At 61.2% G+C, this 57,671-nt stretch carries 49 protein-coding genes and 1 tRNA gene; 22 read left to right on the plus strand and 28 right to left on the minus strand.

The window, feature by feature from the left end; translation table 11 throughout:
• Positions 1 to 371 precede the first annotated feature (371 nt).
• Entirely contained in the window at positions 372 to 1,553 is a 1,182-nt protein-coding gene (locus tag VHD36_12295; protein HVU88090.1) for a DUF4013 domain-containing protein, read from the plus strand.
• Positions 1,554 to 1,568: 15 nt separating this feature from the next.
• On the opposite strand, the gene VHD36_12300 is transcribed toward VHD36_12295, so the two are convergent.
• Positions 1,569 to 1,967: a hotdog domain-containing protein gene (locus VHD36_12300; GenBank protein HVU88091.1), complete on the minus strand. Its 399-nt coding sequence runs from the start codon at positions 1,965 to 1,967 to the stop codon at positions 1,569 to 1,571.
• 227 nt (positions 1,968 to 2,194) lie between these two features.
• On the opposite strand from VHD36_12300, the gene VHD36_12305 reads away from it, so the two are divergent.
• Both VHD36_12305 and VHD36_12310 read left to right on the plus strand, forming a co-directional pair.
• Complete coding sequence (locus tag VHD36_12305; GenBank protein HVU88092.1) at positions 2,195 to 3,517, plus strand: S41 family peptidase; 1,323 nt, start codon at positions 2,195 to 2,197, stop codon at positions 3,515 to 3,517.
• Positions 3,518 to 3,705: 188 nt separating this feature from the next.
• Positions 3,706 to 4,227 (plus strand): hypothetical protein, encoded by a 522-nt coding sequence (locus VHD36_12310; protein ID HVU88093.1) that lies wholly within the window; start codon positions 3,706 to 3,708, stop codon positions 4,225 to 4,227.
• A gap of 222 nt (positions 4,228 to 4,449) precedes the next feature.
• On the opposite strand, the gene VHD36_12315 is transcribed toward VHD36_12310, so the two are convergent.
• From VHD36_12315 to VHD36_12325, 3 genes are all read right to left on the minus strand, one after another.
• On the minus strand, positions 4,450 to 5,862 hold the full coding sequence (locus VHD36_12315; protein ID HVU88094.1) for a folylpolyglutamate synthase/dihydrofolate synthase family protein: 1,413 nt from the start codon (positions 5,860 to 5,862) through the stop codon (positions 4,450 to 4,452).
• A gap of 868 nt (positions 5,863 to 6,730) precedes the next feature.
• Positions 6,731 to 7,777 (minus strand): DUF1559 domain-containing protein, encoded by a 1,047-nt coding sequence (locus tag VHD36_12320; protein HVU88095.1) that lies wholly within the window; start codon positions 7,775 to 7,777, stop codon positions 6,731 to 6,733.
• A gap of 383 nt (positions 7,778 to 8,160) precedes the next feature.
• On the minus strand, positions 8,161 to 8,901 hold the full coding sequence (locus tag VHD36_12325; GenBank protein HVU88096.1) for a PEP-CTERM sorting domain-containing protein: 741 nt from the start codon (positions 8,899 to 8,901) through the stop codon (positions 8,161 to 8,163).
• A 968-nt stretch (positions 8,902 to 9,869) separates the two neighbouring features.
• Between VHD36_12325 and VHD36_12330 the strand changes: the two genes are divergently transcribed.
• The 3 genes from VHD36_12330 to VHD36_12340 all read left to right on the plus strand — a co-directional run bounded on the left by VHD36_12330 (position 9,870) and on the right by VHD36_12340 (position 15,879).
• Positions 9,870 to 10,550 carry an FHA domain-containing protein gene (locus VHD36_12330; protein HVU88097.1) on the plus strand — a complete coding sequence of 227 codons (681 nt, stop codon included), beginning with the start codon at positions 9,870 to 9,872 and terminating at the stop codon, positions 10,548 to 10,550.
• A 177-nt stretch (positions 10,551 to 10,727) separates the two neighbouring features.
• Complete coding sequence (dnaE, locus tag VHD36_12335) at positions 10,728 to 14,318, plus strand: DNA polymerase III subunit alpha (GenBank protein ID HVU88098.1); 3,591 nt, start codon at positions 10,728 to 10,730, stop codon at positions 14,316 to 14,318.
• 286 nt (positions 14,319 to 14,604) lie between these two features.
• On the plus strand, positions 14,605 to 15,879 hold the full coding sequence (locus tag VHD36_12340) for a MotA/TolQ/ExbB proton channel family protein (GenBank protein HVU88099.1): 1,275 nt from the start codon (positions 14,605 to 14,607) through the stop codon (positions 15,877 to 15,879).
• 82 nt (positions 15,880 to 15,961) lie between these two features.
• On the opposite strand, the gene VHD36_12345 is transcribed toward VHD36_12340, so the two are convergent.
• Positions 15,962 to 17,821, minus strand: coding sequence for a trypsin-like peptidase domain-containing protein (locus tag VHD36_12345; GenBank protein HVU88100.1), 1,860 nt, complete (start codon positions 17,819 to 17,821; stop codon positions 15,962 to 15,964).
• A 326-nt stretch (positions 17,822 to 18,147) separates the two neighbouring features.
• Here VHD36_12345 and VHD36_12350 point away from each other — a divergent pair, with 326 nt between their 5' ends.
• The 8 genes from VHD36_12350 to VHD36_12385 all read left to right on the plus strand — a co-directional run bounded on the left by VHD36_12350 (position 18,148) and on the right by VHD36_12385 (position 25,122).
• Positions 18,148 to 19,116, plus strand: coding sequence for an ABC transporter ATP-binding protein (locus VHD36_12350; protein HVU88101.1), 969 nt, complete (start codon positions 18,148 to 18,150; stop codon positions 19,114 to 19,116).
• On the plus strand, positions 19,106 to 19,996 hold the full coding sequence (locus VHD36_12355) for a hypothetical protein (protein ID HVU88102.1): 891 nt from the start codon (positions 19,106 to 19,108) through the stop codon (positions 19,994 to 19,996). The genes VHD36_12350 and VHD36_12355 overlap by 11 nt, the downstream gene beginning before the upstream one ends.
• A gap of 54 nt (positions 19,997 to 20,050) precedes the next feature.
• Positions 20,051 to 20,968: an ABC transporter ATP-binding protein gene (locus VHD36_12360; GenBank protein ID HVU88103.1), complete on the plus strand. Its 918-nt coding sequence runs from the start codon at positions 20,051 to 20,053 to the stop codon at positions 20,966 to 20,968.
• Positions 20,965 to 21,729, plus strand: a complete 765-nt coding sequence (locus VHD36_12365; GenBank protein ID HVU88104.1) for an ABC transporter permease subunit — start codon at positions 20,965 to 20,967, stop codon at positions 21,727 to 21,729. Before VHD36_12360 ends, VHD36_12365 begins: the two co-directional genes overlap by 4 nt.
• A 160-nt stretch (positions 21,730 to 21,889) precedes the next feature.
• Complete coding sequence (locus VHD36_12370; GenBank protein ID HVU88105.1) at positions 21,890 to 23,095, plus strand: iron-containing alcohol dehydrogenase; 1,206 nt, start codon at positions 21,890 to 21,892, stop codon at positions 23,093 to 23,095.
• Complete coding sequence (locus tag VHD36_12375; GenBank protein HVU88106.1) at positions 23,095 to 23,586, plus strand: GNAT family N-acetyltransferase; 492 nt, start codon at positions 23,095 to 23,097, stop codon at positions 23,584 to 23,586. Before VHD36_12370 ends, VHD36_12375 begins: the two co-directional genes overlap by 1 nt.
• A gap of 188 nt (positions 23,587 to 23,774) precedes the next feature.
• The gene (gene thyX / locus VHD36_12380) at positions 23,775 to 24,704 is read left to right on the plus strand and encodes an FAD-dependent thymidylate synthase (protein ID HVU88107.1); all 930 of its coding nucleotides are present in this window, start codon (positions 23,775 to 23,777) and stop codon (positions 24,702 to 24,704) included.
• Positions 24,697 to 25,122 carry a DUF4440 domain-containing protein gene (locus VHD36_12385; protein HVU88108.1) on the plus strand — a complete coding sequence of 142 codons (426 nt, stop codon included), beginning with the start codon at positions 24,697 to 24,699 and terminating at the stop codon, positions 25,120 to 25,122. The genes thyX and VHD36_12385 overlap by 8 nt, the downstream gene beginning before the upstream one ends.
• 55 nt (positions 25,123 to 25,177) lie before the next feature.
• Here the strand turns inward: VHD36_12385 and VHD36_12390 are convergent, their stop codons facing one another.
• The gene (locus tag VHD36_12390; GenBank protein ID HVU88109.1) at positions 25,178 to 26,380 is read right to left on the minus strand and encodes an Lpg1974 family pore-forming outer membrane protein; all 1,203 of its coding nucleotides are present in this window, start codon (positions 26,378 to 26,380) and stop codon (positions 25,178 to 25,180) included.
• Positions 26,381 to 26,730: 350 nt separating this feature from the next.
• Positions 26,731 to 27,180: a hypothetical protein gene (locus VHD36_12395; GenBank protein HVU88110.1), complete on the minus strand. Its 450-nt coding sequence runs from the start codon at positions 27,178 to 27,180 to the stop codon at positions 26,731 to 26,733.
• Positions 27,181 to 27,700: 520 nt separating this feature from the next.
• Here VHD36_12395 and VHD36_12400 point away from each other — a divergent pair.
• From VHD36_12400 to VHD36_12410, 3 genes are all read left to right on the plus strand, one after another.
• On the plus strand, positions 27,701 to 28,678 hold the full coding sequence (locus VHD36_12400) for a PEP-CTERM sorting domain-containing protein (protein ID HVU88111.1): 978 nt from the start codon (positions 27,701 to 27,703) through the stop codon (positions 28,676 to 28,678).
• 498 nt (positions 28,679 to 29,176) lie between these two features.
• A complete protein-coding gene (locus VHD36_12405; protein HVU88112.1) occupies positions 29,177 to 29,329 on the plus strand; it encodes a hypothetical protein in 153 nt (50 codons plus the stop codon).
• A gap of 231 nt (positions 29,330 to 29,560) precedes the next feature.
• A complete protein-coding gene (locus VHD36_12410; protein HVU88113.1) occupies positions 29,561 to 29,932 on the plus strand; it encodes a hypothetical protein in 372 nt (123 codons plus the stop codon).
• A 4-nt stretch (positions 29,933 to 29,936) separates the two neighbouring features.
• Here VHD36_12410 and VHD36_12415 read toward each other — a convergent pair whose 3' ends face one another.
• The 10 genes from VHD36_12415 to VHD36_12460 all read right to left on the minus strand — a co-directional run bounded on the left by VHD36_12415 (position 29,937) and on the right by VHD36_12460 (position 37,897).
• Positions 29,937 to 30,287, minus strand: coding sequence for a hypothetical protein (locus VHD36_12415; GenBank protein ID HVU88114.1), 351 nt, complete (start codon positions 30,285 to 30,287; stop codon positions 29,937 to 29,939).
• A 74-nt stretch (positions 30,288 to 30,361) separates the two neighbouring features.
• Positions 30,362 to 30,931, minus strand: a complete 570-nt coding sequence (locus VHD36_12420) for a hypothetical protein (GenBank protein ID HVU88115.1) — start codon at positions 30,929 to 30,931, stop codon at positions 30,362 to 30,364.
• Positions 30,918 to 31,325 (minus strand): hypothetical protein, encoded by a 408-nt coding sequence (locus VHD36_12425; protein ID HVU88116.1) that lies wholly within the window; start codon positions 31,323 to 31,325, stop codon positions 30,918 to 30,920. Before VHD36_12425 ends, VHD36_12420 begins: the two co-directional genes overlap by 14 nt.
• A 4-nt stretch (positions 31,326 to 31,329) precedes the next feature.
• A complete protein-coding gene (locus VHD36_12430) occupies positions 31,330 to 32,004 on the minus strand; it encodes a hypothetical protein (protein ID HVU88117.1) in 675 nt (224 codons plus the stop codon).
• Between the two features lie 324 nt (positions 32,005 to 32,328).
• Complete coding sequence (locus VHD36_12435) at positions 32,329 to 32,568, minus strand: hypothetical protein (protein ID HVU88118.1); 240 nt, start codon at positions 32,566 to 32,568, stop codon at positions 32,329 to 32,331.
• 311 nt (positions 32,569 to 32,879) lie between these two features.
• Positions 32,880 to 33,269, minus strand: a complete 390-nt coding sequence (locus tag VHD36_12440; GenBank protein HVU88119.1) for a hypothetical protein — start codon at positions 33,267 to 33,269, stop codon at positions 32,880 to 32,882.
• Positions 33,266 to 33,796, minus strand: coding sequence for a hypothetical protein (locus VHD36_12445; protein HVU88120.1), 531 nt, complete (start codon positions 33,794 to 33,796; stop codon positions 33,266 to 33,268). The genes VHD36_12440 and VHD36_12445 overlap by 4 nt, the downstream gene beginning before the upstream one ends.
• The gene (locus VHD36_12450; GenBank protein ID HVU88121.1) at positions 33,796 to 34,065 is read right to left on the minus strand and encodes a hypothetical protein; all 270 of its coding nucleotides are present in this window, start codon (positions 34,063 to 34,065) and stop codon (positions 33,796 to 33,798) included. Before VHD36_12450 ends, VHD36_12445 begins: the two co-directional genes overlap by 1 nt.
• A 7-nt stretch (positions 34,066 to 34,072) precedes the next feature.
• Positions 34,073 to 37,174, minus strand: a complete 3,102-nt coding sequence (locus tag VHD36_12455; GenBank protein ID HVU88122.1) for a phage tail tape measure protein — start codon at positions 37,172 to 37,174, stop codon at positions 34,073 to 34,075.
• 60 nt (positions 37,175 to 37,234) lie between these two features.
• Positions 37,235 to 37,897 (minus strand): hypothetical protein, encoded by a 663-nt coding sequence (locus VHD36_12460; GenBank protein HVU88123.1) that lies wholly within the window; start codon positions 37,895 to 37,897, stop codon positions 37,235 to 37,237.
• A 429-nt stretch (positions 37,898 to 38,326) separates the two neighbouring features.
• On the opposite strand from VHD36_12460, the gene VHD36_12465 reads away from it, so the two are divergent.
• The gene (locus VHD36_12465; GenBank protein HVU88124.1) at positions 38,327 to 38,635 is read left to right on the plus strand and encodes a hypothetical protein; all 309 of its coding nucleotides are present in this window, start codon (positions 38,327 to 38,329) and stop codon (positions 38,633 to 38,635) included.
• A gap of 408 nt (positions 38,636 to 39,043) precedes the next feature.
• On the opposite strand, the gene VHD36_12470 is transcribed toward VHD36_12465, so the two are convergent.
• The 3 genes from VHD36_12470 to VHD36_12480 form a co-directional block, all read right to left on the minus strand.
• Positions 39,044 to 39,301, minus strand: coding sequence for a hypothetical protein (locus VHD36_12470; protein ID HVU88125.1), 258 nt, complete (start codon positions 39,299 to 39,301; stop codon positions 39,044 to 39,046).
• Positions 39,302 to 39,702: 401 nt separating this feature from the next.
• Entirely contained in the window at positions 39,703 to 40,146 is a 444-nt protein-coding gene (locus VHD36_12475) for a helix-turn-helix domain-containing protein (GenBank protein HVU88126.1), read from the minus strand.
• A 121-nt stretch (positions 40,147 to 40,267) separates the two neighbouring features.
• On the minus strand, positions 40,268 to 40,642 hold the full coding sequence (locus VHD36_12480; protein HVU88127.1) for a hypothetical protein: 375 nt from the start codon (positions 40,640 to 40,642) through the stop codon (positions 40,268 to 40,270).
• Positions 40,643 to 42,034: 1,392 nt separating this feature from the next.
• Between VHD36_12480 and VHD36_12485 the strand changes: the two genes are divergently transcribed.
• Positions 42,035 to 42,451, plus strand: a complete 417-nt coding sequence (locus tag VHD36_12485) for a hypothetical protein (GenBank protein HVU88128.1) — start codon at positions 42,035 to 42,037, stop codon at positions 42,449 to 42,451.
• A gap of 382 nt (positions 42,452 to 42,833) precedes the next feature.
• On the opposite strand, the gene VHD36_12490 is transcribed toward VHD36_12485, so the two are convergent.
• Complete coding sequence (locus tag VHD36_12490) at positions 42,834 to 43,871, minus strand: tyrosine-type recombinase/integrase (GenBank protein ID HVU88129.1); 1,038 nt, start codon at positions 43,869 to 43,871, stop codon at positions 42,834 to 42,836.
• Between the two features lie 77 nt (positions 43,872 to 43,948).
• On the opposite strand from VHD36_12490, the gene VHD36_12495 reads away from it, so the two are divergent.
• Positions 43,949 to 44,021, plus strand: a tRNA-Arg gene (locus VHD36_12495).
• 16 nt (positions 44,022 to 44,037) lie between these two features.
• On the opposite strand, the gene VHD36_12500 is transcribed toward VHD36_12495, so the two are convergent.
• Complete coding sequence (locus tag VHD36_12500; GenBank protein HVU88130.1) at positions 44,038 to 44,382, minus strand: helix-turn-helix transcriptional regulator; 345 nt, start codon at positions 44,380 to 44,382, stop codon at positions 44,038 to 44,040.
• Positions 44,383 to 44,686: 304 nt separating this feature from the next.
• Here VHD36_12500 and VHD36_12505 point away from each other — a divergent pair, with 304 nt between their 5' ends.
• Complete coding sequence (locus VHD36_12505) at positions 44,687 to 46,096, plus strand: hypothetical protein (GenBank protein HVU88131.1); 1,410 nt, start codon at positions 44,687 to 44,689, stop codon at positions 46,094 to 46,096.
• A gap of 253 nt (positions 46,097 to 46,349) precedes the next feature.
• Here VHD36_12505 and VHD36_12510 read toward each other — a convergent pair whose 3' ends face one another.
• The 5 genes from VHD36_12510 to VHD36_12530 form a co-directional block, all read right to left on the minus strand.
• Positions 46,350 to 47,666 carry a DEAD/DEAH box helicase gene (locus tag VHD36_12510; GenBank protein HVU88132.1) on the minus strand — a complete coding sequence of 439 codons (1,317 nt, stop codon included), beginning with the start codon at positions 47,664 to 47,666 and terminating at the stop codon, positions 46,350 to 46,352.
• Positions 47,667 to 47,863: 197 nt separating this feature from the next.
• Positions 47,864 to 48,469, minus strand: a complete 606-nt coding sequence (locus VHD36_12515; GenBank protein HVU88133.1) for an ankyrin repeat domain-containing protein — start codon at positions 48,467 to 48,469, stop codon at positions 47,864 to 47,866.
• 161 nt (positions 48,470 to 48,630) lie between these two features.
• Complete coding sequence (locus VHD36_12520) at positions 48,631 to 50,157, minus strand: hypothetical protein (GenBank protein HVU88134.1); 1,527 nt, start codon at positions 50,155 to 50,157, stop codon at positions 48,631 to 48,633.
• 21 nt (positions 50,158 to 50,178) lie between these two features.
• On the minus strand, positions 50,179 to 53,214 hold the full coding sequence (locus tag VHD36_12525) for a PVC-type heme-binding CxxCH protein (GenBank protein ID HVU88135.1): 3,036 nt from the start codon (positions 53,212 to 53,214) through the stop codon (positions 50,179 to 50,181).
• A 137-nt stretch (positions 53,215 to 53,351) separates the two neighbouring features.
• Complete coding sequence (locus VHD36_12530; GenBank protein ID HVU88136.1) at positions 53,352 to 54,743, minus strand: Gfo/Idh/MocA family oxidoreductase; 1,392 nt, start codon at positions 54,741 to 54,743, stop codon at positions 53,352 to 53,354.
• 601 nt (positions 54,744 to 55,344) lie between these two features.
• On the opposite strand from VHD36_12530, the gene VHD36_12535 reads away from it, so the two are divergent.
• Positions 55,345 to 56,775, plus strand: a complete 1,431-nt coding sequence (locus VHD36_12535) for a DUF1501 domain-containing protein (GenBank protein ID HVU88137.1) — start codon at positions 55,345 to 55,347, stop codon at positions 56,773 to 56,775.
• Between the two features lie 32 nt (positions 56,776 to 56,807).
• Here the strand turns inward: VHD36_12535 and VHD36_12540 are convergent, their stop codons facing one another.
• Complete coding sequence (locus VHD36_12540) at positions 56,808 to 57,563, minus strand: hypothetical protein (protein ID HVU88138.1); 756 nt, start codon at positions 57,561 to 57,563, stop codon at positions 56,808 to 56,810.
• Positions 57,564 to 57,671: the final 108 nt, after the last annotated feature.

The following is a 57,671-nucleotide window of genomic DNA, read 5'->3' on the forward strand; positions in this document are numbered from 1 at the left end:
CTTCTTCGGCCAGGCTGAGAACTCGCTGCGCGGCATTCGCGACCATGCCAGGCCGGCGGTGGACGGGTGACAACAAACCGGCCAGCGCCGCGACGCCGGCCAGGCACACGATCACGAAAAGCAGGTTGCGAGCCCACACGATTTGTGTCCCCGGGCCGGCGGAGTTCCCTAGTGGGTGCCACGCATCGCTTCATGGTATCGCGAGCGGAGTGCAAGGGGCATAAGTTCTTCGCCGCGGGGGTGAAAATCTTAGCGGCGGCCGTCAAGCAGCGGCGGACACGAGCGAATCTGCTTATAGTGAAGCCTGTTCCGAGAATAACCGGCCCAGTCCGGCACTGCGAAGGACTCTACCAAGAGTTTCAGGCCGAGCCATGAGCATCTCGCTCGCCGATGCGTCGATTGCCACGGTCCCGGTGGGCAGCCGAGGCGAGAGGCCGCCAGGAACCGAGCCGGCGTCGAAGAGCAATGGGATCTGGCGCGTCGCGCGCGGGATCTCCTCGGGCACGGAATACCTTTTCGGTTGTGCAGCATTATTTGTCGGCCTGGCCATTCTGGCGACGCTTCCTGTTTTGCAACTGATGAGCCTGGGCTATCTGCTCGAGGCGGCCAGCCGCGTGGCGCGCTCAGGGCGCATCACCGCCGGCCTGATCGGCATTCGCAAAGCGGCGCGGCTGGGCAGTATCGTGCTGGGCACGTGGCTACTGCTTTGGCCGCTACGACTGGTGTCGCTTCTGTCGGGCTCGGCGCGATTGATCGAGCCTGACGGCGGCGCCGAACGGTTCTGGACCGTTGCCCTGTGGGTGCTGACGGTGCTCTTCGTAATGCACGTGGCGAGCGTTTGCTGGCGAGGCGGACGACTGCGTAGCTTCTTCTGGCCACGACCGGTGCGCTTTCTACGAGAGCTTCGACAGCCCGGCGCGTACGCCAAAGCGCGCGATGCGGTTTGGGAATTTGTGCGCGGATTGCGCTTACCGCACTATTTTTCGCTGGGTTTGCGCGGATTCGTAGGGGGCCTGGCATGGCTGCTCGTGCCGATTACCTTGTTGGCATCCGGTGCGCGGGCGCCGCTGTTGGGTTTTCTCGGCGGCGCTCTCTTGGCGATCGTGGTCGTGTACCTGCCGTTTGCACAAGTGCGGTTCGCGGTGAAAAATCGCCTGCGGGCCATGTTCGAAGTCCGCGCGGTGCGCGATCACTTCCGTCGCGCCCCGCTGGCGTTTTTTGTCGCACTGCTGGTCACGCTCGCGTCAGCAATCCCCTTGTACCTGCTGAAGATCGAGATCATCCCGCGCGAGGCTGCCTGGCTGCCCAGCCTGGTCTTCGTGGCATTTATTTTCCCTGCGCGCCTTCTGGCCGGCTGGGCCTATGGGCGCAGCGGGCGGCGGACGACGCCACGTCACGGCATTTTTCGCATGGCGGCGCGATTGGCGATGGTGCCGGCGGCGATCGCCTACGCGGCGATCGTGTATTTCACGCAATTCACCAGTTGGTACGGCCTCGCCAGCCTCTACGAGCAGCATGCGTTTCTGCTGCCGGTACCGTTTCTTGACCTGTAGATCGCTGGCGTCGTTTCAACGGTTCATCTTGCGTCGGAGTCGCTTCAGAAACCGCTCCATGGCGACCACGTGCCGCACGTGCTTGCCCCGGCCGATGATCTCCTGCTCGTCGTGGGCGTCGATGGCAAAGGTGACCCGCTGCCCGTCGATCTCCAGCACTTCGGCATGGGCCACGACCATCGCGCCGGCCGGCGTAGCGGCCAGATGCTCGAACTCAAAGCCCACCCCCACCGATTGTTCGCCGGCATCGAGGTGCGGGAGCAGCGCATTGAAGGCCGCGTATTCCATGAGCATCAGCATGAAGGGGGAGCCAAAGACCGGCGGCCCGGCGGGATCGTAGTGGCTTACCAACTGGGCCGAGACGACGCGCTGCGATGCTTCGCCGCGGGCGCCAACGTGTAACGTGTCCTTCATGGCATGACTCGCAAGGAAATCGTCTAAAGAATTCCGCAGCGCACGCCCATAAGCGGCCCCGCGCGGCCCCAAGATTATGCGGTGCAATCGCTTGCCACGGAAGGAGCGGGCCTGGCAATCAAGGGGCCTCTGGCGCCGGCCTAGGGGTGTTTGTCGCCGCCCGGTAGAATGCACAGACGGGCAAGACGGGCCGCGCTTGGCAGCCCGCAATTTCGGAGGATGCTTTGATGCCTCGGCAAAACCTCGTGGTGCTGGTGATCGCGGCGGTGGTGTCGATCGTCTGCTTTCGGCAGGCCGACAGCGCGCACCGCAGCGAATACGGCCGGATGTACGATACCTTTGCCGAGGTTTTGAAAGAGGTCGACGCCTACTACCTGCGGAAAGTCGAAAATCAGCAGCTCTTCGAGGGCGCGCTGCAAGGGATCATGGGGCGGCTCGATCCCTACTCGGCGTACATCGGTCCCGATCAGTTTGCCGAATTCGTGGCCACGCTCGAGCAGCGCTTCGGTGGTGTGGGCATCGAGGTGACGATTAACGCCGAAACGGGCGCTCTGGAAGTCACCACGCCGCTGGCCGATTCACCGGCCTTTGCCGCCGGCGTGCGGGCCGGGGACATCATCAAAAAAATTGACGGCCGCAGCACCGAGGGGCTGGTGCCGGACGACATCGACGAAATCGTCGGACGATTGCGCGGGCGCCAGGGAGTGGTGCAGCTGACCGTGATGCACAAGGGCGAAACTGAGCCGGTCGAGATTTCGATCGGCCGGGCGATGATCCCCGTCGACTCGGTGCTGGGAGACGCCCGCGACGCGGAGAACCATTGGGACTTCTTTCTGGCCGGCGAAGAGCGGATCGGCTACGTGCGGATTGCGAACTTTGGCGAGAATACCGAGCGCGAGCTGAACGAGGCCCTGGCCTGGCTGGCAGAACGGAACGTGCGCGGTCTGATCCTTGACCTGCGCAATAACCGCGGGGGCGTCTTCGACCAGGCCGTGGCGACGTGCGATTTGTTCCTCAAGGAAGGGCGCATCGTCAGCACGCGCGGACGAGACGGCGTGGAAATCAAGGCCGAAGAAGCCTCGGGCAATGCGCCGTATGCCGAACTGCCGCTGGTGGTGCTCGTCAACCAGCATACGGCCAGCGCTGCCGAGATCGTGGCCGCCTGCCTGCAGGATCACGGACGCGCAATCGTCGTGGGGCAGCGCACCTACGGAAAGGGAACAGTGCAGAACGTCATCCGTTTAGAGGGAGGGCGCAGCCTGCTCAAGCTGACTACGGCCAGTTATTGGCGCCCGAGCGGCCAGGACATTCACCGCTACCCTGACATTAAGGATCAGGAGCATTGGGGTGTGCAGCCCAACGCCGGCTATGAGGTGCCGCTTGACGAGGCGGCGACGAACGAGCTGGCCCGGCGGCGACATCAGCGGGACGTCATCCGCGCGGGGGACGAGGCGCCGCCCGCCGTCGAGCAGCCGCCCGAGGTGGCGACCAGCGAGGACCCGCAACTGAAGCGGGCCCTGGAAGCGCTGACGGCACTGCTCGCGCGCTAGCGCTCGATCAGGTTAACGCGCTGGCGGTCGACCTGCCGCGCTAGCGGCCACAGAGTGGCGCTCGCGCAATCTCTTTGCTGCGGACCAGTTCCCCGCATGATCGTTTTCGCTGTTTCGCTTTAACACGCGATTGCCAAATTGTTTGCACACACTGCCGAAATAGCATGCCATGCCTCGTGCCTGCAGGGATGATGCAAAAACTTGCTAAGTCATTGCGACCATTCGCGCAACGGTTTGTCCCTGGCGTGGTGGCAAGCGTTTTTCGAAGTTTTGGCGCTGTAGTTGCTGTTCAAGCTGGCATCGAGCCTGGCGATCCCATTGGGCTCGGCGCCGAGGCGTTGCTAGTCGCTCGGCGGGGCGACAGTTTGGAAGATTGTCCGGTTCCTGGAATTGAAGGGGGAAGCGCCGTGGCTAATCCAAGAGTTCGCTGCACCATTGTCGAGGTCGGATGCGATCACGGAACTGGCGCCGAGCAGACGGCTCGCGACCTGCTCCCCTGGGCCGATCCGTTCATCGCGCAACTGGTTGATCGGTACCGTTTACGTGCGGCGCTCGACGATTCCCTGCGATTCCTCGAAAGTGAATCGAGCCACCAGATATCGAGCGAGAATCCGTTGCCCGCCAATCGCTCGGCAAGGTTCAGGACATCTCACGGCGAGCGGTTCGGGCTGCTGTTCGACGGTCCGCATCCATGGCCCCATGAAGGCTAGCAGCCTGTTGAAGAACTCAACGGGCTGCGACATCGCGGGGATGCGATGGCAAAATATCGACGTAAGTCGTTATTTTTCGAGCCGTGCGAAGCTTTGCTTCGCACTTGGCGAGGTTGAAAAAAGCCACGAGGGCTTTTTTCAACAGGCTGCTAGGCGACGCGGACTCTCGGCCGAGGATTCTTGCGCGCTGTCTTCCCGATGACGGGCGCCATCAAAGGTTCTCTAGGCGGTACGGCTGCCCACGGCCGGCAAAGCAAACGGTCGCCGCCTGACTTCCGTTCCAATCTCGGCCGCGATGAAGAACGAGCCCGTGACGCACAGCAGGTGATCCTGGCCGACGATTCCGCGGGCGACCTCCCACGCCGCGGCTGGGTCGGTACAGGGGCGGCAGCGGGCCGCTTCCCCGAATTCCGCGGCAATTTCCAAGAGCGCCTCGACCGGCACTCCGCGCGGATTGTTCTGATAGCGGGTGAGCAGCACCTGGTCGAACCGCGGCAAGAGCAAGGCCATCATCTCGCGGACGCTTTTGTCTTGGGTCGTAGCGAAGATCAGGACACGCCGGCGTGGCGAAAAGCTCTCGTCGAGCGTCTCGAGCAGGGCCGCGATCGAGGCCTCGTTGTGCGCGGCATCCAGAATCACGGTTGGTTGTCGGGAGACGACCTCCACGCGCGCTGGCGAGTGCGCCGTGGCGAGCCCTGTGCGAATGGCTTGCTCGTCGATGTTCCAGCCGCGCTGCCGCAGTTGGCTGATCGTGGCCAGAGCCACCGCAGCATTCGCTGCTTGATGTCGGCCGAGCATGCCCAGTTGCAAGTTTTGGTACGAACCGCCGGGTTCGACGTGATCGACAAAGTCGAGGCGGCTAAATCCCCGGTGATGATCGACCAGGTGCGGCGGGTGGTATTGGAATGCGAACTCACGCCCCAGGCGTACGAGCGGGCTTCCGCGCTCAGCACAGACGCGCTCGATCACCGCAAGCGGCTCCGCTTGCGATACGCCGGTGATAACCGGCACGCGCGGCTTGACGATGCCCGCCTTCTCGTAGGCGATCTCGGCCAGCGTATTGCCGAGCTGTCGCATGTGGTCGAAGCTGATGCTCGTGATGACCGACACCTCGGGCAGGCAGACATTGGTCGAATCGAGCCGGCCCCCCAGGCCCACTTCCAGCACCGCCGCCTGGGTGCGCCTTTGGGCGAAGTACAAAAGGGCCATCACGGTGGTGAGCTCGAAATAGGTCGGCCCGCATTCTTCTTGATGCTGTGCAGCTTCGCGGTCCATGCTGTCGACGACGGGGCGCAGCTGTTCCACGAGTGCCACGAGCTCATCGGGTGAGCAGCTTTGCCCGTCGACGGCGATTCGCTCTTCTAAATTCACCAGGTGCGGTGAGGTAAAGAGCCCCGTTCGCTGACCAGCGGCGGTGAGGATGGCCGCGATCATGGTCGACGTCGAACCCTTTCCCTTGGTGCCGGCCACGTGGACGATGGGGAGGCTGTGGTGTGGGTTTCCCATGGCGGCCAACAGCTGGTGCATGCGCTCGAGCTTGAACTGTCGCGCCCCGTAGGTAACGGCGGGGGCGCGCTCGTAGTCGATCCGGCCGAACAGATAGGCCGTGGCTCGTTGGTACGCAGTGGCGGTCACAAGGTGTTCCCGGCAAGAAAACTTCAATGGCTGCTCGCAACCCCTGGCGGCCGCGGCGGCGGCATGGTGGGGGCCGTGATATCAGTGATCTTGAAGTTTAGCGGCAACGAGTGCGCCTGCGTACTACGGCGCGGCAAGCGACATCTTTCGACGCCAATTGCGGCCGTTTCAGGCGATGGCGCACGCAGGAGGGCCGCAAGGATGCGGGATCCTTGCGGCCCTGGAAAGCGGTGAGGATCGCGGCGGGAGTTTGGAGGGAACCAATGAGGGGACGCGTCGCGGCGCCCTGCGAACCGCCAGGTCTGGCGGCTTCCTGGAGGGGATTGCTCCTCCGGCGCGTTCGGGCGCTAAGGGCGACGGCAGTATCAGGGGGCCGAGCCGACGAGCGCCTCCTGGCGCACCGACCGGCATAGGCGACGGAACTCGCTGAGATCTCGCTCAATGGCCCGCCCGAGGTAAGACCTCGTGGCGCCCACCGCGTTTTGCCATTGGTCGTTCGATTGTTCGAGACGGCCGAGCAATTCCCTCATCCACTGAAATTTTTGATCCATGTTCCGGCCTCTATCCCTGTTGGACCAGGTACGTGTCCCGTCGGAGAGCCTGTAAAGCATCCGGCGTGCCAGATGGAGGGCGAACCTAGGCCGCTGTCCATTAGAAATGGCGTAAAGCTCAAGAAAATAGAGAGTTATACGCCGCCGATCCGATGACTTGCGACCCACGTGGCCTGCCACGCGGGCGTGTAAATTCGACAAACCGCGGGACGGGTGCCGGCAAGAGATGCTGGCGTGGATATCTGGGGCGCGGGCCGACGTGAGCCGCGCAAGGGGTAGCAAACGCCCTGCCGCCGCGCTCTGCATCGTGCAATAAGCTACTGCGTCAGCGTGTTCGGCTCGGCGCCCGAACGCGTCGAAACCGCCTGCCAGACGGCCCGATCGACGTTGTTAGTAACCGCACGTACGGAGCCGTCCATCAAGGCCACGTTGACCAGGCCTGGATGGTAGCTGCGTGCGGTCACGGCGGCGTAAGTTGGCGCCGTCGTCGAACTGGCTTCGGTCACACCGATGAAATCGATGTCGTAGTTGGCGCCGTTGTACGAGTACATGACGGGCGTGTTGGGCGTGAAAAGGGTCGTCACGCCGGTCTGGTTGACCTTGCCGTCACCCCACTCGGTATGCCCCTTGTTATCGGTCGTGTTCGGTCCGAGCTTGGCCGTGCCCCCCAAGGCGATGACGTCGGCCGGCAGATTGGGCGGTGTGGCCGTGGCGTTCGTCGAGCCGCTAAGGCTAGCGGTCCACGCCTTTACTTCCATGGCGTAGAAGGTGTTGCTCAATCCGTCGGTGAAGTCGGCCACGCGCAAGCGGCTGTTGGTGTAGAACGACCCCTGCGGAACCGTTCGCCGGGTCGGATCGAACACCAACCAGGGGCCAAGGTTCACGCCGTACGTGCCAGGGTACGAATTCAGCGAGCCGTCAGCATTCAGCTTGGCCATGTCGTTGATTTCAGACGGACAGACGTACGCCGGAATGCGTAGTCCCATGATCGGCGTGCCGTCGGGCAAAGCCTGGTCCTCGGTGCTCGCCGCCGTATAGGCCGATCCCAGCGCCGACTGTTCGAGGTACGGCAGCAGACGCGACCATACCGAGATGTCGTTGGTTTTGTCGTTGGCGACGCCATTCCAAAAGGACATGGGCGGATATACGCCCGAGCTTGACTCGTAATTGTGTAGCGCCAGCCCCAATTGCTTAAGATTATTGATGCACTGGCTACGGCGCGCGGCCTCGCGGGCGGCTTGCACGGCCGGCAGCAACAGGCCGATGAGGATCCCGATTATCGCGATCACGACCAGCAGTTCGACCAGCGTGAAACCATGGAGGGACTTTGGATTGCGGGTCCGCGGGGCAAGGTAACGAGCCATTAGAAGAGTCCCGAGCTTTTGGAGGGAGGGAGCGGGCAAGGATTCGATATTGAGACTCAGTATCAACACGAGAGATTTTACTGGCGATCCGAGTCTTGTCAATCGCCGGGAAGAAAAGAGTTAGCCAGCCACTCTGCCTTCCCGCGAGGGCAGCCAGGGCGCCGGTTCCGAGCCGGAAATCGAACCCGGGGGAAATGCGAGCAACGTCAGAAACGGACGTCGGAGGTCTGACGCAACTTCGCGTCACGCCATGAAGGCCCCGTCGCCAAACAAAAAACCCCGCGGACGTCGGGTCCGCGGGGCTCAATCGATTGCTTGTAGGTCTTGGCCGGGCTGACCGGGCTGCTTCCCCGGAAGGCAGTTGCCGATCGACCCTGCCGTATCTAGGCCTTGCGTTGACGCCAGTATCGAAGCGTCAGGCCGACAATACCAATCCCCATGAGCACCACGGTCGACGGTTCGGGGATGTGGCCCCCAGTTTCGTGGAACGTTTGCGTGATGAAGGACAGCATCGGCACGCTATTGGTGCCGTTGAAGGTCAATACATCCTTTTGCACAAACACGGTCGATTGGCCGGTGGCGAAATTGCCGGTGTCGGTCAATTTCGTCGGACCCGGCACACCGTTGTTGAGGCTGGCGAAGATTGTCAGTTGGGGGGTTGGATTCGTCGGCAGGAACGTTTCCGTCACGCTGGCCACGCCGCTGGCTCCCGGTCCCATCGGAATCACCGACGGATTGCCAGCCAAAGCAGCGCTGGTGACTAACTTGTCCGGATCGTTTTCCGTCACCTTGAAATCGATCAGCGCGTCCGAACCGCTGCTGCCGGGGAAATCCAGGAACGAGCCCTGAAATTTCAGGCCGATGTCGTTGGTGATCGGGTCGACGTAGGCGTCGACATTGACGCCCCCGGCACTGGGCATATCACCGGTGCCAAGATATGAGAAGTCACTGAACGTCAGTGATCCAATCGTGATCGACGGGTTAGCGCCGCCCGAATGGTCGATCAGGACCGAGAGGGTCGTGGGAGGAATGATAATGGGCGTCGCAAGTGCCTTGCCCGGCATGAATGCCCCAACCGCAAGCGCTAGAAAAGCGCTGCCACACAACACGGTTTTAATGTTCATTTGCGCCTCAGGTGTCTTCCGGGGTGTCAAGTCGTTAGCTTTTTCCAGTTATGCGAATCATTGCATTTGCGCACGCAGAGCTGTCGCGGGAGGTTCTTGGGCCTGCGACAACATCTCGGCGATCAGGCCTTCGTCCGGTTGCGCGAATGACATGGGCGCGCAACAACTCACGAACGACTGATCACAGGGACGTTGCAGATGAGAACCCAGGAGGAACCGGATCGGCTCAACTCGCTGAAAATGAATTGTCGGGTTCTCGGTTCAGATCATTAGCGTTGCCAGCTCAGACCGGGGAATGTTCGCGTTGGCTTTACCTTGTGTGTAAGAGCTCGCCCTGACGAGACACTCGTCCCGCAACAGCCATCTTCGAAGGCATGTTGGCGACGTCTCGGAGATCAGGTCTTCGCCTTTCTGGGCCCGCCAAAGCGCGAACCAACGGAAAAAAGCTGATCACGGGGACGATGCCAAGCGAAATCCAAGAGGAGCCTGTGCTCAACTCAATTGATTGTAGATTTCGCGGTCCAAATCACTGGCGTCGCCGTCTCAGGAGCTTCAGAAGGTGAGGGCACCGAGGCCCATTGCACCACCGCATGATGACCGATCGAGGCGGCTAATGCAACTAGATTCTCAAAATAATTTGGAAGTTCTTCCAGCAGCCACGGAATTCCCGGAAGTCATCGTCCCCACTGGCCCCCTAGGTCGAGGCGATTGTCGATCGGCCGGGCTACCATCCTGCGGGCCGGCTTGAGGGATCGACGGCTTATCCCCTCCCATTAGTTTGGTTGACCCTCGTTTTGCCTGCATGCTATAAGTAAAGGTGAGCGGACAGTTTACGTTTTTTATCGCCAAGGCCGGCGAATCCGCATAACTGGCAGAGTTTCTTGCCGGTCGCGGGTGGGGTGGGGCCCCGACCAGGCATAGCTCCCCGTTTTCCGGCCTAGCAGACAGCCCATAATCCCGGCGTGCCCATGGCCCTCGTGACGATTCGGATCCTGGACGGTGCCGACCGGGGGCGTCTGTACGACCAAATCGCCACGCCGATCACGATTGGTCGTGAGGAGGGCAACGACATCCAACTCGCCGACGAGCGCGTCAGCCGCTTCCATCTGAAGATCCAAGAGGACCAGGACAAGGTCGTCCTGACGGATCTCGACAGCACCAACGGCACCAAAGTCAATGGCGACGACACGCATCTGCGCATCCTTCGCTATGGCGATATGATCACCGTTGGGCGTTCTGTGCTCTTGTACGGATCGCAGGAACAAATCGCGCGACGCCTGGCCAATCTGCGTGAAGCCGAGCCCACGAATCTGGGCACGGTCGGCGGCAATATCGACGACGAGGAAGGCGCGGATGCCAGCCTCGACTTCGAGCTCGGCTGGAGCGGCGCAACCGGCTCGCAAGCGATCCTGCACCGATTATCTCCGCCCGAGCTGCCTGAGCGTTTGGGGCCTTGCCAGGCGGCGCAGCTCTCGGAATTGCTCGAATACCTGCACGTGCGCATTCGCTCGCTGCTCGAGTCGGTGAAGGTCGACGAGAAAAAAGAGCGTATCACGCTCGACGAGCGGCAGTGGCAGAATCTGCTCGACTTGCAGTCGCGCTTGGCCACGTATCTACGGTCGATCGGCCGGCCCCAAGAGGAAGAGTAGCCGCCGGCTGTCGACCCTCGGCCCGTCTTTGCTAGAATTGCTAGCGCCACGAAGTTTCGCGCGCAGCCGGTTCATCTGCAGGGCTGCCGGCATTTGTCTGGGGCCAAAAAATCGCAAGTGCTCGCCTGCTTGCGGTCACATGCCCGAACGGATTCTTTTCTGCCCGAGGGACCGAGTATGACGAGCGGCCGCTTCGTTCATCTGCACTGCCATAGTCATTACAGCCTGCTGGACGGCGCCAGCCCCATCGACGGCCTGATCGCCAAGGCCAAGAACCAGGGAATGAACGCCCTGGCGCTGACGGACCATGGCAATCTGTACGGCGCACTGGAATTCTATGAAGCGGCCAAGGCCGAAGGCATCAATCCGATCATCGGCTACGAGGCGTACATAGCGCCGGGCAGCCGCTTTCAAAAGGACGTGGATGCCAATCAAGAAGCCAGCTATCACCTCACGCTGTTGGCCCAGAACCGCACGGGCTTTCAGAACCTGGTGAAGCTCGCCTCGAGCGCCTTTCTCGAAGGGTTCTACCGCAAGCCGCGCATCGACAAGGAACTGCTCGCGGCCCACAGCGAGGGGCTGATCTGCCTCAGCGGCTGCGTGTCGGGCGAGTTGAGCCGGTCGCTTTTGCGCGGTTCGGCGGCCGAGCCCGATTGGAACGAGATCGAAAAAATCATTACCTGGTTCAGCCAGACGTTCGGCGATCGCTACTTCCTCGAGATTCAGAACAACGGCCTCGAGATCCAGCGGATGGCGCTCGAAGGCACGGTGCGCGTGGCCCAGCGAATGGGCCTGCCGCTGGTGGCCACCAGCGACGCCCACTACGTGAACCGCGAGGACGCCGAAGCGCAGGACGTCCTCCTGTGCATTAACACGGGCCGCTTCCGCACCGACGTCAATCGCATGCGGATGGAAGGAAACGAGTTCTTCTTGCGTGGGCCGGAGGAAATGTATCAGGCATTTCCGGGTCTCGAAGATGCGGTGGCGCGCAGCCAGGAAATCGCCGACTCGGTGTCGATCGACCTGGAATTGGGCAAGCGGCATTTCCCCACGTTCGATGTTCCCACGGAAAAGACGTCGACCGAGTACCTGCGCGAGCTGTGCTTGACGGGGTTGCGCGAGCGATACGCCAACCAGCCCGATTTTCTGGCCGATGGCGTGCTGGCGCCGGTGGTGCTCGATCGTTTGGAACGCGAGCTGGACGTGATCGACAAGCTCGGCTTTCCGAACTATTTCCTCATCGTGTGGGATTTCGTGCGATTCGCCCGCGAACGCGGTATTCCGGCCACGGCCCGTGGGTCGGGCGTGGGGTCGCTCGTGGCGTTTGCGCTGCACCTGAGCCACGTTTGCCCTCTGAAATACGACTTGCTGTTCGAGCGGTTCCTCGACATCAGCCGCCGTGAGGCGCCCGATATCGATATCGATTTCTGCAAGGATCGCCGCAGCGAAGTCATCGGCTACGTCAAGGAGCGCTACGGCGCCGAAAACGTCGCGCAGATCGGCACGTTCGGCACGCTGGCGGCTCGGGCCGCCATCCGCGACGTGGGGCGTGCGCTGGGGCTCACGGTCGCGCGGGTCGATTCGATCGTGGCCCTCGTGCCCGAGACGTTGGGTATCAGCATCGAAGAGGCCCTCGAGGCCAGCGAAGACCTGCGCCGTGCCTACGACAACGATGGCGAAGTGCGCGAGCTCTTGGACCTGGCGATGAAGATCGAGGGCCTGGCCCGCAACGTCGGCACGCACGCCGCCGCGGTCGTCATCGCCGATCGACCATTGAACGAATACGTGCCGCTGCAGCGCGTGCAGGGCAAGGAAGAAGTCATCACCCAATGGGCCATGGGGGACGTGGAGCGCGCCGGCCTCTTGAAGATGGACTTCCTCGGCCTGCGCAACTTGACGATTCTCAGTAAGGCGGTCGACCTGATTCGCGCCACCACGGGGCGCGAGGTCGATCCCTACAAGTTCCCACTCGACGATCCCGAGACGTTCAAGCTCCTTTGCCGCGGCGAGACCAAAGGTATTTTCCAGCTCGAAAGCGGTGGCATTCGCGACCTGCTGCAGCGTATGAAGCCCGACCATTTCCGCGACATCATCGCCACCAACGCGCTGTACCGTCCCGGCCCGCTCGAAGGAGGCATGGTCGACGACTACATCCAGGTCAAGCATCGGCGCAAGCAGGCCGAGTACAAGCACCCGGTGATGAAAGACATCCTGGAAGAGACCCACGGCGTGATGGTCTACCAGGAACAAGTGATGCGGATTTTGAATCGGCTGGGCGGCATCGAGCTGTCGAACGCCTACAGCTGCATCAAGGCGATCAGCAAGAAGAAGCTGCCGATGATCGCCAAGTTCCGCGAACAATTCGTCAACGGCGCCGTCGAGCAGGGGCTCAAGGAGCGTGAGGCCGAGGAATTGTTCGGCATGATCGAGAAGTTCGCCGGCTACGGCTTCAACAAGAGCCACTCGACGGCCTACGCCTTGATCGCCTACATGACGGCCTACCTCAAAGCCCACTTCTCGGTCGAGTTCATGGCCGCGCTCCTCTCGGGCGATATCCAGGGACGCAATTTCAAGAAGAAAGATTCGCTCGTCGAGCATCTGGAAGACTGCCGGCGCATGAACATCACCGTTGTCTCGCCGGACGTGAACCGCTGCGGCGGCGACTTCGGCGTCGAGAACGGACAGATCCTGTTCGGGCTGGCCGCGATCAAAGGATGCGGCATGCAAGCGGCCGATGCGATTTATGCCGAGCGGCGCGCGCGCGGTCCGTTCCGTGATTTGTTTGATTTCTGCGAACGGCTCGACCCAGCCCACGTCAATCGCGGCGCGATCGAATCGCTGGTCAAGGCGGGCGCCTTCGACTTCACCGGCGCGCGGCGGTCGCAAAACATGGCGGCCATCGAGCGGGCTCTGCAATCGGGCGCGTCGGCGCTGGCCGACCGGCGCTCGGGCCAGAAGGGGCTATTCGGCGACGAGGACGAGCCATCCGCGCCGGCCGCGGCCAGCCTGCCCGATCTGCCGGAATGGCCAGAGCGCGAGCGACTATCCGCCGAGAAGGAAGTACTCGGTTTTTATCTTTCCAGCCATCCGCTCGACGAACACGCGGAGACGCTGCGCAACTACTGCACGCACAACACGGTCGAAGCCGCGGCGCTCTCGCATCGCTCCGAGGCCGTATTGGGTGGCATTCTTTCCTCGATCAAGTTCTCGCAGACCAAGAACCCGCGGCCCGGGTCCACGGCCACCAAGTACGCCATGTTCGACCTGGAAGATACGGCCGGCGTGATGCGCACCATCATCTGGCCCGAGGAATTCGCCAACTACGGCGAATTCATCAAAGCCGACGCGATCCTGGCGCTGCGCGGCGTGATCGACAAACGGCCCGGAAGTGAAGAAGCGAACTTCATTGTCAACGAGGTCATGCACCTGCCGGACCTGGCCAGTCGTTACACGCGCGGCGTGCTGATTCGCGTCGACGAAGAGCCGCACGGTGTGCGTGGGCTCGAGCAACTCTACGAAATCCTGCGCGGTTACCCCGGTAGTTGCGAATTGCAATTGGCCCTACGACTGGCTGACGGCAGCCAGGTGACCTGTGCCTGCGACGGGATGCGCGTCGAGCTGAACACCGAGATGCGCGGCCGGGTCGAGGAACTGCTGGGCCAGGGAAGTCTCCGCCCGGTGGCCTCGCGCCCCAAGCCCACGGGCAACGGGCAGAATGGCAACGGTCACAACGGCTACTCACGGCAGCCCGCCGGCGCGCGCCGCTAGCAACAAGGCCGGCACACGCACGTTCGGTGCGATCGCGACATGCTTTTTCGCCGCAGGCGCATAAGCACGCGAAATGATCGGTCGAGCCGCTCAAGCCCTATCGCGATCGTGGTATAGCCAGCGCGCCATCGCGTGTGTCTCGCGCTGACTGACCTTGACACAACACGGCTTTCGCCGTTTGATGCTCCGCCGCAGTCAGCCTGGCCAAGGGCGGGGCCATGCTAGCTTTGCGTCGCAGTTTTCGGATTGCGCATTTGCCCGCCACGAGTCTAGGCCTCGAGAAACTATGGCTGCCAAGCAGAAGGCTCCATTGAGCCGGATGTTCGATCTGCCGCTGCTCATGGCGGCGTGCCTCACGATCGCTTTCTACGCCTTCGTGCATCAACCGGCGATGCACGACACCCTGCTACATAGATACACGACGCATCACGTCGTCGAGTACATCATCGTCGGCTTCTTCATCTGGGGCTTGTGCGACGTTTTCTTCAAGGTTCTGTCGTTCCCGCGGCAGTCACTGGCCTTGCGTCATGACTGGTTGCCGCCGCGCAAAGGGCGCGAGCCGGTGTCTCACGCCGTCGGCCTGTATGGGATTCTGGAAAAGAAGCCCGCCTGGCTGCTGCAATCGCGCGTCGGGCAGCGGTTACTCGAAGCGCTCGGCTACGTGAAGGACCGGGGGTCGACCGACGGACTGGCCGACCATTTGCGATACCTGGCGGAACTCGATGATGAGCGGGCCCATAACAACTACGGCCTGGTGCGGTTTATTTGCTGGGTGACGCCGGTGCTGGGTTTCTTTGGCACGGTGCTGCACTTCGGTTCGGCGCTCGGCGGATTGTCCGTTGATGAGATCGGCGAGCGCCTGCCGACCGTGGTGGGCGAAATGGGAACGGCGTTCAATACCACGACCGTCGCTCTGGCCGCTGCAACGTCGATGATGTTCAGCTTGTTCCTCTGCGAGAAAACCGAGCGCGAGCTGGTTCGCGGCACCGATCGGCTCGCCGAGCGGGAATTGCTGAACCGCTTCGAGACCTCCGACGCCAGCCTGGCACCGTTCTTAAATGCCATCGAAACCGCCAGCCAGAGCATGCTGCGGACGATGGACGAGACGGTCGAGCGCCAATTGGGCATCTGGTCGAGCGCGTTTCACGACCTGCAACGACAGGCCGACGAGCGACATACGTTTCTCACGGATCTCTGGCAGCAGACCATGGAATCGCTGCACCAACGCTTCGAGGCCAGCGATAACGAGCGCGAGCGCAAACTCGTCAAGGTGCTGGAAGCGATGGAATTGCAGCGCGAACAGCACCGCGCCGATGTGCTGACCACTGTCGAGCACGTGACCCGGCTGCAAACCGACCTGACCGAGCTGGCCGCGGCGATCGCCGACGTGGTGCATGGCAAGGGAGAGCTGGTCAAGCTCCAAGCGAGCCTGGCCGACAACGTGCGGCTGTTGCGCGAGACCGGCCAGATCGATCAGGCTCTACACGGCCTGACGGCGGCCATCCATCTGATCACGGCCCGCTACCAGCCGAGCGCGCTCGGCCTCGATCGCGCGGCATAGCATTCGGGCCGACACGTGCCATGCTGGTTCGGCGCAGCCGAAGAAGCATGCGCGTGCAGCCTCCGCCCGACAAAAGACCCGCTTACGATTTCCCCAGCGGCAGTACGACCTTGCTCAACAGGATCGGGACCTTCGTCGGCTTGAGCGGGTTATCTCCCACGGCCACGGTCTTTGGATGGGCGATTCCCAATACCAGCACGCGGTCCCCTTCGGCCAGGCCCGCGATTGGCTCGTCGAGCGGCAGGAAGTATTCTTCCTCCGAGCCGACCAGAGTGATCAATAGGGCCGCGTCCTGGTCATCGCCGTGAAAGAACTTCTTCACGCGACCGAACACGAAGGCGCCGCCGTAAGGCGTTCGATCCTTGCCAGCGTGCGCGTTGATGGGGCGCATCTGATCGTCGTCTTGCCAGTGAATCTTGCGTAATTCGGCCACGACCTTGTCGGCCTCGCGAATCACGGCCTGCTGCTCTTCCATCGGCATCGGGATTTGCACCCCGGGATGCGCCTGTACGTACTTCACCGCCGTGATTGCCTTGGCCAATTCATCCAGCGCTACCCAATCTTCGGCCTCGCGCGGACGCCAGTTCTTGGTCGCCAGCTCGGACGACAGCGTCTTGATGCGTTCCGAGGCCATCGACAACGCTGCGAATTGCGGCTGCGATGGCTCGGGCATGCTCCGCCGCCGCAGCTTCAGCGGCACCACGGCCGTCTCTTGATGACGCGCAAGCTCGTGCAGATGCCGGCTATGGATGGCATAGCCCAGCCCCAGCTTCTGATTAACCCACGAATTGACGCCGATCACCTCGCCGCGGGCGTTGATCAATGGTCCACCGCTATTGCCGGGCGCGATCTTGGCATCGTGTTGAATCCACAGGTCGTCATCGCTGCCTTCGAGCGTCGACTCGAGCCATTGTCGCGTGTCGGCGGGCAGTTGCGTGGTGCGCAGCACGCGCCCGACGATACCTCCTGTGGTCGTGAACTCGTTATCCTGCGGGTGGCCGATGGCATACACCTGGGCCGCGTCGCGCGGTCCGTCCCCGTAATTCAGCTCGAGCGCCTTTACATTCGCGGGCACGCCATTGATCTTGATGATCGCCAGGTCACTGCTGTGGTCGACGGCCATGTATCCTTCGACGCCAAATCGCGTGCCGTCGTTGAAAACGACATCGGCTTTGGCCGCGTCGGAAACGACGTGATAATTCGTCGCCACCAGGCCGCTGGCGTCGATGACGAAGCCCGAGCCCAGCCCGCGGCGATTGTTGAAGTTATCGGAAGTTTCGATTTTCACGATGCCATGCTTGACGTACTCGACCACGTCTTCCAAGGTGGCGCCGGCATCAGGCTTAGCGGTTTCGACAACCTCTTGCTGCGGGTGGGGATTGAACGGGGCTGGATTAAAATCCGCCGCGACACCGGCAGGCTGCTCATGAGGAGCAGGCTGCGAGCTCGCGGTTGGCACGTTCGCCGGCCGCAACATCAGGAACAGTCCAGCGGCCACGAGCGCGGTGGTTGCGCCGCCCAAGGTGATCCACACCCAGGCAGGCGGCGCCGCGCGGCGCGTGCGCCGAACGCGAGGAACCGGCGCGGTGATATCGACGGCGACGACCGGTGCCGCGGTCGATTCCGGCACCGAGACGTGAAATAGTTCGTGTGCGGATGTTGGATCGGCGGTAGTTGGCGCCGCGGACGGGATCGACCCGCACGAGTGACGATCGGGTATCGGAGGCGGCACAGGCACGGGGCGCCGAGTTGGCGCGCTGGGAGACGAGCCCGCCGACGGAATCGTTGCCGCGTTGCGAGTCCCCGCATTCTCGGCGCGTCCCGCTAGCGGAGGCACGCGCAGCGTCGTGCCGCACTTCGGACACTTTCCCTGTCGCCCGGCGAGCTCGTCGCGGACTTCTAAAGTCGCCTGGCAGGACTGACAAGTGAGGCGAATCGCCATCAGAAACCCTTCTGCTCTTCCAGCTCTCCAGCCTAACAAGTCCTACGCTCGCCAGCCATTCGCGGGCCGCAAATTACGAAATCATGAGAATTGGCACCCGAAATCGACAAGCTTTATCGTTTGCTGGCGAAAAGCATGGGCCAGGGACGCTGGCGTCGCCCCCCTCAAAAACGCCCGGCATGGTGGTACAATGCAGCGGTTTGTATCGGAAAGCTCGTACCGAGCCTGTGCCCCCGCGAATCTTTGGGGGCGATCGGACGGTACAGCAGAGATGAGGAGGGCCCGTGCCCTCGGTGTCAGGCAATTGACCCGGCTCTCGGCCCGCAATGCATCTCGTTGATATTCATAACGTCAGCCGCAGTTACGGGCACGTGCGGGCGCTCCGGGACGTGAGTTTCACGCTCGAGCCGGGTATCGTCGGCCTGGTCGGCAACAACGGGGCCGGAAAATCGACACTGCTCAAGGTCTTGCTCGGCCTGCTCACGCCCGATGCCGGCCACGGGACCATTCTCGGCTTCGATATTTGCCACGCCACCAGTGCTCTGCGCGGACAAGTCGGCTACATGCCCGAGGCCGCCGCGACGGTGCCGGTGCTGAAGGGGGTGGAATTCGTCACGCTGGCCGGCGACCTGTACGGGATGCCGCATCGCGACGCCCGGCGCCGCGCCCACGAAGTCTTGAATTACGTCGGCCTGGGTGAGCTGCGTTACCGCCGGCTGGAGGAGTATTCGACCGGCAACGTGCAGCGGTTGAAGCTGGCCGCGGCATTGGTACACGATCCGCGGCTGTTGTTGTTGGACGAACCGACCAATGGCCTCGACCCTGAGGGGCGCGAGGCAATGCTGGAATTGATCGAGGATTTGATCCGCGAGACGGGCAAGAGCGTCATTCTTTGCACGCACCTGCTGCCCGACGTCGAGCGGCTGTGCGAACAGATCGTGGTTCTGCATCGCGGCACCGTGATCCGCGCCGGCACTATGGCGGCGCTGCGACTTGGCGAATCGAATCGCTTCGATATTCGGTGGCGGGGCGAAGGAGCCGGATTTCTTGTCGCGCTGCGCGACGCCGGTGTTCAGGTCATGGCCGGAGCCCATGCCGATCATGCCGTGGTACACGCTCCGGCCAACTGGCACAACTCGCAATTCTTTGTGCTGGCGCGCCGGCACGACGTCGTGCTCACGGAATTGCGCGCCGACGAAGAGGATCTCGAGCGGCTATTCTTCCGCGTCACCGACGACACCATGCCCGCGACGCCGGTCGCGGTACCGCCGCAGGAGCCGAGCAGTGGGCATTGACAACGCGCATTACTACGGGTGGGAGGGAAAGCTGCACTCGCCTTGGTGGGCGACGTTGGCGATCGTGCGCGTGGCGCTGTTGCAGGTCTTTCGCCGCAAGTCGTACTGGCTGGTGATCGCGCTGGGGATTTTCCAGTTCCTGATGTATTGGATCATCATCTACGTGCTGACCCAGGCCCGGCTGCCGGCCGATGCGCAGCACGATTTGTTTCAGTGGTTCGGTTTCAGCCCGCGCGCCGAGCAAGGCGAGGAAATCGGCTACATCCGCTTCATGCAGCAGCAGAGCGTGGTGGTGATGATCTTGCTGGCCTTCTCGGGCAGCTTGTTGGTGGGGGCGGATTTTCGTATGAAGTCGCTCCCGTTCTATCTGTCGCGGCGCGTCGACCGCCGGCATTACATCGTCGGCAAGCTGATGGCGATCAGCGTCATCATTTCCTTGCTGACGACATTGCCGGCGCTCTTGCTGTTTCTCGAGTTCGGCATGTTTACACCCTCGACCGGCTATTGGGCCGAGCATTGGGACGTCGTGCCGTCCGTACTGGCGTACGGACTGGCGTTTTGTGTCGTGCTCAGCATCCCGCTGGTGACGATCTCGGCCTATTTGCAGCGCATGGCCCCGATCGCGATCACGTGGTCGACGATTTTCGTCATGCTGGGACGGCTCGGTTCGTACATGCGCGAAGCGACCGAGAACGACAATTGGAAGTTGATCGACCCGTGGCTCGATATCCGCCTGGTGGGCAAGTTGTGTTTCGGAGCATTCAACGAGCCCGGCGAATACGAGCGTGCCCTCAAGGCGGCTCTGATCTTGGGATCGATCTGCCTGGTGTGCCTGGTGGCGCTGGCGCGCCGGGTGCGCGCCGTGGACATCGTGGAATAGGAACACTCCAGCGGCCCCTGGCTAAAAAAAAGTCGAGCAATCTACCGGCACCCTATGTTTCTCACCTTCGACCACGTCACGAAGTTCTACGGGCCGGTAATCGGCGTCAACAACATCAGTTGCCGGATCGGGCCGGGCATCACTGGTTTGTTCGGCGCCAATGGCGCCGGCAAATCGACCTTGATGAAGCTGGCCAGCGGCCAGTTGCGCCCCAGCCAGGGTGAGGTTCGCATCGGCGATCATCGCGCCTGGTCGACAACCGCCAAACATTATTTCGGCTACGTGCCCGACTTGAACAGCTTCTATGAAGAAATGACCTGCCGTGATTTCGTCTATGTGCTGGCCCGGCTGTATGGGCTGTCACGCGCCGACGCGCGGGCGCGCACGAGCGAAGTCATCGAAGAAGTGGGCATGGCTGATCGCGCCGGTCGGCGGTTGGCCGGTTGCAGCCACGGCATGCGGCAGCGGATCAAGCTGGCCCAGGCCTTGATCAATGATCCGCCGATCCTGCTTTTGGACGAGCCCATGAGCGGCATCGATCCTGGTGGCCGTCGCGAGATTTCGCGATTGCTCTTGGCGCAAGGCGAAAAGGGCAAAACGATCCTCATCTCGAGCCACATCCTGGCCGAGACCGAAACGCTGACCGATTCGGTGTTGATCATCGCCCGTGGGCGCATCGTGGCGTCGGGCACGTTGACCGAAATTCGCTCGCTGTTGGAAGACCGGCCGCTGACGGTCGAAATCGGCTCGTCGCAGGCACGGCAATTAGCGGCCCTGCTGGTTGCCGAGCATGAGGTACGTGGCGTGGAGCTGCGGTCCGACGGCCTGGTTCTCCAAACGCGCAATCCGCTGCGGTTTTTCACGCTCTTGAATGATCTCGTCGCGGGGCACGGCATCGACGTCCACAAGCTCCACACGCTCGACGCCGGCGCGGATGCCGTTTTCAACTATTTGCAACAAGGGGCCCGATGAGTCTGTTTCGCGCGTGGACCACACTGGTCTGGCTATCGTTTCGTCGTTTGCTCTGGTCGGGCAGCACGCTGATGGTGCTGTTGCCGCTATCGGCGTGCGTGCTGTTCCTGATGCGGCGCAGGTTCTGGCGTGAAGAGAGCTCGTTCGAGGCCTTTAACGGCTTCAGCCAGTTCTTGATGTTCGTGTTCGCCTCGTTCGTTGTGCCAATGTGCGCCGTGGCCTACGCAACAAGCAGCATCGGCGGTGATCGCGAGGACCGCACGCTGCTATTCTTGCTGGTGCGCCCGGTGCCGCGACCGCTGATCTTTCTAGCCAAGTTCCTGGCGACGCTGCCGCTCGTGCTGGGGCTCTTGATGGGATCGTTCTTCGTCTACTGCCAACTGGGGGGCGCCAATGGCCGTGATGCGTACGTGCTCTACCTGCCGTCGATCTTCTACATGGCGATCGCTTATGTCAGCCTGTTTCATTTCTTCGCCGTGTCGTTTCGCCATTCCACGATCATCGCCCTGATCTATTCGCTTTTCATGGAACTTCTCCTGGGCAATATGCCAGGCATCGTGAAGCGGGTGGCGATCAACTATTACGGCCGCTCGATGATGTATGCCGCCGGGGTACCCAAAGGGCTGGAACGCCCCGATGCGCAGTGGTTCGAGCCGATTTCGGCCACCACCAGCGCCGCGGCACTTGCGGGGATCACGGTTGTCGGGCTGCTTGTGGCGCTAGTCGTGTTTCAGCGACGCGAGTACACTGACTTGACTTGAAATTGACGACAACTCGCTCCCTTGCCGGGAGGGGCGGGGAGGGCTGATGCGGTCCACTCCGTTCGGCTTTCACCCCTCACCTAACCTCTCCCCTGAGCGGAGAGGGATTATTAGCCACGTTGGAAATCGTTCGCGCGCGTCAACGCACACTTCTCACGCGATGTCCGATATCTGGAGCTTTCATTCCGCCGGCCAGCTCGTATTCGGACGTGGTGCGATTGCGCGCGCTGGCCAGCTCGTCACGCGACTGGGCGTGCGGCGCGTCATGGTTGTCACCGATCAGCGGCTGGCCGATGCGGGCATTGTCGACTCGGTGACGGTGCCGCTCGCGGCGGCCGGCATCGATGCTCCTTGCTTCACCGGCGGCGAGCCTGAGCCGACCCTGGAAGCTGCCGAGCGCGCCATCGCGCATGCCCGCGACGTGCGGCCCGACGCCGTGCTGGGGCTGGGCGGCGGTAGCAACATGGACCTGGCCAAGATTACGGCCGCGGTCCTGGCCCACGGCGGCCGGCCGCGCGATTTTTTCGGCGACGATTGCCTGGCCGGCCCGGTGCTTCCTTTGATTTGCGTGCCCACGACGGCTGGCACCGGCAGCGAGGTGAGTGCGTCGTGTGTGCTCACCGATCGGCAGAATGAGGTCAAGGTCGGCGTGCTGAGCAATTATTTGCGGCCGCGGCTGGCGATCGTGGACCCGCTCTTGACGGTGTCCTGCCCGGCAAAAGTCACGGCCGACAGCGGCATCGACGCGCTGACGCACGCCATCGAAGCGTTCACGGCCGTCGACAATGCGCGGTTTCCGCTGGCCCCCGGCGAAAAGACCGTTTATCAAGGGCGCCATCCGCTGGCCGACGCGCTGGCGGAAAAGGCAATTCGCCTGATCGGGCAAAACCTCGAGCGGGCGGTCTCGCAACCGACGGACGAGGCAGCGCGCGAGGCGATGTCGCTGGGGGCGACGCTTGCCGGCATGGCCTTTTCGAACGTTGGCGTCGCGCTCGTGCATGCGCTCGAATATCCGCTCGGCGGCCTGACACATTGTTCGCACGGAGCCGGGAACGGGTTGTTTCTGCCGTACGTGATGCGCTTCAATCTTCCGCGGCGCGAGCGCGAGCTGGCGCAGATTGCGACGTTCCTGGGTATCGAAACGCAGGGAAAGTCCGAGCGGCAGGCGGCCGAGGCCGCGATCGAGCGCGTCGAGCAGATCAGACTCGCGATCGGCATTCCCGCGCGGCTGCGCGAGCTGGGGGTCACGCGCGAGCGATTACCGATGCTGGCCGAGAAGACCTTGGCGATCAAACGCATCTTGCGCGTGAACCCACGTGCCGTGACGCTCGTGGACCTGACATCGATTTTGGAGTCGGCCCTTTGATGGCGGAAACAGATAAGGCCTCGTCCGGTGCGGCCGCGATCGAGGTGCGCTCGATGAGCGTGGACGATTTTCCCGCCGTGTGCCGGCTGCTCACCGAGTTGGGGCGCCCCGCGCCGACGGACGAGACGCTCCCTCAAGTGCGCCGGGTTTTCGAACGACACCTGGCCAGTGCCGATACGTCCAGCCTGATTGCGCTGCGCGACGGTGCGGCCGTTGGCCTATTGACGCTGCACTTTCGCGAACGGCTGAGCCAGCCGGTGCCCGAGGCGTGGATTCCGGATTTCGTCGTCACGGCGGACGAGCAAGGCCGCGGCGCGGCCCATCTTTTGATGCATCGGGCGATGGAATTGGCCCGGGCGCGCGGCTGTCACCGCGTGGCGCTCGAATCGCACTATCACCGGCACCGCGCGTACCGCTTCTACGCTCGCGAGGGCTTCACCGACGTGGGCAAGTGCTTTTCCCTTCCGCTTGATCCGCCGCCGCCAAGTTGAAAAGCGACGGCTGAAAACGAAACGACGTGCGGCCCCTGTCGATTTTGGGGGCAGTCGTTAGAATGGCGGCTTTCTTCGGGCCGGCGAAGCGCGCGGTTGCCGGCCGAAAGACCGCCGGGCGATCCCCGGCGGCTAAATCGGTAAACGCAACTGCTCCTTCACTGGCCGCTGACTACTGACTACTTCCCATGCCCACCAATGCCACGCAAGTCGACGAGCTGCGCTGGAAGAAGTTTCCGGTGCTGAATGACGGATTCGTCTGCCTGGTGGACGTCATGGGAGACGACCAGTCCGTCGTGCAGGCGGCGCGGGTCAGCTACGGCGAAGGGACGCGCAAGGTGTCGGACGATCGGGGGCTGATTCGCTACCTGATGCGGCATCGGCATTCGACTCCCTTCGAAATGGCCGAGATCAAGCTGCTGGTGCGCGTGCCCATGGACACGTGGCGACAATGGATTCGCCATCGCACGGCCAACGTCAACGAATATTCGACGCGTTACTCGCTGGCCATCGATGCCACGCAGGAAACACCGGCCGACGCCTGGCGCTCGCAGGCGGCGACGAATCGCCAGGGAAGCGGTGCGCCCTTGGATCCGGCCCTCGGCGCCGAGTTGTCGGCCGAGGAGTTGGCGCTGCAGCGCGAATCGCGGCGCGTGTACGAAAGCCGCATCGCCCGCGGCGTGGCGCGCGAACAGGCGCGCAAGGACCTGCCGCTGTCGACGTATACCGAAGCCTATTGGAAGGTGGACCTGCACAACCTGCTGCATTTCCTGGCCTTGCGGATGGACGCGCATGCCCAGTGGGAGATTCGCACCTACGCGGCGACGATCGGCGAGCAAATCGTGCGGCCGCTGTTTCCGCTGGTGTGGGAGGCGTTCGACGATTACCGGCTGCGCGGCCAGTTCCTCACGCGGCTCGATCAAGAAGTGATTCGCCGGCTGCTCGCCCGGCTGGCTGCCGCCGGACGCAGTGCGGCCACGGACGAAGACTTCATGGCCGTGCAAGACGCCAGTTGGGCCGGCCTGGCGCGCTGCCGCGAGCGCGACGAATGCCGCGCGAAATTGGCTTCGCTGGGCTTCTTACCCGAAATCGCGGAAGGAAATCGTGACGATGACTGAGCGCAAATCCCGTACCACGGCCCCGAGCGAATCTTCGGTGACCGAAGAGCTGCTCGCGCTCAATCAGCGCCTGCTCGACAGCATCGTCGCGGCCGATTGGAAGACCTACGAGAAGCTGTGCGATCCGTCGCTCTCGGCCTTCGAGCCCGAGGCCCGCGGACGGCTGATCGAGGGGATGCCGTTTCATCATTTCTATTTCCAGCTCGGCAAGCCGAAGACCGTGCCGCAGGCGACGATGTGCTCGCCGCACGTGCGGTTGCTGGGGGATGATGCGGCGGTGGTCAGCTACGTGCGCCTGGTGCAGAAGCTGGATGAGTCGGGTTCGCCGGTGACGAGCGTGTGCGAAGAGACGCGCGTCTGGCAGCGGCAATCGGGCACCTGGCGACACGTTCACTTTCATCGCTCGAACAATCCGTAGTCTGCGGTGCGCGACGCAATTTCTGCGCTTCTCGGCTACGGCGATTCGCGCTCGCTCAGAACTGCATCGAGGCACGGGCTACCAGGCCGTCGAACGAGAGAATGTTCGAGGTGTCGCTCAAGGCCACGAGTCCACCGGTGCTGGCCAGGTTCGTCCACACCTGGAACATGTAGCCGGCCGATAGCGCCCAGCGCTCGGTGGCCCGCCACGACGCGCCGAACTCGATGTCGGCCACGGTCACCATGCGGGCGAGGTTTTCGTTGACCGTGATCGTGTTCACATTCACCAGATCATTGGCCACGTAACTCCCGGAGTGGCCGCCAAGCAGGATTCCGTATCCGCCGCGCACGTAGAGCGCTGACCATGCGCCGACGTTGCGTCTGGCCTCGAGCGCCAATCGCGGGCCGGCGCCGGTAAACGAGTTGGTCTGATACTGGTTGAACGACGAGGCACCATTGTCGTAGCACAGCGTGGTCGTCGATTGGCTGAAATCCATGATGCGCGCGCCGAGTGAGCCCGTTAGCAGCCAGCGACCGCCGCTGAAGGCGACCGGCTTATACAGGTCGATATCGAACACGTTGAACCGCAGGTGCATCTGGGCGTTAACCTGGTTGCCGAAATCCGGGCCGTTGTTATTGTTGTTCTGGCCGATCAAGAACCAGATGAAGTTGACGTCCGGGATGAATCCGGAGTTCTGCGTCGTGGCGTTGAAATTACTGTTGGCGTTTTCCTGGAAGTGCCAGTACGTGAATTGAATACCGCTGCCGGTCGTCGGCGAGCGATACCCCAAAAAGACGCGCGGCGAGGATTGATAGTTGAAGTCGAAAGTATTCAGCATCGCGTTTGCGCTACCGTTGTCGCCGTGGCCGAACAAGAACGCCGCGGGCTCGCTCATCTGGGGCCGAATGAACAGGTAATCCGCGCCGGCATAATAGGTTTGCGACAAGGTCGTCTGCGCGGCTTCCATCGCTGAGTACGCCACGGATTGCGTGCCGCTTGGTGGCGCTTCGTCCGTCACTTCGTCCATTTTTTTGCCGAACGAATCGCCGAAGATCAGCGGGCTTGTGCCGCGGCCGCGGCCCGGGCTCGGGGCGCTTAGGTCAGTCGGTTTCGCGGGCAGGACGAAGGGCGCGGTCGGCGACACCGGTGGCAACCGCTGGACGATCGCTGCTGAGGACGCGTTCTCGCTGGCGATCGCGGTCGCGGTCGCGAAGATCAGCGGCATGCCCAGCGCAAGAATCGCTGATGTCAAACTCATGCGGTGTTGGGACCACCCGGCGAACATGGCTGTAGCCTCCTCTGGTCCTGCCGCGGGCCAAAGCGCGCAGGATGACAAAATGAAATCCGTGGAAAAAAAGACGCGCAGACGGGGGGCGGTGGGCGCGACGCGAGAACCGCGGCGACTCAGCAGAGCGAAGAGACCGCCCCAACTAGTGGAGGGGTATCGGCCACATCTCGCATGGGAAATGACCACCCGGGGCTCAACTCCGGCTTATAGCGGTCGCGTAAAGTCGGCGGACCCGCTAGCACCGCATGTTGGTAGGATGCGGGAGACGAAGGCAGCTATCGCGCGCCTGCGGAGGAACGACTTCTCCCCTGGCACGACGATCAAGAGATGCGAGCGCTAGCGTTCGACGGAAGCAATGCCGGAAAATGCGCTCGATCGTCGACGGCGCGAAAATCATCCGCCGTGTACGGGCGCGCGAGCGTCATGTTGCGGCGGCGCAGTTGATAGTGGATCACCCGGTACCGGGCGTTCCAGCGCATCTCGCTGATCGTGGCCACGAACGGACGGTTCTTGCCCAGCTTCGAGCAGACTTCGACTTGATCGCCCAGATCGAATCCGTCACCGCGAATCGCCTGCCGCATCGTGGGCCGCACGCGCAGGCGGTGTTTGCCGTAGCTGAGCAGGAGATAAGGCCCCTCGCGGCCGTCGTAGCGAAACACGCGCGTGCTGGGGATCAAGCGCCGCGCCAGACGAATGTCGGCGGGGTGAATCCACCCGTCGCCATTTTCCGGCCAGCGAGAATAGACGCGATAGGCAAGCTCGGTACGCATGGCCCATGCACCTCCCGGGCAATGTCGCATGCCCCTTGAGCGCCGTTCACGGTACTGCACTCTGCAGGTTGCGGCAAGCGTTGGTAGATCGTCGAACCGCCGCCCCCCGTGTGTGGATTGCGGCGCTGACTGAAAAGGCTTTCTATTGATCGGTTTGTATCGCGCTTCGCGTCCGGGGCGTACAGGACTCGTTACGTGGCAATGATAATTCAATAGCTTCCAGGACCGGATCGGCTACAATCGCAACCGGTTTCGACGACCAAGTCCAGCGTCCTTACGGGGGCGCGTAACAAGATGGAGCTGGACGCACATGAATTCATCGTCGCAATGTTGCCGTGTTTTGGGCGCGATCGTTGGAACGTCGTGTCTTCTTGTCTATGGGTCGGTTGCACTGGCCGTCGGACCTAATTACCAAACAGTTAACGACACCACCGCTCCCAATTTTACGGGAGCACCGGCAGGCACGCTCAATGACGTGGTCTCGTTGTCGAGCAAGGATGGGGTTGAGGGAACCGGCACCGTGATTGGCGTTTCTCAGCCGGTCGGCACGGTCTATACGATTTCGATTTTGACGGCCAATCACGTGGCGAACGAAGGCATCACGACGGCAAACTTCGGTTTGGCAGGCGATGTATTGCAGATGAAATTGACGGGCAAGTCGGTAACGTACAGCCTGAATGACCCGAACAATACCCAAAAGCTTCCCGAGGATCTGACGATCGTACAGGCCACGGTTGACACGACGGCGCTCGTGGGAAACGCGAACAAGGCCGCGGAGTTCGCCCTGGTGAGGGCCAACGTGCCCAGCGTGGCGGCGTTTGCCGTGGCGCCCCCCGCATCGAACCCCCATGGCACGGATGTTCCGGACCTGACGATCAAAGCAGCTACTCAATCATTCACCGAATATGGATACGGCAACCAGGGGACGTATGATCCGACCGCGCCTGCGCATTTCACCAACGGCGCCGCAGGGACGCGGATGTTCGAGAACAACGTGACTAGTGCCCTGATCGGCGCCAACGATTCGATCGACACCGGCTACTTCCAGCCCTATGGGATCTTCACGGCCAAAAGTCCATCGCTCGTGGCCGGCGTGGCGCCGGCGAATCCCACGAGCAACGGCCAAGGCACCAGCACGACCGGCGATTCGGGTGGTCCGCTGATGTTTGGCACCGCCGGACCTACCGTCACGGTCACGCCCAATTGGGGCACGGCGCAGCAGAAGGTGCCGACCGACATCCAGCTCAGCTTCACGAATAGCCTGGCGGCTGTCGTGCAAAGCGTGAATCTGACCAGCATGAATCCGGGCGTCGTCAATGTGGGCAACCAGAACCTGGTCGTGCCGTTGGTCGGCGGGGCGGGCGGGTCGCTGGCCTGGGCTCAGACCTATGCCAATAATCCCAATCTCGTGCCCGAACCAGGCTCGTTCATCTTGGCCGGGCTTGGCCTCGCCGGCCTGGGCCTCTTCGCGCGGCGGAAAAAGTATCGCAAGGTCTGATCCGTGCGCCGCGATCCGATCATTCAAAATCCCACAAGCCCCGTCGGGTCCAAGCTGGTCAGACGGGGCTTTTTGTTTTCGCCGCCCCTTGGCTGGCACCACGGTGTGACTAACTCGAACTTTTCACGCAACTCGAACGTCGTACCCCATTTCAAAACGACGCGCCCGGTTCGCTGCGCGCTGATCGCGGTCGCCCGAGGTCCTTCCTTTGGTAGAATGTGAGCCCCGGATGCCGGCGGGAGCAGCGTGGTGCGAACGGGCACACGGCCGCCGGTGTCCCACGAATTGCGTTGCCGTCGGCGCAAAAGGCAACTCGGTTTCAAGCGCCTGTAGCTCAGGGGATAGAGCAACGGTTTCCTAAACCGCCTGGGCCAGTGTTGTAACCCCTTATTTCTCGGCTTTTCCGCCATTTCTATCCGCTACAGCAACACGGGAAACGGTCCCCGTTGCTGCATTTCCCGGACAAATCCGGACAAGAGCGGAAAGGGGTTTCACACCATGTACGTCGATGCCATCCCGTGCGGTCGCCGCTTTCGATTCGCTGTCTACATTCGCGGCCGTGAAAAGCCCTACGTGAGTCTGCGGACGTTTGCCACGCCGCGCATCGCCAAGCGTGCCGGGTGGCGTGAATTCGGCATGGTCAAGGTCTAACCAACAGGGGAAATATCATGCGAGTCACGGCCTTGTGTGCGTTCGCGCTTACCGTTGTGTTGTTTTTGGCTGGGCCTGATCTTACCTTCCTGATTCTAGGTGGCCGATGATAACGACACAAAACCTGATCGAAGCGTTGGAATGGCTGTTAGAGCGCGCGAAGGGAAGCCACGTACAAATTGACATTTGGACCGTCCGCAAGGTGCTGGACGCTCTCAGGGGGACACAACAGTGACAACTAAGCCCGATACAACCAGCCAGGTCTTTGGGGTGTTGTTCGTAGCCGTCTTTCTGGCCGGATACCTGTGGGTCAACACCGGCAGTCCCGCCCCGTCGCAACGTTTCGTCGGACGTGGCGAGCGTGTCACGGTGCGTAACGCGCTTGTGGCGGTGGACTACGAAACGTGGAAGGAAATGGACAAGCTTCAGTCGATCGGCGACACGGCTGGTCTGAACCAACTGACCGATGCGAAGCTGATTACGCGCGCCGGTGGAACGGTGCTAGTGATTGATCCGGGCTTCTGCTGCGCCCGCGTACGCTTCCTGGACGGTCCGATGCAGGGCGCGGCGGGATATCTGAGCGTGGCGTATCTGAGTCGGTAGCCGTTCAGATAACTTGGCCGGACTTCAACAGAGTGAGTTGGTCCGACGACAATCGTGTCTTGTCGCGGTCCGACAACACAATGACGCGACCACTCGCAAGCAATTCCAATTGCCCAGCCGACAAGCGATCCTTGTCGTGCTGCGTCAATTCGATGATTTGCCCGGAAGCCAGTAATTCTAGCTGTTCGGGAAGCAACCGATCTTTGTCGTGCTGCGTTAGTTCGATAATCCGTCCGGAAGCCAGTAGCTCCAACTGGCTGCGCGACAGACGATCCTTGTCCGCCTCAGTTAGCTCAATCTGGCGACCGGATGCCATTAGAACTAGCTGCTCCGGGCTGAGTTGCTTTCGATCCATGATAATTCCGCCGTAATGGTTTCGGGATGGCCAAAAGATGCGCTTACGGAATCCTAGCGCTGGTCGTCGCCGAGTCAACCGCGGTCAGTGCGTACGGTGCCCTGTAGTGCGCCGATCAATTTTTCGTCAAGTTGATCGGCGCGTATTTCTGCGCGCATCGAACCCGCAAGCTGCCGTAGATGCGGGTCTATCATCGCGCGATACCCTTGCACCGATATTTCCCGCCGCTCAAGCGCCACCGGGTTAAGGGTCGAAAGGGTAGCCATCACGGCCATCAAATCATCACACGCCTTAGCTGAAAGCAGCAGCGTCGATCTTGGAATTAGATCATGCAAATCCTTGGCTGCGGCCATGAACTCAGACCAAAGCTTATCAGTCTCTGTGGCCGCTTTGCCTGCCGACGCGAAAAGCAACCAGTTGCTTCCGCAGTTTTGAGCTTTGGAAACTTTGACCACAAGTTCCGTGCAAAGGTCAGCACGACGAATCCATAATTCCTTCGCGTACGGTTCCCACCCGGCGAGACGGCGCAGACGGTCCGACTTACCAATTGCATAGAAACTGCCAAAGATCGACAGCAATGACGACAGCACAGCAATGGATACGGATCGGATAACGTCCACCCACCACGTATCAGGATTCGCCATCTTTGTTGCTCGGCTGGTCTTTGAGGCTGACGAGATACGGTTTTACCTCACCAAATGCAACCACAATCGTCACGATTTTATCGGGTACGACTATCTCGCGAATCATCTTGCCAGTTGCCATTTTCGCTAGTGCTTTGTCGGCTTGCTCAACCGACATAGGGTGCAGAACGGTAGGAACGTAGCCGGGTTGCATCCCGCCGTCTCGGTCGTCTTTGGCCCTTTGATGTTCCTTAGGCGAGATAAACGTCTCGGCAAACGCCTTGCCATTTTTGTCCGTCCAGTCCACCACAAAGACAACTGGCAACTCAAGACCTAAGTCGATCCAGCGTTGAGCCATTGCCCGGACATCGTTGATTGCCTCTTTAAGAAGCAATGCCTGCGGCTCGCGATGCATGTACCTATTCCAGATGCCCTAGGATGTTTGTGACGAATTCGATTCGATTTTGGCAGGCAGCAATCATCGGCGCAATTTGTTGCTTTGAATAGTGATCTTGCTTTGTGAGAGAGTTCGCCATTGGCGGATTCACGCCATAGCCTGGAAACGCCTTGAAATGCTCCTTTACGTAGTTGTAGACCTCACGATCCAAGCTATTGAATGCCAAAACGGCTGCCGTGTCGGAGGCTTCAAGCAATGCCTTCGACTGTTCGAGACGCTGTAGAAACCCTCGCATTTTCGCTCGCTTCATGCTTAGCTCTGGATTGGCGTTCTTTGCCTTTTCCAGTTCCGAAGTGAGCGTTGCGACTTGGCTACCAAGCGACTGGATCGTTTCTTCCTTTGAGGCGAGTTGACCCGACACCTGATCGTACAAGGTCAGATGGGTCTTGAAGACCGCGTAGAACGCGAAAACGACAGCCAAAACGACCCAGCCGACCACTACTGTAAGGAAGGCCCAAACTGTTTTCTCCCAAGCCTTGCCTGGGTCGCTGGTGAAATAACCAAATGCCCAAGCAGCTATTGAGGTGCTGACTAACCCGGCGGCGATTACGCTTACGCTCTTTACGCCGAATAGCTGCGCCGCGTCGTGAGCGGATTGCTTTATTAGTTTTCTGAGATAGTCGCGGCGGTTGTTCATTTCTTCTTTGCCAACAAAACACTGCCGGAGCCGCGCAGGGCAGTTCGCACGGCTCCGGCGAATGTGGGGAAGGGTGTGGGTTACACCCAACGGCAATAGTGTAACGGCAACTGATGGCCAATAAAATAACCGCCTGAGGGTCGCACCCCTCAGACGGTTTGACTCACGGCCCCTAGCCGCAAGCTACGCAGCGAGTCGTGGGTAGGATTCGGCCACCTCTGAGACATACACCTCGGAGCATGCTTTCGCGACGATCAGCCAACAGGCGTCACGGCGGGTTAGGGGAGGGGCGGGATACGCCCCGCGTCCGCTAATGTAACTGCGTTAGCTGGCATCGGCCAGCGGAAGCATCGGCAATATGTCGGGATTCTCGGCGGTCGAATCCTCGCGCGTGACGCGAACAATCAGGCACACGTCTTCCGCGTCGATAAACTGAAGTGACTCGCCGTTGGACAAGGCAACTTGTACATCGGCATCGTCGGGGATTTCTACGTCGTGCCGGTCAAGCAATGCTACCAAGTCGTTTCCGTCGAAAATCAGGCTGTCGTTTCGGACTCGCATCATGGGTGCAACCTCCAAAGTTGGGCAAAAATGTGGGCCACGCGGCCCCTCTGCTCAACGATGCGCTGTCCGTGGACAATGTGAAGTGCAGCCGGTTCTGCTAGTTTTGCTCGCGGCAACGAACGTGCCGGGAATGATGGCAAACGTACGTCAAAGCTGGTGATAAAGCGTCAAAGCTGGTGTAAAACGCTCCATCGATACGTATAGGCGGAAAATCGCATTCTTTAGCCGGCCGCGCGGCGCGCAACAAAATCGGCACAACCGATTAGCCGGTCGTGCCGAAAAGATTTTTATGCCGATTCCGCGAGCCGTACCTAAAGCAACGCTTGCGCGGCCATACTCGCGAATCGTCGCGCGGCGTCACGGTCCTGCGCTGCCATCTGCCGTCGCTGCTGCCAGTACGGGACGCCGCGCGGCCGGTGACAATCCACGATGACGAGTCCGGCCGGGATGCGTTTTTCGCGGCATGCGGCATTTAGGACGCCAAGCACGGATTCTGGCTTGGCGTCTTGGCCCGTCACGATGTAATCAATTGATTGCTCGCCCCGATGGCCGCTGGCTTGCGAAAACCGCCAGCGCTTGCCCAGCAGTTCCGTTGCCCAAGCCTCTAAGTCTTCGACGCGGACTCGCGTCACGCTCTCACGCACGAAATCAATCACTGTTAAGACTCCCCAAAAAAGAACACCGTAGCCCGATTCGGTCAACGGGCTACGGCATTCCAATCGATGTACATCTCGTAGCGGGCGTCCACTACGGAGCACTTGATCTTTTCAACTTTGTCGGCCTGGCCGAAGTTGAAGACGCGGACCGCGCTATTGTCCTTGCCCGACTTGGGCAAGAGACAACCAAGGAAGATTTGCGAATCGGGATCGTCGGGGTTGTAGTCGGTCAGTTCCTGGCCGTAGTTCCACACCGGGATCGGCGAATCCATCGCCTCGTTGAACAGGCCCTCGTAGGTGAGGATGTCGAGTCCGTTCTTGTTCGGTGTGTCGTAGCGGCTTAAGATCAACACGTTGGCGTCGATCAGGATTTGGTAGTAGTTCGCGCTACATTCCTTGGTAAACGGTCCCGTGATGCGAATCTCGACCCGATCGGTCGCTTGCTGGAAAGCTGTGGTGCGATCGTCGAGATGATCGACCAGGACGGCTAATCCGGCTTGCGTGGCGACGGTCTTCAGATGATGGGCGACCGATGAGAAGGTCCATCGTGCCCAGTTGGGATTGGCGGGCATTAGTAGGCCGAGACTCGATAGAGTCCCTTTTCGAGCACCCCATCTTGGACCATCAGGCGCAAGAGTAGCTCAATGTTACCGGTAATCTGCCCCTCTCGAATTCGATCGACTTGCTGCGATAGCGCGGGATGAATCCAGTCCCCGGCCCAAAGCTCGATTGTGGGGCCGGCCAACGGTCGCACAGAGTACAGCACGTCGTAGCGCGTATACCCGAAATGCTGTGAGATACGCTGACTGAGTTCCCGGGACGTGATATCAAAAACGTTCATTATGTTCCTAGATCAGCGACGTGCCGCGCCGCGCTTCGCGGCGCAAGAGTTGTTGAATCTCGCGGGCCGTGGCCTGCGGATTTGCGGATTCAGTGATATTGATTCCGCCGTTGAAGGTGACACTGCTCACCGGCCCACCTTCCGCCCGGTAAACGGGGCGATCAGCATTCATGGCGACCAGTTGCGAATAGAACTTTTGCGTACTCGCGGCGTTCATCACGAATTCGCCCGGTGAGAGCATGGCCGGAATGGTGTCCGTGCCACGCGCTTGACCGCCGGCAGAGAAGTAGCGGCCAATGACGCCACCATAGGCTTCGTTTTCCGTCTCGGCCGCAACCTTGGCCGCCACACTGACGGTATACTGCTGCGAGTCCAAATAGCCCTGAATCTGGCTGCTCATCCCGGACAGCGCTTGGCCTGACGCTTCCAGGTCGTTGATCCGCGTTCCTGTAACGGCTTGTTGCAAGCGCTGCTGAAGCTTGTCGAAGCTGAGCACCGTCGAAATATCAAAGTGACTACTAGGCGAAAATAAAACGCTGTTGAGGTGTGCCAAGTCTTCCTGGGCCGCAGCGCGATTCTTGGCGATTTGCGCTTCAGGCAGGCGGTTTCCCTGGCTATCAAATTCTCTCAAGTTATCCAGAAAATGCTTGCTCGTCTTGGCGATATCATCGACTCTCGCTTGTTCGGCCGCGGCAGCCGCGTTTGCCTGCAATGCGATTTGTGCTTTGAGGGCCGCTTGTGCGCGCGTAGCGTCCGTCTGACGACGCAAGACGCTTTCAATCTCGCGCTCTCCCTGTAGTTGCGCTGTGCGGTTGCCGGATGACTGGGCAGCCGTAGCCGCTTGCTGCGCGAACGCTTGGGCGCGCTGGAATTCCCGGCTAGCTAGCTCAATCTGCTGCGGCGTTTGAGCACGCGACAGCAGCCGCGATGCCTCCGAGGATAGACTGTCGGCGCGGTTGCGGTCACGCTGCGACTGTTGCAACTGGCTGAATCGCTTGTTGGCGTAATTGAAGCGCTGATCGCTTAACTGTTGGGCAAGATCGTTGGCGTGCTGTTGATCCTTGATTGAGTCTTGCGCCGAAGTCTGGGAGAGCCGTTTCAGGTCCTGGGCGTATCTCTGGCGCGCTTGAAGGATGCGCTCCAAGGTATCGTGATCGTCGCGGACTAAATCCGCGTTGGCTTGCTTTGCCTTTTCGGCAGCGCTCACGGATGTTTGCAGTGCTTCGGTACCAATGCCGGCCGGGTCGAATTTGACCGTAGCGGCTGTCTCGCGAATATCCTTAAGCTTCTTCAAGCCTTCGTCGTACTGGTTTAATTCCGGCTGAAAGGTCGCGCGCGTGACGAAATTTGATGCTTGAGTGTCATTGACTAACTTGGCATGCTCCGCGACCAAATCGTTAAAGTCTTTCTCAGTGATTTTCGCTTGATGCGATACGGCCGCATAGTGAGCAACAAACGCATCAAAGTCGGATCGCAATTGGTCAGCGAACGGCGCGCCGGATCGCGCGCCGCGGTTCGCATCGCTCTGGGTAACAATTTGCTCGGCTTCTGCACGGAGATTCGCCAGCCGTTGCGTCTGCACTTCAATCTCATTCGCGCCGCTCTCGTTCAATTTGTCGAGATTCTGTTTGTTCAAGGCTTCCAAGGCCTTTGATTGCGCGGATTGGTCGAGAAGATTGGCATTGATGAATTGGCCAATCGAAACGCCAAGTCCTTTGGCGACCGGAACGGCCGCTAGTCCCGCCAGTGCAGTAGAAAAGCCGACACCGGCAAGCCGCGCTGCGCCTAACTGCGTCGTTATGAGTACAAGACTGGCACCAAGCCCTAAGAGAGCCGGGCCGGCAGCGTCGATGACAGACGTGGCATTCTCCACACCGCCAGCCCAACGGCTGAATTCGGCTGCGGCTTTGACGGCCGCACCGCCCACACCGTCCGTGAGTGCATTGCTCAGCTTGTTAAGATCGCTCTCGACGCGCTCTGCGTCCGTGGAAATGCGCCGTAAGTAGACGTTGGCGTGATCGGACGGGGTGAAATTGGAAATCTTTTGCAGATGCTCTTGGTACGTGTCAAAGCCTTGTTGTGCCTCGCCGAGTACGCCTTTGATGGCGCGTACATTCGTGAACAGTCTCGCGATGCTTTCGGCCGAGCCATCCGTTGTACCGATCAAGGCACGCAAACCGCCGACAAAGCCGAGTGCTTTGACGAGCGCTTGGGCGTTTTCAAAGCCCAACAAGTGCATTGCGTCGGCGGTCGCCTTTGTCGGCTTCAATAGGGCAGTAATTGCCGCGTTCTGTTGAGTCGCGGCCTCTTCCGGGCTGACACCACGTTGCGTCAACGTGCTGAAGCCAGCTAACACCTCTTCAGGCTTGATTCCGAGCAGATTCGCGCCGGGAGCAACCTTAGGCAAATTCGCTGCCAGTTCAGAGCCGACGATCTTGCCTAGCTCGACGGTCTTGAAGAACTCCGCAGCGCGCTTCTCCGCATTGGGCGCGGATTCACCAAACGCATTTAGCGCAGTGCTGAGCAAGTTGACCGTATCGACACCTCCGGCAACGGTCGTCTTCGCGAGCTTGAACGATGCTTCCAGGATTTGCAGTTGGTCGCTGGCGTTCGTAAAACCGTTTGACAGTACGTCGTATTTCGCCTTGGCCACGTCGAGTAGCGGTATGTTGTAGGCGTCACTGAGAGAGCGAACATCTTTGGCTAATGACTCGATGGACCGGTCGCCTGCGATCGTCTGGATATTCGAGACAGCTTTTTGAAAATCGAGCGATGAATGGAGAGTCTCGCTAATCTCATTGCGGACCGTGGACATACCACGCACGATGGCTTGTGTGAATACCACACGGCTAAGCAGCCCGAGGCTTACCGTCAACTTATCGACATTCACGGTTGACGCGGCTGCACCCTGTCCCAAGTCCGTGCGCAGTGCATTGCCAACTTGCTTGGCTGCGGCGCTTGCATTCGAGCCAGCACTGTTGAAGAGGTTTATTGATCCTGCAACGGACGTGAATCGGGTTTGGAGATTCGTCAGCGACGAATCTAGCTGCTTACACGCTTCAAGCGCCTGCGAAACGTCAAAGCCAAGCTGTTGGTTTAGGTCGGCCATTGGTCGGACTCTGTAAGTGCCGCCGGCACCGGGTCGCCCCGATGCCAGCGGTTCGGGAAGTTATTGGATGGCGGCGCGCTGCTGCTCGATGGCCTGGGCCTTAGCGTCGATCGCTGCCGATTCGGCGAAGTATTCGGCTAGGCTAGCGTCCAGCGACTCGCGAGCCTGCTGGACCAGTACGTCCATTGCGGCGTAGTAGCGGTCCACGTCGTAGGTCGTGGTCAGGGCGGCTTGGTTGTTTCTGGCCTGCTGTTTGAATTCGTCGGGAAGCGCTTCGATCCAGGCGGCCGATTGCTTCAGGGCGGCTTGGTAGGCAGGCGATGCCTCCAGGGCTGCGATTCGCTCGCGTTCTACTTTCTCGGCCGCATTTTGTTCATCGCGAGATGCGGCTAAATCTTTGAAGCGTTTTCGTGCGCCCTTGCTCAAGGTGACGGACTCGCTGTCCAGGATTTGGCGGAAAGGATTTTCCGCCGCAAGCTTGGCTTGTTCCACTCGTCTGGCTTCGGCCGCATCGCGGTCTAACGCGCGCTTCGCGTCGATGCCGGCGATCCGGGCCTCAACTTGTTCGCGCGTGACCTGCGTCTGTGCTTCACGGCGTTGCTTGCCGCTCAATGCCGCTTCGTTTTGTTTTCGCAGGATATATGCCTGGGTGTCTTCGCCAGGCATGCGGCCTACCTTTTCCTGTAGGTTCGCTTCAATTTGTTCTCTGGTCAGTTGGGGCATTGTTATCTTTCTCCGACTGGGGCTGTGTTTTGGGCGCGGCGGCGGCGGCCAATCTCTGGCCCTCCGCGTGCTTCTTTGAGAGTCTCGCTTGCTCTCGTAAAAATTGTCGGCGTGTGGTCATCGTCCACCCCGCAACCAATTGATCGCACGCTGGACGAACCGGAATAGTCGGCGAACGACACCGGCACGGATTACGATAAGTGTCGTGGTGTGCTGCTCCCATCGGCCCAGCCACCGATCCGGGCGCTTCAGCAGCGGTGTACAATATCGAGTCTCATTGTGCGCGGGGTTAAATCGCTTAGACCTTGCGTCCGGCTGTACCGAATCGCCGCAAACAAGGAAATGCGTCGGCAACGGTTCGCGATTCTGGTGCGGATCGAACGGGCAAAGTTCTAGGCCCGGCACATAGGACTCCAGGAACCAAGCGCGATGAACTACGCCATCTACGACACCGACAGCGAGCAACGTGCAGCCAGGTATCGAGTGTCGCGCGTGCTCAAAGAAGGATGGGCCGTACTCATAACCGCTGAAGTGCTCTGTCTCTCGAACGTAATTGAATTCGTTCGGATGAAGTCTCGCAAAAATGGTTTCCATCAAACACCTATCCAGGCAACTTGCTGCCCATCATCTTCCGCCGCTACCCACACGAATGACGGATCGTCGATCGGCAAACTAATGGAAAAACCCGGCCGCAATGGCATGCCGTCGCTGATCGACACCGTAGAAAGTCCAACGTAGACATTCGTCGTGTTGTTGGGATTCGCGACGATATCGACGCCCCGGAACAACTTGTTTGTGTTGTCGAGTGTTCGGCGGCCCGTCAATGGCACCGGCACTAGTCCGACAGTCGTACGGCCATAGACCATGCCTCGCGTGTCAGAAACTTCGCGATCTAATTCGATACCCACTAGAAACCTCGCTCGTCATACTGATCTGCGCGGTCCCACAAGTAAGCCACACTCGCCTTAGCCGCCGGAACAACACGACCGCCATAGAAGAATGCTGGCGAGAGATTCCGTAGGACCGTGCGATACGGATTCGATTCGCCGTATGCATCATCTGTCGGCAGCTTGAGCGCTTGCGCACACCGGCAGTACAGTTGAAGTTCGGGCAAGTCCGTGTCACGCTCGACGATTTGGTAAACGTTCATCGCTGGCCCGCCGCGTATCGAGCGCTGCGCGATTCGAGCAGTTGCAGGATTTCTCGCCGGAGCGGCGAGTCCACGATGACAGATTTGATTTTTTGCGCGGCATCCTCGTACGGATTCGATGCAACGAGCGCAGCGCTCGAATCGTAATGCTGTAGTAGCTGTAGGATGACGTGCAGGACCCCAGGACCGTCGAGCGCGGGAACGTGCGTCGGATCGAAAAGGTTGCTCGTGACGAGCGAATAGCTTGTGGACATTTGGTGCCTTTCGTGGGAAATGCGCGGCTAGGGTGAGAGCCTAGCCGCGCCCGATTTCGCGCGACCCCATGACCCAGACAAATCGCGCGAAGTAGAAGCGGCCGTGAGGGCGACAAGGAAAAACACCTCTCACGGCGCGAGCAGCGTAGCACCTTGATCGCGACTACGCGCTCAGTTTTTGGGAAGCGCAAAGAAGAGCCAATATGAGATACACCTAGGACTTATCCGACGCACACTGGGGATGATTTCGCGACGATCGTGGCTCCGATCGTCGCAGGGGGACGGTAGCGAGCCGACCACGCCCAGGTGTACGGATTGTGGACCCCATAGATGGTCCGTGCGAATGGGGCATTCGCCCCTCTATTATCTATGTCACGGGGAGGGCCACAAATTGCACAGAATCAGGAAAAATATCGCTTTTTTATCGCATTCAGCCGCCGCGTCACGGTTGCCGGATCGATTCCTAGTTCAGCCGCGGCCTCCTTGCGGCTGTATCCCGCGGCCCGCAGTCGCACGATTTCGGCGTCTAGTGGGTCACACGATGCGAGTATGTCGTCTTCCAGTTCCGCCGCGGCGTCAGGATCGTAGATGGCTCGCTCGACTGCCCCTTGATCCGATTGCGGTTCGCGGGACTCGGCGCGGATATGCCTCTGCATAGCAGTACAGATGATGCCGTACAGGGTTTTCTCATCGATGGGGCCAGCTTCGATGTAGGCAAGCTGGCCGACGCCCCTCAGTTCGTTGTACCAGCGGTCCGGTTGTAAACGCTTACGCTTTATTGTCGCTTTCGCGGCGCGCTCGACTACAGCCGGGAAATGTGTCTCCCATTCGTCCTTAAATTTCATGTTTTGCCGCGGCGGTCCATGTTAAAACGCCTACGAGCCCCATAGAAAAAAGCATGGTGCAATCACACCGGGGGTGTTGCCGGACGCTGCTATACGCAATCCTAGGGCGTTTGGGACGGGATTAGGCAGTGACCGGCCTTAGAAGACCGTCCATGACTGTCCACGCGGGCCGCGTCGGGGTGACCCGGTGCCAGGACAGATTACCGATGTACCGGCGGTTGCCGGTGTGCCGGCCGTACGGGAAGCGTGCTGGAATAGCTTTCGCGACCCGCGTGCGGGTCCACTCGCGGCGCTCGCTTTTGACTAGCGACCGCAGAAAGCGCGCATAGAAGTCCGTGAAAAGGATTTTTGCGCCGGCTACTTCGTAGCATTCGGCAGCGATGAACTGCTCAACGATGGGACTAGTCTTGGCATCTGCCAGTTTTTGGATCGCCCGTGCGATTTCGTCGCCGGTCAGCGTGACTGGGCCCGCCACAGTAACAACATGTAAATTCACCCTGATGCTCCTGTCTCAAGTTGTAATTCGCCACACACACACACTTGTTAGGTGCAGCCCAGACCGATTTGGCACACTCGATTCTGGAATTTTTTTTTGCGTGCAGGTGTGCCAGATTGCTCCGGGCTGCACCTAACAGGCATGGACTTAGACAGACTGAGACAGGACTACGTTGTAGTAGGGTCGGCGGTAAAATGTGCGTACGGGCTGCTCCGTGTGCATGGCGACACACTGTACGCAATCGCTGAGGGGCACCCCCGCGTGCGGAATCAGCTTCGCGCGCTGCCGCGCGCGGTCCAGGGGCCGGGGGAATGCGTCATACTCCCCGCCGAGCAGTTTCAGGCCGCGGCCGGGATCATGCGTCCTGTCTGCCAGGACCGACGCAGGAAGGGGCGACACGCCCCGCGACCGCCCCCGTCACGGGATGCCAGCGGGCGGTTTCGCTCGCCGCGGCGATGAGTTAGTTTTCGAGTTACTTTCGGGGTAACTTCTTTTTCCCTTACAGACATCAATATATTTTTCTCTATAGGGTAGGGTAGAAGTTAATAAAAAAAAGCAACTATCGGTGGAAATCGAGCTATTGCGTTCGCGTAAATCCTTGATATATAAGGACTTAGCATCGTTTTTTCCGCCGAGTTACTTTTAGAGCCGCCGGAGCCCGGTCGAGTTACTCGAAAAGTAACTCTACCCCTCTGACGGGTTATGCGATAGACCCCTGATTTATGGGTCATCTTGAGGCCCAGGCACGTCCGCCGCGGCGAAACGCCTAGTTTCTGGGCACGCACCTCGGCCCTCCGCCGGCCCTCCGCCGACCCTCCGCCGGCCCTGGATTTCCCGGATGAAACACGTCCCCGGGGGCCGATCGCTAGTTTCTAGGCACGCCCCAGACGAAAGAGCAACGGCCGCGCAACCCGCAAAATCGCCGCCACCCCACCGAAGATTTGACCCTGCCCCGTCCCCAGGTCCGGCAACCCGCCAGACTCCGGCTACGCACACCGTTGCTCTATGCTCGTTTGGTGCCTGGATTCCTGGGGTCTGCGGGTCACTTTGTCCGGGACCTGTCCGCGTCGGCCGTGCATAGTGTACATGCGATCAGTACCGGTTGTAACGATTATGACGGTTGTAGCGGTTGTGCCGGTTGTAGCGAGTTTGTGGGGCCGATAAGCACAACCGCGCATACACGCTCCCATAACCGCGCGTTGGGGGCACTCCTACCACCCCCAGGCACCAGCGATCCGGGCATCTATATCGCGGTGGCCGGATCACGGCGCAGTCTCGGCTTTTTTTTTTTTTGAAATTTGGTGTGCCAGTTTGCGAGTTGCTGCACCTAACAAGCATGGGCCGCAGGCACGTCGCCTGCGGACAGATGGAACCAAAGATGAGGTGCAATCAATGGCCGCTACCAACATCAGCAAGCTACTGCGAATTGAGAATCGTGCAATCTTCGATGCCGTGAATGAGATTGTTTGCGACGTGCAATGCGACGGCATGTTTACAAACAAGCGTTATGACAGGATGTACATCCGGGAAGTCCTAGAGTACGGCCGATTGGTGAGCGAACAACTTTGCGAAGGCTTCCAAGGATTTGAGGCCGACCCGTGGCCAGGCGACAAGATGATGCTGCGGCAACCTAATAATCTCATCTACTTCTTTTGTGACGACGGCCAGTGGTACTCGGCTTTCAATGGGAAGTTTGACCGACTTCTTGAACCGATGCCCGCGCTGCCAATTGGCGATGCTGAATCGGCCATACTAGACAGTATCTATTACGGTGCCGATGACAGCAGCCGAAACGCATTGCTCGTTTAACAAAATAGCGGACCCCAGTTGATCCAGAGTCCAAAGCCAACAACCCAGAGCCAACAACGCCTAGGCCGATTAGGTTCGGCAACGGCCCAAGCGCCAGCGGTACAAGTGCTAAGCGATCAGCGATCAACTGGGGTCTTTTCAATTCATATGACAGCAGCAACAAGAATCGCAATCGCCCTGGAGCGCATCGCCGATCATCTCGATAGGGCGAAGCCGCCGGCACCTTTGACCGCTGAACAAGTCGCCGAACGGCTAGGCGTCAGCGTCGATAAGGTCTACCAGATGGCCCGCAAAAAAGAATTGCGGTCCACGAAACACGGACGCGCGGTCCGGTTCGCGGTTGCCGATATCGAGCGCTATCTAGCGGATCAACGGCCACGCCTCATTGCGTAGCCTTGTCGAGTTCGTCACGCAAGAATTGGTGCTGTCTCTCTAGATGGCCGTACACTCTGCGGACCATTGTCCCATCGACGTGGCCCATTAGTACGCCAGTGGTGTCGGCAGTAAGACCTCTCCGTAGCGCACGCTGCGCAAAACGATGGCGAACAGCGTAGGCGCACAGCCCGTTGATTTTCAGTTTGTTGCGTAGCTTTGAGAATCGCTGCGCAATTGCTCCGGCCGTGTACTCTTGACCCTTGCGACCACGGAACAGCGGTCCGGTCGGATGCTTCTTCGACAGTCGGTCGATAATCTCGGCAGCAGCGGAATTCAGCCGAATCACTCGGCGAACCTTTTGACCCTTGCTGTTCTCGCGCTCCAGGATCAAATCTTGATCCTCTCTGTGTGCAGCGCTGACACACCGCACCTCTTGCGGCCGGCAGCCGGTCGCATCCAAGAACTTCAGCACGTCCACAAAGTCAGCTTGCGCAGCGTCCAGGACGCGCTGCCAGTCAGCATCGGAAATATCAACTTCGCGTGGTATGACTTGCGGGCGCTCAATGCTGACCACGGGATTGATTGCCAGACCCTCGACCAGTTGTTGCTTGATTGCCCAGTTGAACACGCGGGCTGCGGCAGCAGCACAGCCATTCTTGTACGTTGATCCGCCCGGAAGGTTGTCTATCCAGCTTTGGATATGATGGCCCCGCGCTTCGTGGACCTTTACACTTCCGCAGTGAGCGACGAACGGGGTCAGTCGCTCCAAGTAGGTCTGGTGAGTTCTAGGCTTCTTCTTCTTCTTTGCCCAGTCGAGGAATTGTTGGCAGAGTTCCTGTATTGTGGTGGCGGAATTGACTGGCTGCGCACCTGCCATCCGTTTGTGATACTCACGCTCGGCGGCTTCCTTGCTACTTTTGCCATCGTTGTCGAGGTATTTTCCGTTGGCATCCTTCTGGGTCTTGGCCAGCCGGACGGGTTTGCCACCCGGACCAACGTCCGCATACCATGCGTGGTGAGACTTCTTGTAGTACGGCAGTTTCATGCTTGCTTGCCCTCCTATCTGTACTATACTTCATCCGGACAGGAATCCGGACAAGTTCACAGAAAAAAGAGGGTTTTGCGCCTGTAGCTCAGGGGATAGAGCAACGGTTTCCTAAACCGTAGGTCGCAGGTTCGAATCCTGCCAGGCGCACTCTTCGGTTGACGACTTAAGTGCTGCGCCGCGCTTTGGCGGTGGCCCGCGGTCGGGTCGGCGTGGGCTCTTTCACCGGAATCGCGGTCGTTGCGCGCTTGGCGCGAACTTTCGCACGCGGCGCGTCCATGAAGCCCGGTGGGCGGCGGCGCCCCTTGCTCTCCAGCTTCCACTCGAGCAGGTCGGCCAGCTTGTCGACGGCCTTGAGCGTCAGACCACGCTGACCTGACATGAACCGCGATAGCGTGGCCTCGCTGATGCCGGTGCGCTTCGACAGTTGGTAGCGCGTCAAGCCGCAGCCGCCAATGGCGCGGCGCAGTTGCTCGCTAAAGTTTCTCTTTCGGTGCGTTCTTCGGCTCATACGTAAAGCCTGCTTTATACTTTCCGTTCTGTCAAGTACGGGCCCAACGTCCCCAGGGTGTGGGGTGAAAGCTCTGAGGGGCCCATTGCCGGCATCGACTGCGGCAGACAGAATTGGGGCGGATCGCCGCGATCGCCCAGGGACGAGGTCAGGCATAAAGGCGGCTTTGCGTCGTGGCACGGATTGGATCGTTCAGATGAACTTTCGAACGCGCAGGTGGTTAACCGACGTGACGCAGCAGCAAGATTCAGCCCACGTTCGACTTCCCCGCTGTTCGGCCTGTTCAGTTGTGGCGGGGACGCTAATGGCCGCGCTGGCATTATTGAATACGCGCAGCCTCGCGACAGAACTCGACGAACTGGACCCTGCCTATCATCACACGGGCGAGCTGGCGGGATCGCTTCGCTCGACTGATCCGCCGCCGCTTTTCGATGCCGATCCGCACCATCTTTGGAATCGGCTCTTTGCCGCCGCCACGATCCGCAAAAGCCACCTTCCTTCGCGGCGCAGTGGTGCGCCGGTCGAGCGGATCGAAGGAGGAGACCGGATCGAATTCTTCGGCTGGGGCGGCACCACGTATTGGGACGACCCGGAGCCGATGGCGCAGCTGACGACCCTGCTCGATCAATTCCTCGACGGAGGCGACAAGCTGAAAAGCGAGCCCATGGCGCGGGTGCTGCTACAACACGATCTGTGGACGTTGTTCGATTTTCTGATGGGCCGCCACATCGCCCGTCAAGGCGACGCCGAGACGCGCAAGCATCGTGACGAAGTCTGCCGAAGACTGGCGCACGCCATCCAAAGGCTCGCGTTGCCCGCCGAAACGCTATCAAAACTTCCGAATAACTATGCCTTGGCGGTTGAATCCGGTCGGTTTGCCGCGACGCATGACTTCGATCCACAGCGCCACTATTTGCCACCGACACTCCTCTCAGGGAACGAGGATTGGCAAGAGATCGACTTCTATCAAGCGCATCGCTCCGAGGATGTCGAGCGGCGGTACGTCTTCTTGCACATGCGGGCGTTTCAGGGACGCTCTTACTTTCGCGTCTTCTGCCGCTTCCCGGGCGGCCGTGCCCAGCTCGAAGAATATCTGAAGCAGCTAGACGATCACGGGATCGACTGGCGCGCGTCGGCGCAACATGGCAGCATCGCGCTCACGCCCGAAGCGCCGCATCTGCCTGCCGGAACAGAAGTGGCGCTCGTGCAATTCCTGATCGCGCTCGATCCGGAATTGCATATGGTTCCGACGTCGCTCGTCGAATCGGTGCGCCTGCTGGTGTTCAAGAACGCCGACGGCACGCCGGACCCTGGCACCAATATGGGAAATGGCGTGAATGCCGCCAAATACACTCTCAAGCGACGCCTGGCGCTGGCCGAGGGGGGGATGCAACACGGCGGTTTACATCGCGAGCCCGACGATCTGCCGGTCTATCGTGTGCTCTTCGAAAATGAAAAGGCGCCTGACTGGGGAACGCGCGGTCGCTATTTCAAACTGGTTGCCGATTGTCGCGCCTGCCACTCGGGCGCCGCGCAAACGGGCGTTCAGTCGATCGGCTCGCTCGTCAATACGGCGAGCATCGATTCCGGGGCGGCGCTCGGTGTCTCGCGTCCGCTGGCTGTTGGCGAACCCAGCCCCCATCCCGCGCGCACCGTCAAGTGGAAGAGCGCCGAAGAAACCTACCGGCGGCTGCTGGAATACGTGGAAAGGTGACGTTGCACCAGTGCCCGGCAGCGGCACGAGCACGCCGGTGGTGCGCGCACAAGTCTCTGTGGTGGCCGAGGGCAAGCCGCGCGCGGTGGTGGTCACCGCGGTCCGTCCATCTCCGGTCGCTGCCTACGCGGCCGAGGAACGGATCGCGCGAAGCGCGATCCTTCGCCCGAGTTCGCCGAACGTGTGCGATTCTTGCAGTCCGGCCTGCGGCATTCTCTCTTGTCTTTACGCTTGCAGGCTGCGCAGGGCAGCCTCAGACCGCTGCCGCCGACCGTTGGCGCCGACCGCGCGAGCCTCGCCCGCCCTTGGCCGGGCGGGCTTGCTTGTCGAATCGTTGATGGCGCCCGCCATGCCCACGCGGCGGCCGCGATTGGCCCGAGCGCTGGTTCGATTTGTTGCCCGCTTGCTTGGGCCGCGCTCCGCCGAGCAGCGGCGCGAGGGCCGCGTGTTCCTTGTCGACCGTGAGAGGGCGGCGAATCAGCCGTTCGATATCTCGCAGGTACGACCGTTCGTCGTGGTCGCAAAACGACACGGCGATTCCCGTCGCTCCCGCGCGACCTGTCCGACCGATGCGATGGACGTACGTTTCGGCCTCGTTCGGCAGATCGTAGTTGAAGACGTGCGACACGCCGTCGACGTCGATGCCGCGGGCCGCCAGGTCGGTCGCCACGAGTACCGGCGGCCGGTTCGACTTGAAATTCGCCAGGCTGCGTTGGCGGGCCGCCTGGCTCTTGTTTCCATGAATCGCCTCGGCCTTGATCCCCGCCTTGTTCAACTGCCACACGACCCGGTCGGCGCCGTGTTTGGTGCGCGTGAAGACGATGGCCCGCGTCACTTCTTCCTTGCTCAACATCGTCGTGAGCAGATCCGTCTTTTTCGGCTTCGGCACGAAGCACACCGTTTGTTCGATCAATTCCGTCGTGGCCTTTACTGCCGCGACGCGAATGCGAACCGGGTCGCGCAGGATGGCATCGGCCAATTGCTCGATCGGCGCGGGCATGGTGGCCGAGAAGAAGACCGTTTGCCGGGCCGCCGGCAACTTGGCGATCACGCGGCGCAAGTCCGGTAGAAAGCCCATGTCCAGCATGCGATCGGCTTCGTCGAGAACAAAAATCTCGACGGATCTCAGATCGACGTGCCCCTGGTTCATCAGGTCCAACAGCCGGCCCGGCGTGGCCACGACGACATCGACGCCGTGACGCAGCGCCTTTACCTGCGGATGTTGCCCGACGCCGCCGTAAATGACCGAGCAGCGCAGCGACGTGTGAGCCCCATAAGTCTGAAAGCTGTCGCGGATCTGCGATGCCAATTCACGCGTCGGCGAAAGCACCAGGGCGCGGATGCGGCGCCCGGAGCCGCGCGCGGGATTGCCATTGTGCGTCAAGTGATGAAGGATCGGCAGCGCAAAGGCGGCGGTTTTGCCCGTGCCCGTTTGCGCGCAACCGAGAACGTCACGACGCGCCAGCACATGAGGAATGGCCTCGGCTTGGATCGGCGTGGGGGTGGTGTAGCCGGCGGTGGAAATGGCGCGCAAAAGGGGCTGCGCGAGCCCAAACGAATCAAACGACATTCGAGGTCCCTAAAGAGTCTTTCAGGACCGAATGCTCGAACGCGAAAAGCGCTCTGGGAAAGCCATTGGACCTGCAATAATCCAATGGCGAAAAAGACGGCCGAGAGGATCAAGATGCTATTAATGTAGCACGCTTTCGCGGAAAGGGCCAGGGCGACGCGGCCCGGGTAGTGTCTTGAGGTTGTGGTGCCAGACCGCTAGCGGGTTATGCTCGAAACCACTTCCTTCCATTCGGGCTTAACCTTCGCCCCCTTGCTCACGAGGAATGCGACAACCTCACGCTGCCTGCCGTGATCGGCGGGATTGTTTGTAGGGGGCTCGCCTATGCTGTGCACGGCCCAGCCAAGCGGCGTGGAATGATACTCGGAATCTTCAAGTTCCAAGTCTGCGCCTTCCGTCAGGCGCTGGACCAATGGAAGCTCGCCAAACAGTGCAGCCCAATGCAGTGCGGTCTCGCCACCATTGCCAAGCAGGTGCGGATGAGCGCCCGCATCGAGCAATCGCAGCCCGACATCGACTGCCCCCAGACTGGCCGCGCCGATCAGGGGCGTTTCGTCTCGACCTTCCTTGTGGTAGTTCACGTCGGCCCCGGATTCGATCAGTGCGTCCACGAGCGGCAATTCTTTGCCCTTCGGCAATATGCCATTAAATAGCGCGTCAGAGACGTAGTGCAGGGGGTGCGTGAGGCATGGGCACGACGGTCTGCCCCATTTGATGAGCGCGTTCGCTTGGCTGGGATCGGCCGAAAGAACGTTGCGAAGCGCCGCGGCATTTCCGCTATCGATGGCAGATTTCGTATCCATCCGAGGCTTCTCCCGGAACTAGTGGGTCGGCATAGATGCGTGTTCGCTCATGCCGCATTTTAGTACGATGCCGTCATCCCTGGCAGCGCGGTTGATCCCCGCCTTCGGCCTACCTTAAGACGTTACCGCGGCCCCGCGTTTCCTACACGATCGCCGCGCGGTCAATCCAGCTCCGGCGGCAGGGCGCCGTACGTCCAAGGCTTGCCGGTAAAGGCCGGCAGCGGCGCCGGCTGCGGCACGGCCCCCGGAGTCAGTCGGCCCACGAGATCGATCGCGGTCGTAGCGATCTTGCGTCCGGCGGTCGGCTCAAGATTGCTGTAGCTCGTGAGCCGCGTCTCGTATCCGCCACCGTGCGGACCGAGCGCCTCTTCCGTGGGCACATAGCCGACGCAATCATTGGCCAGCGATACGGGAAAGGTGAACGGGAACCGGCTGCCGGCTTTGATATCGAGGCCATACTGACAAAAGTATTCCGCCGGGCAGGAGACAAACACCGCTGGACCGAGTTGGATGGCCTGCACTTCGACCGGTGCGACCGGTTCGCGCTTTAGCCGTGCATCGAGCAGCACGATCTCCTTGGCGAACGTCCATTCCGTGGCGTCGACCTTCTGCGGATCCTGCGACGCAATCTCGAGCGCGCGCTTCAAACGCTCGGGCCGCGGACGTCGGCGCGGGATCTCGAGCGTGCGCGTTTCGAAAGCGACGGGCACGAGCGACCCTGCTCCTTGCTCCATCGCCAGCAGCACCTTCAGTGCCTCGGCTCCCACGCGTCCGCCGACAAAACGTGCCGCGACCTCGCCGAATTGCTTGATCGCGAATGGGCTGCGGTTGTCGACCTGCGTCACGTCCCCGGCCATGCCCGGCACGAAGACCACGATCGCTTCGTCTCCCATCAGCCCGCGAATCGTCTTCTCGATGTAGTAGATGTAGTCGGCCGAGATGCCGCCGGGCCCGGTCGTGGCGTGGCAGCAGAAATTGACGATGCAGCCCAGGAGTTTGCCTTCATTGTTCCACGCGCCGATCACGCCGACTTGCGGATCGGTGGGGCCGGCTGGTTCGAGGATATCGGGATTGCCCTGTCCGGGATGGGTCATGGTCAGGCCGCCGGCCATGCGAAAGCGGCGGTTGAAGGCGACCTTGTCTTCCAGGCCCGCGCCTGCGCCGTAGCGTGCAGCGACCTTGTGACTGTCGGCCTCGACCACCGCGGCGATGATCGCCTGCTCGACTTGGGCCAGGTATTTCGCGTCGGCGATCGACGATTTGTCATACGCCAATGATTTCACCAGGTCCGAATCCTGGTCGAACTCGCCGGGCAGGATCATGCCGGTCGGCCCGGCCGAGTGCGAATGCGACGCCGCGATCATGATGGCCTCGGGCGCGATGCCGCACTGCGCGTGAATTTCTCTGCGCGCGGCGGTGACCGTGGGACGGCGAATCAGCAGCGCATCGATGCCGACGATTGCCACGCGCTTCGTGCCATCGTCAAACACACTCGCGCGCACTTTGCAGGCGTCGTGCTTCGTGCGGTGATACGCCTTGCCGTAGCCGCCGGGCTGTTCCATTCCCAATTCGGGCGTGATATCGCGTTCGGCGAAGCCAGCCTTGAAAGTCGGCGCTTCGGCAGAAATGGCCGCTTCGACGGGCGAGAGCAGGATCGTCAGCAGCAGACCGAGCGTGATTCGCGGCATCGAAATGACTCCCATGGATGATTACGGATTTTGCGCTGCGGCCGGTTGCTGTCGATCGGCGATCGACGATTCTCCCTTAAGATACGCGAGCAGGTCGGCCAACTCCTGCCGCGTCATCGCTTTTTCGAATTCCTGCGGCATGAGCGACAGTTTGCTCGATAGCAAACGTTCGACGTCGCTGCGCAGTATGGTCTCTTCCTTCCCGAGAGGTTGGCGCAGCGTGATGCTGGTCGGCGTTTCGCTCGCCAGGAGACCAGTGAGCGTGCGACCGTCGGTCGTCTCGACGATGTAAGCGCCGAAGCCGGACGTAATCTCGTGCTCGGGAATTAACAAGTGCAGCAGGATCGTCTCTTTCGATTGATTGCGCACGCCGAACAGATCAGGCCCCACGGCAAAGCCCTCCCGGTCCAGGCGATGGCACGTCGCGCAATGCTTTCGGAACATCGCCTGCCCGTTGTCGGGCCGAGGCGTCAGGCCAACCACCGACTTGTACTCTTCATAGACCCGGCCGCGGTCCGAGGACGCGCCGACACCGAAGATCCGCTCCGCCCGAGCGCGAATTGCCGCATCGCGATGTTCGGTCAATTGCTTGCGCCGCAAGGAATTGATCGCGCCGACGGGAAAGGCACCTCCTTCCATCGCTTCCAACAGGCCGGGTATGTGTCGATCGCTGGCCAGCATCGCTGCGAGAACCTCCTCGCGCACGGCGGGCGAGTATTCCGCGAAACGGTCGGGGGCGAGCAGTTCACGGCTGATCGATGCGTCTTGCATTCCGGCCAAGGCACGGATGGCTGCCGTCTGGATCTCGTCCGGTTGCTGTGGGTGAACAAGTGCAAGCAGCGGCGGCCCGGCCGTATCAAAACCGGCGTGCGCGAGCAAATTGATCGCGATCGTGCGCTGGCTGGCGTCGACCGTCGTATCGCCCGCACGCGCTAGCGACGCGGTGAACAAGTCGGAAAGCCGTTTTCTTCCGCGCACCATCTCCGGCGAGTCGCCCGTCAATAACTGGCCGAACAAACGCCGCTGATCCGCGCCGCGGCGCGAGAGTGCCTCGGCGATACCTGAAAGGAGGGCAGCGCGGCGCGTCACACTCTCGTCCGAATCGAGGACCTGGATGAGTAGCGCAGGCGCCGCAGCAGGCTCGAGACCCGCGCCGAGCAACCGGCCCAACGAAGCATGCAATGCGCTCAGGCCCGTGTCCGCGCGCTCGGGCAGACGCAACAGTTCGCCGAGAAACAGAGGCTCGCGGCCGGAAATCGAGCTGAGCACTGCGGCGCGCAGCCATCGGTCGAGAGCATCGTGGACGGCCAATCGTGCGAGAGCCGGAATCGGTTCTGGGCCAGGAAAAAACCCCAGAGACAGTGCCGCTTGAAAACGCACGCGCGGATCGGCGTCATCGGCTAGCCGCAGCGCTGCGTCGGCCAACATGCCCGATCGCCCGAGGCGCGGCTCGGCCAGCACGAGGGCTCGTTCGCGCACCGCTGCGTTCTCATCGGCCAGGCAACGCGCGAGGATCGCATCAGTCACTTCTCCGCACGCATCAAGGAGCGCGAGCAAGTGCGTTTTCGCGGTTGCCGGCATCGCCGCATCGGCCAGGAGCGGTGCCAGTGGCGATTGTTTCTCCACGGGCCGCTCGAGTAGCAGCCGGTGCCCCAGATCGCGCGCCCAGGCGCCGTCGGATTTCAATAGCTCCACGGCGGTGCTCGGATCGCGAGCCCATTGGGCTACTTGTTTCCGGCGCGCCGCCAGATCGTCGGGCGCGCGATCAGCGCGGACCACGCGCCAGATGCGCCCCATGCCGCGGCCGCTGTCGAAATCGGTGCGCTTGCGGATTTCGGCCGGCAGATAATCGGGATGCTCGATCGTCTTGCGATACATATCGCAGATGTACAGCGCCTCGTCGGGCCCCGAGCCCAGGAAGACCGGACGGAACCAGTTATCGCGGCTGGCCAGGAATTCGCGCCCCGGCAGGATCGGTTCGGCCGTGAACGTGGCGCCGTGCGGTTTCAGTTGATCGAAGTGAACGAGGTTGCCGGTCGGGTCGCACGAAAACGCGCCGCCGGTGTACTGCTCGGGCAGATTGCCGCCGCGCCACACGAACACGCCGCAGGCGGCGGTGAAGGTGCCCGCATGCGAATCGGCCGTGGTGATGTTGGCGCTAATCGGAAAGAGTCGCGCGCCCTGGCCATGTCCGGCCAGCGGCTCGGGCGCCAGATCGGTCGGACAGTTCTCGACGGTTTCGGAAAACGCCAGGTGTGGATTGCGCTGCAAGTATCGCGAGCTGAGTACGACGTGCTGCACCTGCACGCGGTTGTAACAAATGAAGCGATGGCCGGCATCGTCGAAGCACAGGCCATACTGCCCGCCACCGTCGCATGTTTCGTACGCGCTTAAGTCGGGCCGAAAGCGAAAATCGGTGCGGCCGAATTTCAGCGCCGGCCGTTCGGGATGTGCCGGGCAGGTGACGCTGCCGCCGGTCAGCCCGCTGGTGACATAGACCCAGTTGTCGAGCCCGAGTGTCGGATGGCTGACGCGCAATTGCGTGCTGCCGGTGGTGGCGAATCCGGTGAACCACACGGTGCGCTCATCGGCCTGCCCGTCACCGTCGGTGTCCTTGAGATACAGAATGTCGGGCGCACAGGTCACGATCAGCCCGCCGCGCCATGGCAGGACACCATTGGGAAACGTGAGATCCGTGGCGAAATCGGTGCGGCGGTCGTAGCGGCCGTCACCATCGGTGTCGGCGAGCCGTGCAATGCGGCCCATTGGCGGCTCACCGGGTGCCGGACCAGACGGATACCCGCGATTCTCGGCGACGTATAGATAGCCTTGTTGATCGAACGCGATCGCCACCGGGCTATCGACGAGCGGCTCGGCCGCCACGAGCTCGACGCGCAAACCTGGAGCGAGCGCGAAGCTATCGAGCGCTTGCCGCGGCGAAAGAGCGTCGGGCGGAACAGCTTCAGGCGCGGCGCGCGCAAGCGAAGCGGCGATCGAAAAACTCGCGAGTGCCGTTACGAAAATGAGACGGTGTTTCGAAACCTCAATGCCGTACATAGAAGTGTGCGACCGGTAGCTTTTCTATCAGTGCTTTATGCCGGGTTCTGCACTGGTGGGCGAGCCACCAGTGGCACCCAGCCAAGGGTTTCGAAACAGCGTACAACGAAACGCATGGTGGCAATTTGCCCGCGCGCCTACAACGTCCAGCCCGGTCGATAGTCGGTGTGTACGAACGCATCGAGTTCGGGAGCGTTTTTGACCTTCAAGTTCGCGCTATCCCACTCGAGTCGCTTGCCCGGCGCCCGCAGCGAGAGCACGCCGACCAGGACAATCTCGGTGAGCGGCCCCGCGTAATCGAAATTCGAAATCGGCCGTGGTCCCCCTTTGCAGGCCAGCAGCCATTCTTCGTAGTGGCCCGGCGAGCGCGCCATGGTCTTCGGTACTTGCTTGGCGGCTTCGGCCAGAGATACCGGGAGTACCTCGGGCATGCCACCGTGCGAAGAATGAAACATCTTCCCCTTGCTGCCAACGTACAGGACGCCGTTGCCGGGCAGTTGCTTGCCGGCGGGCATCTCGGCCGGCGTGGGAGGCATCAACCCTCCCTCGTACCACGTCATGCGCACCGGCGGCAGCGCTCCGCGCGCGGGAAATTCGTAGGTGATGGTCGCCGCGATCGGGTAGGTCTCGAAATTCGGTTTATCGTCGGCCAGCACCGAGCCGTCGAGCGTAGCACTCGCCTCGACCGTGGTCGGCGCGCCAAGGTTCAATGCCCACATCGGGTGATCGATGATGTGGCAGCCCATGTCCCCCAGGGCACCTGTGCCGAAATCGCGCCAGCCGCGCCAGTTGGCCGGCACATACGCTGGATGATAGGGGCGCTCGTGAATGGGGCCGAGCCACAGGTTCCAATCCAAGGTCGAGGGCACGGGGGGCGTTTCGGTCGGGCGGCCGATGCCTTGCTTCCAAAGCCGGCCCGCGCGATCGGACCAGACGTGGACTTCGCGCACTTCGCCAATCAAGCCCGATTGAATCCACTCGTTGGTCAGTCGCGATCCCTCGCTGGCGTGCCCTTGGTTCCCCATCTGCGTGGCGACGCCGGCTTCGTGGGCGGCCTTGGTCAGTTCGCGGCATTCGCGCAGTGTGTGCGTGAGCGGCTTCTGGCAGTAGACGTGCTTGCCAGCGCGGATCGCGGCCATGGCGGCCACGGCGTGAATATGATCGGGCGTGCCAACGGTCACGGCGTCGATGTTCTTGGCTTCCTTGTCGATCAACTGGCGAAAGTCTTTGTAGCGCCGCGCCTGGGGAAAGGCTTGAAAGCTTCCGGCGGCGCGCTGGTCGTCGACGTCGCACAAGGCAACGATGTTCGCGCCGTTTTTCGCGTGCGTGGCGATGTCGCCGCCCCCCATGCCCCCTGCACCGATGCCGGCCACGTTCACGCGCTCGCTGGGCGCCGTGAAACCGGCGCCCCCCAGTACATGCCGCGGCACGATCGTAAACCCCAGGGCGATGCCGCCCGTGGCGGCCAGGAAATCGCGTCGCGAGCGGCTTGTCGGCAAAGTTTCTTGATTGCGTTTTTTATCAGGCATGGAGTGGTCCTCAGGGAGGGCAACGGCGGGAGGAACGACGCGCTACTGTCGCCATCGGCGGGCGGGTCTGCTTTGTGACGAGCTTACCACGCCCGCTGGCGTCGAACAGCGCACCCGCGAGGGGTTTTTCGCGATTCGATGGCGCAGTCTCCGAAGCTTCGCTCGCGCGACGCGACTGAGCAAGTAACCGCCCGTCCCAGGTATCATGTTGGTATGAGGCGAATTCAGTTCGATTTGGGACGATTGCTGCTTGCATTCGCATGCCTTGCCATGTCGTTTGCGGCATTCGGCTTGCTAATATCTGATTTCCGGAGTGGCTTCATTCAATCACTGACCATCGCCCTGGCCGCATGCGCTTTCTTTGGCGCAGCTATTGGCGGAATAGCTGGTCGCCCTTGGTGGGGAGCCCTCATCGGGGCCATCCTCATTCCGGTCGCATACGCTGCCGTGGCCTTTTATCTTATAAATGCCGGCATCGTACGTTTCCCGTAGAAGCTGAAATTGGCCCACTTCTTCATAGGGCAACGAACTTCGACGCAGCACGGGCGACGCGATACAATCGGAGCCGGCCTATTTCCGACGGATGTGCTGGGTCAGCAATATGCGATTTTCCCGCCGCCAACATTATCCGCTCGATCGCCGCAGCTTTTTGCTGGCAGGCGGCCTGAGCTTTTTTGGCAGCAACCTCGCACACTTCTCAGCGGCCGCGGAGAGCACCGCTGCCAGCCGTGGCGCGCGGCGGCCGGCCCGCTCGACGATTCTCATCTGGCTTAGCGGCGGCGCTTCGCATATCGACACCTGGGACATGAAGCCGGACGCGCCCGAGGGCTATCGGGGACTCTTCCGACCGGTCGAGACCAGCGCGCCGGGCATTCGGTTGTGCGAGCATTTGCCTTACTTGAGCAAGCAAGCGCATCATCTGGCGATCGTGCGCTCGGTGGGGGATTATGGCCGCGGCACGGGCGACCATCACGCGGGCTATTACTACAACCTGACGGGGCACGCGCCCGATAATTCGTTCCACCGCTTGTTGAACGCGCGCACGCCGTATCCGACGGACTGGCCAACACTGGGATCGGTCGTGGCGCTGAGGCGGCCGCCGCATCCGAGTTTGCCTTCGACCATTACGTTGCCGCAGAAAGAGGGAGCACCCGAGTTCACGAGGCCCGGACAGTTTGCCGCGCGCTTGGGGCTGGAATACGATCCGCTGTTCGTGGACGGATCGCGCGAAAAGCCGATGGATTTCGCGGTCCCCGCGCTGCAGTTGCAAGGGGACGTTACGGTCGAGCAATTGCTCGCCAAGGGCGAGCTTCTGTCGGTGATCGACAACGCGCAACGGCAATTCGAGATCGCGCCCGCGGCCGAGAACTATCGCAAGCATCAGCGCAAGGCGCTGTCGCTGTTGACCTCGCGTGAAGCCAAGGACGCGTTCAATCTGGCGGCCGAACCGCAGGCCGTGCGCGAAAAATACGGCCCGGGCATCAATGCCATGTCGATGCTGCTCGCCCGGCGCCTCGTCGAGGCGGCGGTGCCGTTTGTCACCGTATTCTGGAAGGGTGACAAGGAACTCGACACGCTTTGCAAGAGCGGTGGCGGCTGGGATACGCACGGCAATAACTTCAATTGCCTGAAGGATCGCCTGTTACCGGAGTTCGACCGGCCCTTCGCGGCGCTGCTCGATGATCTGCACGAGCGCGGCTTGCTCGACGAGACCATGGTGCTCGTCACGAGCGAAATGGGACGCAAGCCCAAGATCGGCGACCCGCGCTCGGGCGGGGCGGGGGGCGCCGGGCGCGATCACTGGACCAGTTGCATGTCGGTCCTCTTGGCCGGTGGCGGCATTCGAGGGGGCCAGGCTTACGGCAGCAGCGATCGCCGGGCGGAATTTCCGGCCGCGAAGCCGGTCGCCCCCGAAGATATCGCCAAGACGATCTTCTGGGGCATGGGCATCGACGACCTGACGACGACCGACAAGCAAGGCCGGCCCTATAACTTGTTGGAAGAAGGCGAGCCGCTCGTCGAACTGTTTTGATGGCAATTTTGAGGGCGCGCGAACGACAGCCGTCAATTCGCGCCCGGCCGCCCGGTCGCCCGCAGATTCTCGACAAAATGCCGGGCTTGCTGATAGTCATTGGGCGCGTAGTCGGCGATGTTCGCCTTCAGCGTTTGCAGCAAGGCCTCGCACGACTTGTTATAGGCCAGGTAACTCTCGGCGTCGCTCTGATTGCCTGAGACGCGCGTGCGATAGAGATTCTCGACCTCTTCGCGCCCCTCGATATAACGAACGTCTTGCAGAATCACGGGCCAACGGATCTTGCCGGTCTTGGGGTCGGCCTGCGTGGCATCCAACTCGTGTGGCGCGGCGTCGTGGGCGAGCTTCGTGACGTCGGCGGCCGACAATCGATCGCTCCTGGCATCGCTCGCGCGATGTGCCTGGCGCATTTGATAATAGTCGCCCGTCCAAGTGGCACGATTGTTGATGTCCGTGGAGCGGGCTTGGAGGTCATTCCTGAGCGCCTGCGAATTCTCGAGATTTCGGTAGCCCGAGGCGCGCATCATCTGGGCGGCGCCGAATTCGGCGGACGAAAGGGGCGTGCCCGCCATCCCAAAACCGCGTCCGCTGTACGATCGCCGGCCATAGCCATATCCGTAGTACGGATTCCCCCATCCATATCCGCCCCAGGCGTTGAAGCCGTAGGGATAAATCGCGCGGCGAGGAAAGAAGAATTGTGCGGATGCCGACGTGGCGCCGGCCGCAACAAACACCGTGGCCAGCACGGCCAAAAGCAGCCGACGATACGGCCAGGATGAGTCGGTCATGGAACCGAACTCACGTAGTGGCCATGGGTCCGCTCCGGTTGGCTTTCGCCACATTGGTTTTTCTCCGCATGAAGGCGCGCGAAGCCCGTGCCCCTCACCGAAATAACC

It is taken from the genome of Pirellulales bacterium, assembly GCA_035546535.1.
GTDB lineage: Bacteria > Planctomycetota > Planctomycetia > Pirellulales > JACPPG01 > JACPPG01.

Excerpts from the sequence above, each read along its gene's own strand:
- VHD36_12490 (HVU88129.1), bottom strand. The coding sequence starts at position 43,871 with ATGAAACTGCCGTACTACAAGAAGTCTCACCACGCATGGTATGCGGAC.
- VHD36_12455 (HVU88122.1), bottom strand. The coding sequence starts at position 37,174 with ATGGCCGACCTAAACCAACAGCTTGGCTTTGACGTTTCGCAGGCGCTT.
- VHD36_12470 (HVU88125.1), bottom strand. The coding sequence starts at position 39,301 with ATGTCCACAAGCTATTCGCTCGTCACGAGCAACCTTTTCGATCCGACG.
- VHD36_12465 (HVU88124.1), top strand. The coding sequence starts at position 38,327 with ATGAACTACGCCATCTACGACACCGACAGCGAGCAACGTGCAGCCAGG.
- VHD36_12435 (HVU88118.1), bottom strand. The coding sequence starts at position 32,568 with ATGATGCGAGTCCGAAACGACAGCCTGATTTTCGACGGAAACGACTTG.
- VHD36_12530 (HVU88136.1), bottom strand. The coding sequence starts at position 54,743 with ATGCCTGATAAAAAACGCAATCAAGAAACTTTGCCGACAAGCCGCTCG.
- VHD36_12430 (HVU88117.1), bottom strand. The coding sequence starts at position 32,004 with ATGAACAACCGCCGCGACTATCTCAGAAAACTAATAAAGCAATCCGCT.
- VHD36_12375 (HVU88106.1), top strand. The coding sequence starts at position 23,095 with ATGGCGGAAACAGATAAGGCCTCGTCCGGTGCGGCCGCGATCGAGGTG.
- VHD36_12415 (HVU88114.1), bottom strand. The coding sequence starts at position 30,287 with ATGGATCGAAAGCAACTCAGCCCGGAGCAGCTAGTTCTAATGGCATCC.
- VHD36_12505 (HVU88131.1), top strand. The coding sequence starts at position 44,687 with ATGGCCGCGCTGGCATTATTGAATACGCGCAGCCTCGCGACAGAACTC.
- VHD36_12425 (HVU88116.1), bottom strand. The coding sequence starts at position 31,325 with ATGCATCGCGAGCCGCAGGCATTGCTTCTTAAAGAGGCAATCAACGAT.
- VHD36_12300 (HVU88091.1), bottom strand. The coding sequence starts at position 1,967 with ATGAAGGACACGTTACACGTTGGCGCCCGCGGCGAAGCATCGCAGCGC.
- VHD36_12515 (HVU88133.1), bottom strand. The coding sequence starts at position 48,469 with ATGGATACGAAATCTGCCATCGATAGCGGAAATGCCGCGGCGCTTCGC.
- VHD36_12350 (HVU88101.1), top strand. The coding sequence starts at position 18,148 with ATGCATCTCGTTGATATTCATAACGTCAGCCGCAGTTACGGGCACGTG.
- VHD36_12305 (HVU88092.1), top strand. The coding sequence starts at position 2,195 with ATGCCTCGGCAAAACCTCGTGGTGCTGGTGATCGCGGCGGTGGTGTCG.
- thyX (HVU88107.1), top strand. The coding sequence starts at position 23,775 with ATGCCCACCAATGCCACGCAAGTCGACGAGCTGCGCTGGAAGAAGTTT.
- VHD36_12460 (HVU88123.1), bottom strand. The coding sequence starts at position 37,897 with ATGCCCCAACTGACCAGAGAACAAATTGAAGCGAACCTACAGGAAAAG.
- VHD36_12390 (HVU88109.1), bottom strand. The coding sequence starts at position 26,380 with ATGAGTTTGACATCAGCGATTCTTGCGCTGGGCATGCCGCTGATCTTC.
- VHD36_12370 (HVU88105.1), top strand. The coding sequence starts at position 21,890 with ATGTCCGATATCTGGAGCTTTCATTCCGCCGGCCAGCTCGTATTCGGA.
- VHD36_12500 (HVU88130.1), bottom strand. The coding sequence starts at position 44,382 with ATGAGCCGAAGAACGCACCGAAAGAGAAACTTTAGCGAGCAACTGCGC.
- VHD36_12385 (HVU88108.1), top strand. The coding sequence starts at position 24,697 with ATGACTGAGCGCAAATCCCGTACCACGGCCCCGAGCGAATCTTCGGTG.
- VHD36_12405 (HVU88112.1), top strand. The coding sequence starts at position 29,177 with ATGTACGTCGATGCCATCCCGTGCGGTCGCCGCTTTCGATTCGCTGTC.
- VHD36_12485 (HVU88128.1), top strand. The coding sequence starts at position 42,035 with ATGGCCGCTACCAACATCAGCAAGCTACTGCGAATTGAGAATCGTGCA.
- VHD36_12325 (HVU88096.1), bottom strand. The coding sequence starts at position 8,901 with ATGAACATTAAAACCGTGTTGTGTGGCAGCGCTTTTCTAGCGCTTGCG.
- VHD36_12365 (HVU88104.1), top strand. The coding sequence starts at position 20,965 with ATGAGTCTGTTTCGCGCGTGGACCACACTGGTCTGGCTATCGTTTCGT.
- VHD36_12520 (HVU88134.1), bottom strand. The coding sequence starts at position 50,157 with ATGCCGCGAATCACGCTCGGTCTGCTGCTGACGATCCTGCTCTCGCCC.
- VHD36_12395 (HVU88110.1), bottom strand. The coding sequence starts at position 27,180 with ATGCGTACCGAGCTTGCCTATCGCGTCTATTCTCGCTGGCCGGAAAAT.
- VHD36_12450 (HVU88121.1), bottom strand. The coding sequence starts at position 34,065 with ATGAACGTTTTTGATATCACGTCCCGGGAACTCAGTCAGCGTATCTCA.
- VHD36_12360 (HVU88103.1), top strand. The coding sequence starts at position 20,051 with ATGTTTCTCACCTTCGACCACGTCACGAAGTTCTACGGGCCGGTAATC.
- VHD36_12320 (HVU88095.1), bottom strand. The coding sequence starts at position 7,777 with ATGGCTCGTTACCTTGCCCCGCGGACCCGCAATCCAAAGTCCCTCCAT.
- VHD36_12475 (HVU88126.1), bottom strand. The coding sequence starts at position 40,146 with ATGAAATTTAAGGACGAATGGGAGACACATTTCCCGGCTGTAGTCGAG.
- VHD36_12295 (HVU88090.1), top strand. The coding sequence starts at position 372 with ATGAGCATCTCGCTCGCCGATGCGTCGATTGCCACGGTCCCGGTGGGC.
- VHD36_12330 (HVU88097.1), top strand. The coding sequence starts at position 9,870 with ATGGCCCTCGTGACGATTCGGATCCTGGACGGTGCCGACCGGGGGCGT.
- VHD36_12525 (HVU88135.1), bottom strand. The coding sequence starts at position 53,214 with ATGTACGGCATTGAGGTTTCGAAACACCGTCTCATTTTCGTAACGGCA.
- VHD36_12310 (HVU88093.1), top strand. The coding sequence starts at position 3,706 with ATGATGCAAAAACTTGCTAAGTCATTGCGACCATTCGCGCAACGGTTT.
- VHD36_12420 (HVU88115.1), bottom strand. The coding sequence starts at position 30,931 with ATGGCGAATCCTGATACGTGGTGGGTGGACGTTATCCGATCCGTATCC.
- VHD36_12445 (HVU88120.1), bottom strand. The coding sequence starts at position 33,796 with ATGCCCGCCAATCCCAACTGGGCACGATGGACCTTCTCATCGGTCGCC.
- dnaE (HVU88098.1), top strand. The coding sequence starts at position 10,728 with ATGACGAGCGGCCGCTTCGTTCATCTGCACTGCCATAGTCATTACAGC.
- VHD36_12535 (HVU88137.1), top strand. The coding sequence starts at position 55,345 with ATGCGATTTTCCCGCCGCCAACATTATCCGCTCGATCGCCGCAGCTTT.
- VHD36_12345 (HVU88100.1), bottom strand. The coding sequence starts at position 17,821 with ATGGCGATTCGCCTCACTTGTCAGTCCTGCCAGGCGACTTTAGAAGTC.
- VHD36_12540 (HVU88138.1), bottom strand. The coding sequence starts at position 57,563 with ATGACCGACTCATCCTGGCCGTATCGTCGGCTGCTTTTGGCCGTGCTG.
- VHD36_12340 (HVU88099.1), top strand. The coding sequence starts at position 14,605 with ATGGCTGCCAAGCAGAAGGCTCCATTGAGCCGGATGTTCGATCTGCCG.
- VHD36_12510 (HVU88132.1), bottom strand. The coding sequence starts at position 47,666 with ATGTCGTTTGATTCGTTTGGGCTCGCGCAGCCCCTTTTGCGCGCCATT.